General features: G+C 70.9%; 58 protein-coding genes and 1 riboswitch (1 of these 59 running past the window's edge). Of the genes, 23 read left to right on the top strand and 35 right to left on the bottom strand.

The window, feature by feature from the left end; translation table 11 throughout:
- Nucleotides 1–2,471 carry the 5' portion of an aminomethyl-transferring glycine dehydrogenase gene (gene gcvP / locus ACWEFB_RS01935; protein ID WP_452281304.1) on the bottom strand. Its footprint begins 352 nt before the window's first position, so the window shows 2,471 of its 2,823 coding nt (coding positions 1–2,471); its start codon is at nucleotides 2,469–2,471; the stop codon falls past the left edge of the window.
- 76 nt (nucleotides 2,472–2,547) lie between these two features.
- Nucleotides 2,548–2,644, bottom strand: a riboswitch (glycine riboswitch).
- Nucleotides 2,645–2,890: 246 nt separating this feature from the next.
- Between gcvP and ACWEFB_RS01940 the strand changes: the two genes are divergently transcribed.
- Together ACWEFB_RS01940 and mgrA are read left to right on the top strand one after the other, a co-directional pair.
- Nucleotides 2,891–3,337, top strand: coding sequence for a winged helix-turn-helix transcriptional regulator (locus ACWEFB_RS01940; RefSeq protein ID WP_452281306.1), 447 nt, complete (start codon nucleotides 2,891–2,893; stop codon nucleotides 3,335–3,337).
- A gap of 50 nt (nucleotides 3,338–3,387) precedes the next feature.
- Nucleotides 3,388–4,389 (top strand): L-glyceraldehyde 3-phosphate reductase, encoded by a 1,002-nt coding sequence (gene mgrA / locus ACWEFB_RS01945; protein ID WP_452281308.1) that lies wholly within the window; start codon nucleotides 3,388–3,390, stop codon nucleotides 4,387–4,389.
- 55 nt (nucleotides 4,390–4,444) lie between these two features.
- Here the strand turns inward: mgrA and ACWEFB_RS01950 are convergent, their stop codons facing one another.
- From ACWEFB_RS01950 to ACWEFB_RS02000, 11 genes are all read right to left on the bottom strand, one after another.
- Nucleotides 4,445–4,915, bottom strand: coding sequence for a group I truncated hemoglobin (locus tag ACWEFB_RS01950; protein WP_452281310.1), 471 nt, complete (start codon nucleotides 4,913–4,915; stop codon nucleotides 4,445–4,447).
- Between the two features lie 178 nt (nucleotides 4,916–5,093).
- Nucleotides 5,094–5,819 (bottom strand): SanA/YdcF family protein, encoded by a 726-nt coding sequence (locus ACWEFB_RS01955; protein WP_452281312.1) that lies wholly within the window; start codon nucleotides 5,817–5,819, stop codon nucleotides 5,094–5,096.
- A gap of 33 nt (nucleotides 5,820–5,852) precedes the next feature.
- Complete coding sequence (locus ACWEFB_RS01960; protein ID WP_326558325.1) at nucleotides 5,853–6,452, bottom strand: MerR family transcriptional regulator; 600 nt, start codon at nucleotides 6,450–6,452, stop codon at nucleotides 5,853–5,855.
- Nucleotides 6,453–6,638: 186 nt separating this feature from the next.
- Nucleotides 6,639–7,103: a bifunctional nuclease family protein gene (locus tag ACWEFB_RS01965; protein WP_326558324.1), complete on the bottom strand. Its 465-nt coding sequence runs from the start codon at nucleotides 7,101–7,103 to the stop codon at nucleotides 6,639–6,641.
- 212 nt (nucleotides 7,104–7,315) lie between these two features.
- Nucleotides 7,316–8,023 (bottom strand): transcriptional regulator FtsR, encoded by a 708-nt coding sequence (gene ftsR / locus ACWEFB_RS01970; protein ID WP_326563300.1) that lies wholly within the window; start codon nucleotides 8,021–8,023, stop codon nucleotides 7,316–7,318.
- Nucleotides 8,024–8,079: 56 nt separating this feature from the next.
- Nucleotides 8,080–8,532, bottom strand: coding sequence for an oxoglutarate dehydrogenase inhibitor Odhl (odhI, locus tag ACWEFB_RS01975; protein ID WP_121161321.1), 453 nt, complete (start codon nucleotides 8,530–8,532; stop codon nucleotides 8,080–8,082).
- Nucleotides 8,533–8,742: 210 nt separating this feature from the next.
- Entirely contained in the window at nucleotides 8,743–9,123 is a 381-nt protein-coding gene (gene gcvH, locus ACWEFB_RS01980; RefSeq protein ID WP_326558323.1) for a glycine cleavage system protein GcvH, read from the bottom strand.
- 63 nt (nucleotides 9,124–9,186) lie between these two features.
- Complete coding sequence (locus ACWEFB_RS01985) at nucleotides 9,187–10,203, bottom strand: DUF881 domain-containing protein (protein WP_452281316.1); 1,017 nt, start codon at nucleotides 10,201–10,203, stop codon at nucleotides 9,187–9,189.
- Nucleotides 10,204–10,213: 10 nt separating this feature from the next.
- Nucleotides 10,214–10,546, bottom strand: coding sequence for a small basic family protein (locus ACWEFB_RS01990; protein WP_121161327.1), 333 nt, complete (start codon nucleotides 10,544–10,546; stop codon nucleotides 10,214–10,216).
- The gene (locus ACWEFB_RS01995; RefSeq protein WP_452281318.1) at nucleotides 10,543–11,466 is read right to left on the bottom strand and encodes a DUF881 domain-containing protein; all 924 of its coding nucleotides are present in this window, start codon (nucleotides 11,464–11,466) and stop codon (nucleotides 10,543–10,545) included. The genes ACWEFB_RS01990 and ACWEFB_RS01995 overlap by 4 nt, the downstream gene beginning before the upstream one ends.
- Nucleotides 11,463–12,104, bottom strand: coding sequence for a CDP-alcohol phosphatidyltransferase family protein (locus ACWEFB_RS02000; protein WP_452281320.1), 642 nt, complete (start codon nucleotides 12,102–12,104; stop codon nucleotides 11,463–11,465). The genes ACWEFB_RS01995 and ACWEFB_RS02000 overlap by 4 nt, the downstream gene beginning before the upstream one ends.
- Nucleotides 12,105–12,454: 350 nt before the next feature.
- On the opposite strand from ACWEFB_RS02000, the gene ACWEFB_RS02005 reads away from it, so the two are divergent.
- A complete protein-coding gene (locus ACWEFB_RS02005) occupies nucleotides 12,455–13,225 on the top strand; it encodes a GNAT family N-acetyltransferase (protein ID WP_452281322.1) in 771 nt (256 codons plus the stop codon).
- 67 nt (nucleotides 13,226–13,292) lie between these two features.
- On the opposite strand, the gene ACWEFB_RS02010 is transcribed toward ACWEFB_RS02005, so the two are convergent.
- Nucleotides 13,293–14,462 carry an LLM class flavin-dependent oxidoreductase gene (locus ACWEFB_RS02010; protein WP_363595234.1) on the bottom strand — a complete coding sequence of 390 codons (1,170 nt, stop codon included), beginning with the start codon at nucleotides 14,460–14,462 and terminating at the stop codon, nucleotides 13,293–13,295.
- A 50-nt stretch (nucleotides 14,463–14,512) separates the two neighbouring features.
- Complete coding sequence (ssuE, locus tag ACWEFB_RS02015) at nucleotides 14,513–15,064, bottom strand: NADPH-dependent FMN reductase (RefSeq protein WP_326558318.1); 552 nt, start codon at nucleotides 15,062–15,064, stop codon at nucleotides 14,513–14,515.
- A gap of 456 nt (nucleotides 15,065–15,520) precedes the next feature.
- Here ssuE and ACWEFB_RS02020 point away from each other — a divergent pair, with 456 nt between their 5' ends.
- From ACWEFB_RS02020 to ACWEFB_RS02030, 3 genes are all read left to right on the top strand, one after another.
- Nucleotides 15,521–16,501 carry an aliphatic sulfonate ABC transporter substrate-binding protein gene (locus ACWEFB_RS02020; protein WP_452281325.1) on the top strand — a complete coding sequence of 327 codons (981 nt, stop codon included), beginning with the start codon at nucleotides 15,521–15,523 and terminating at the stop codon, nucleotides 16,499–16,501.
- 119 nt (nucleotides 16,502–16,620) lie between these two features.
- Nucleotides 16,621–17,364 carry an ABC transporter permease subunit gene (locus ACWEFB_RS02025; RefSeq protein ID WP_452281327.1) on the top strand — a complete coding sequence of 248 codons (744 nt, stop codon included), beginning with the start codon at nucleotides 16,621–16,623 and terminating at the stop codon, nucleotides 17,362–17,364.
- Entirely contained in the window at nucleotides 17,331–18,077 is a 747-nt protein-coding gene (locus tag ACWEFB_RS02030) for an ABC transporter ATP-binding protein (protein ID WP_452281329.1), read from the top strand. The genes ACWEFB_RS02025 and ACWEFB_RS02030 overlap by 34 nt, the downstream gene beginning before the upstream one ends.
- A 12-nt stretch (nucleotides 18,078–18,089) precedes the next feature.
- Here the strand turns inward: ACWEFB_RS02030 and ACWEFB_RS02035 are convergent, their stop codons facing one another.
- The 9 genes from ACWEFB_RS02035 to ACWEFB_RS02075 form a co-directional block, all read right to left on the bottom strand.
- A complete protein-coding gene (locus tag ACWEFB_RS02035; RefSeq protein ID WP_452281331.1) occupies nucleotides 18,090–20,057 on the bottom strand; it encodes an ABC transporter ATP-binding protein in 1,968 nt (655 codons plus the stop codon).
- Complete coding sequence (locus ACWEFB_RS02040; RefSeq protein WP_452281333.1) at nucleotides 20,054–21,883, bottom strand: ABC transporter ATP-binding protein; 1,830 nt, start codon at nucleotides 21,881–21,883, stop codon at nucleotides 20,054–20,056. The genes ACWEFB_RS02035 and ACWEFB_RS02040 overlap by 4 nt, the downstream gene beginning before the upstream one ends.
- A complete protein-coding gene (locus tag ACWEFB_RS02045) occupies nucleotides 21,880–23,313 on the bottom strand; it encodes an LLM class flavin-dependent oxidoreductase (RefSeq protein WP_452281335.1) in 1,434 nt (477 codons plus the stop codon). The genes ACWEFB_RS02040 and ACWEFB_RS02045 overlap by 4 nt, the downstream gene beginning before the upstream one ends.
- 69 nt (nucleotides 23,314–23,382) lie before the next feature.
- Entirely contained in the window at nucleotides 23,383–25,035 is a 1,653-nt protein-coding gene (locus ACWEFB_RS02050; protein WP_452281337.1) for a dipeptide ABC transporter ATP-binding protein, read from the bottom strand.
- Nucleotides 25,035–25,919: an ABC transporter permease gene (locus ACWEFB_RS02055; protein ID WP_326558310.1), complete on the bottom strand. Its 885-nt coding sequence runs from the start codon at nucleotides 25,917–25,919 to the stop codon at nucleotides 25,035–25,037. The genes ACWEFB_RS02050 and ACWEFB_RS02055 overlap by 1 nt, the downstream gene beginning before the upstream one ends.
- Nucleotides 25,916–26,872: an ABC transporter permease gene (locus ACWEFB_RS02060; RefSeq protein WP_363595214.1), complete on the bottom strand. Its 957-nt coding sequence runs from the start codon at nucleotides 26,870–26,872 to the stop codon at nucleotides 25,916–25,918. The genes ACWEFB_RS02055 and ACWEFB_RS02060 overlap by 4 nt, the downstream gene beginning before the upstream one ends.
- The gene (locus ACWEFB_RS02065) at nucleotides 26,872–28,545 is read right to left on the bottom strand and encodes an ABC transporter substrate-binding protein (RefSeq protein ID WP_452281339.1); all 1,674 of its coding nucleotides are present in this window, start codon (nucleotides 28,543–28,545) and stop codon (nucleotides 26,872–26,874) included. The genes ACWEFB_RS02060 and ACWEFB_RS02065 overlap by 1 nt, the downstream gene beginning before the upstream one ends.
- Nucleotides 28,546–28,580: 35 nt before the next feature.
- The gene (locus tag ACWEFB_RS02070) at nucleotides 28,581–29,828 is read right to left on the bottom strand and encodes an acyl-CoA dehydrogenase family protein (RefSeq protein WP_452281341.1); all 1,248 of its coding nucleotides are present in this window, start codon (nucleotides 29,826–29,828) and stop codon (nucleotides 28,581–28,583) included.
- Nucleotides 29,829–30,329: 501 nt separating this feature from the next.
- Nucleotides 30,330–31,070 (bottom strand): SAM-dependent methyltransferase, encoded by a 741-nt coding sequence (locus tag ACWEFB_RS02075; RefSeq protein ID WP_452281343.1) that lies wholly within the window; start codon nucleotides 31,068–31,070, stop codon nucleotides 30,330–30,332.
- Between the two features lie 149 nt (nucleotides 31,071–31,219).
- Between ACWEFB_RS02075 and ACWEFB_RS02080 the strand changes: the two genes are divergently transcribed.
- The gene (locus tag ACWEFB_RS02080; protein WP_452281345.1) at nucleotides 31,220–31,729 is read left to right on the top strand and encodes a GNAT family N-acetyltransferase; all 510 of its coding nucleotides are present in this window, start codon (nucleotides 31,220–31,222) and stop codon (nucleotides 31,727–31,729) included.
- A 24-nt stretch (nucleotides 31,730–31,753) separates the two neighbouring features.
- On the opposite strand, the gene ACWEFB_RS02085 is transcribed toward ACWEFB_RS02080, so the two are convergent.
- Nucleotides 31,754–32,050 (bottom strand): hypothetical protein, encoded by a 297-nt coding sequence (locus tag ACWEFB_RS02085; protein WP_326558304.1) that lies wholly within the window; start codon nucleotides 32,048–32,050, stop codon nucleotides 31,754–31,756.
- A 159-nt stretch (nucleotides 32,051–32,209) separates the two neighbouring features.
- On the opposite strand from ACWEFB_RS02085, the gene ACWEFB_RS02090 reads away from it, so the two are divergent.
- From ACWEFB_RS02090 to ACWEFB_RS02105, 4 genes are all read left to right on the top strand, one after another.
- Nucleotides 32,210–33,097 (top strand): alpha/beta hydrolase family esterase, encoded by an 888-nt coding sequence (locus tag ACWEFB_RS02090; RefSeq protein WP_452281347.1) that lies wholly within the window; start codon nucleotides 32,210–32,212, stop codon nucleotides 33,095–33,097.
- A gap of 108 nt (nucleotides 33,098–33,205) precedes the next feature.
- Nucleotides 33,206–34,147 (top strand): universal stress protein, encoded by a 942-nt coding sequence (locus tag ACWEFB_RS02095; RefSeq protein ID WP_452281409.1) that lies wholly within the window; start codon nucleotides 33,206–33,208, stop codon nucleotides 34,145–34,147.
- A gap of 81 nt (nucleotides 34,148–34,228) precedes the next feature.
- The gene (locus ACWEFB_RS02100; protein WP_326558301.1) at nucleotides 34,229–34,438 is read left to right on the top strand and encodes a phosphatidylethanolamine-binding protein; all 210 of its coding nucleotides are present in this window, start codon (nucleotides 34,229–34,231) and stop codon (nucleotides 34,436–34,438) included.
- Between the two features lie 2 nt (nucleotides 34,439–34,440).
- Nucleotides 34,441–34,941 carry a hypothetical protein gene (locus ACWEFB_RS02105; RefSeq protein ID WP_452281349.1) on the top strand — a complete coding sequence of 167 codons (501 nt, stop codon included), beginning with the start codon at nucleotides 34,441–34,443 and terminating at the stop codon, nucleotides 34,939–34,941.
- Between the two features lie 39 nt (nucleotides 34,942–34,980).
- Here ACWEFB_RS02105 and ACWEFB_RS02110 read toward each other — a convergent pair whose 3' ends face one another.
- On the bottom strand, nucleotides 34,981–35,181 hold the full coding sequence (locus ACWEFB_RS02110) for a hypothetical protein (RefSeq protein WP_452281351.1): 201 nt from the start codon (nucleotides 35,179–35,181) through the stop codon (nucleotides 34,981–34,983).
- A 133-nt stretch (nucleotides 35,182–35,314) separates the two neighbouring features.
- On the opposite strand from ACWEFB_RS02110, the gene ACWEFB_RS02115 reads away from it, so the two are divergent.
- Entirely contained in the window at nucleotides 35,315–35,986 is a 672-nt protein-coding gene (locus tag ACWEFB_RS02115) for an HhH-GDP family DNA glycosylase (RefSeq protein ID WP_326558298.1), read from the top strand.
- 3 nt (nucleotides 35,987–35,989) lie between these two features.
- Here the strand turns inward: ACWEFB_RS02115 and ACWEFB_RS02120 are convergent, their stop codons facing one another.
- Together ACWEFB_RS02120 and ACWEFB_RS02125 are read right to left on the bottom strand one after the other, a co-directional pair.
- Entirely contained in the window at nucleotides 35,990–36,133 is a 144-nt protein-coding gene (locus tag ACWEFB_RS02120) for an amidophosphoribosyltransferase (protein WP_452281411.1), read from the bottom strand.
- Between the two features lie 146 nt (nucleotides 36,134–36,279).
- The gene (locus tag ACWEFB_RS02125) at nucleotides 36,280–37,581 is read right to left on the bottom strand and encodes a hemolysin family protein (RefSeq protein WP_452281353.1); all 1,302 of its coding nucleotides are present in this window, start codon (nucleotides 37,579–37,581) and stop codon (nucleotides 36,280–36,282) included.
- Nucleotides 37,582–37,679: 98 nt separating this feature from the next.
- Between ACWEFB_RS02125 and ACWEFB_RS02130 the strand changes: the two genes are divergently transcribed.
- On the top strand, nucleotides 37,680–38,831 hold the full coding sequence (locus ACWEFB_RS02130) for an SRPBCC domain-containing protein (protein ID WP_452281355.1): 1,152 nt from the start codon (nucleotides 37,680–37,682) through the stop codon (nucleotides 38,829–38,831).
- A gap of 42 nt (nucleotides 38,832–38,873) precedes the next feature.
- Here the strand turns inward: ACWEFB_RS02130 and ACWEFB_RS02135 are convergent, their stop codons facing one another.
- The 3 genes from ACWEFB_RS02135 to ACWEFB_RS02145 all read right to left on the bottom strand — a co-directional run bounded on the left by ACWEFB_RS02135 (nucleotide 38,874) and on the right by ACWEFB_RS02145 (nucleotide 41,304).
- Nucleotides 38,874–39,071: a hypothetical protein gene (locus ACWEFB_RS02135; protein ID WP_326558295.1), complete on the bottom strand. Its 198-nt coding sequence runs from the start codon at nucleotides 39,069–39,071 to the stop codon at nucleotides 38,874–38,876.
- A gap of 7 nt (nucleotides 39,072–39,078) precedes the next feature.
- Nucleotides 39,079–39,705 (bottom strand): carbonic anhydrase, encoded by a 627-nt coding sequence (locus ACWEFB_RS02140; protein ID WP_452281357.1) that lies wholly within the window; start codon nucleotides 39,703–39,705, stop codon nucleotides 39,079–39,081.
- Between the two features lie 210 nt (nucleotides 39,706–39,915).
- Nucleotides 39,916–41,304: a hypothetical protein gene (locus tag ACWEFB_RS02145; RefSeq protein ID WP_452281359.1), complete on the bottom strand. Its 1,389-nt coding sequence runs from the start codon at nucleotides 41,302–41,304 to the stop codon at nucleotides 39,916–39,918.
- A 163-nt stretch (nucleotides 41,305–41,467) separates the two neighbouring features.
- On the opposite strand from ACWEFB_RS02145, the gene ACWEFB_RS02150 reads away from it, so the two are divergent.
- From ACWEFB_RS02150 to ACWEFB_RS02175, 6 genes are all read left to right on the top strand, one after another.
- Nucleotides 41,468–42,130 (top strand): glycosyltransferase family 2 protein, encoded by a 663-nt coding sequence (locus ACWEFB_RS02150; protein ID WP_452281361.1) that lies wholly within the window; start codon nucleotides 41,468–41,470, stop codon nucleotides 42,128–42,130.
- Nucleotides 42,127–42,828 carry a TIGR04282 family arsenosugar biosynthesis glycosyltransferase gene (locus tag ACWEFB_RS02155; RefSeq protein ID WP_452281363.1) on the top strand — a complete coding sequence of 234 codons (702 nt, stop codon included), beginning with the start codon at nucleotides 42,127–42,129 and terminating at the stop codon, nucleotides 42,826–42,828. The genes ACWEFB_RS02150 and ACWEFB_RS02155 overlap by 4 nt, the downstream gene beginning before the upstream one ends.
- Before the next feature lie 46 nt (nucleotides 42,829–42,874).
- Entirely contained in the window at nucleotides 42,875–43,975 is a 1,101-nt protein-coding gene (locus ACWEFB_RS02160; RefSeq protein ID WP_326558291.1) for a molybdopterin-dependent oxidoreductase, read from the top strand.
- Nucleotides 43,972–44,430, top strand: coding sequence for a hypothetical protein (locus ACWEFB_RS02165; RefSeq protein WP_452281365.1), 459 nt, complete (start codon nucleotides 43,972–43,974; stop codon nucleotides 44,428–44,430). Before ACWEFB_RS02160 ends, ACWEFB_RS02165 begins: the two co-directional genes overlap by 4 nt.
- Nucleotides 44,427–45,404, top strand: a complete 978-nt coding sequence (locus tag ACWEFB_RS02170; protein WP_452281367.1) for a magnesium transporter CorA family protein — start codon at nucleotides 44,427–44,429, stop codon at nucleotides 45,402–45,404. The genes ACWEFB_RS02165 and ACWEFB_RS02170 overlap by 4 nt, the downstream gene beginning before the upstream one ends.
- Before the next feature lie 103 nt (nucleotides 45,405–45,507).
- Nucleotides 45,508–46,674, top strand: coding sequence for a S1 family peptidase (locus ACWEFB_RS02175; protein WP_452281369.1), 1,167 nt, complete (start codon nucleotides 45,508–45,510; stop codon nucleotides 46,672–46,674).
- Nucleotides 46,675–46,767: 93 nt separating this feature from the next.
- On the opposite strand, the gene ACWEFB_RS02180 is transcribed toward ACWEFB_RS02175, so the two are convergent.
- Complete coding sequence (locus tag ACWEFB_RS02180; RefSeq protein ID WP_452281413.1) at nucleotides 46,768–47,577, bottom strand: hypothetical protein; 810 nt, start codon at nucleotides 47,575–47,577, stop codon at nucleotides 46,768–46,770.
- A gap of 448 nt (nucleotides 47,578–48,025) precedes the next feature.
- On the opposite strand from ACWEFB_RS02180, the gene ACWEFB_RS02185 reads away from it, so the two are divergent.
- Nucleotides 48,026–48,370, top strand: a complete 345-nt coding sequence (locus tag ACWEFB_RS02185) for a hypothetical protein (RefSeq protein WP_452281371.1) — start codon at nucleotides 48,026–48,028, stop codon at nucleotides 48,368–48,370.
- Nucleotides 48,367–49,026 carry a nucleotidyl transferase AbiEii/AbiGii toxin family protein gene (locus ACWEFB_RS02190; RefSeq protein WP_452281373.1) on the top strand — a complete coding sequence of 220 codons (660 nt, stop codon included), beginning with the start codon at nucleotides 48,367–48,369 and terminating at the stop codon, nucleotides 49,024–49,026. The genes ACWEFB_RS02185 and ACWEFB_RS02190 overlap by 4 nt, the downstream gene beginning before the upstream one ends.
- A 65-nt stretch (nucleotides 49,027–49,091) precedes the next feature.
- Here the strand turns inward: ACWEFB_RS02190 and ACWEFB_RS02195 are convergent, their stop codons facing one another.
- The 3 genes from ACWEFB_RS02195 to ACWEFB_RS02205 all read right to left on the bottom strand — a co-directional run bounded on the left by ACWEFB_RS02195 (nucleotide 49,092) and on the right by ACWEFB_RS02205 (nucleotide 51,326).
- A complete protein-coding gene (locus tag ACWEFB_RS02195; RefSeq protein ID WP_452281375.1) occupies nucleotides 49,092–49,718 on the bottom strand; it encodes a hypothetical protein in 627 nt (208 codons plus the stop codon).
- Nucleotides 49,719–50,067: 349 nt separating this feature from the next.
- Nucleotides 50,068–50,496, bottom strand: coding sequence for a hypothetical protein (locus ACWEFB_RS02200; protein WP_326558284.1), 429 nt, complete (start codon nucleotides 50,494–50,496; stop codon nucleotides 50,068–50,070).
- Between the two features lie 143 nt (nucleotides 50,497–50,639).
- Nucleotides 50,640–51,326, bottom strand: coding sequence for a MerR family transcriptional regulator (locus ACWEFB_RS02205; protein WP_452281377.1), 687 nt, complete (start codon nucleotides 51,324–51,326; stop codon nucleotides 50,640–50,642).
- Between the two features lie 77 nt (nucleotides 51,327–51,403).
- Here ACWEFB_RS02205 and ACWEFB_RS02210 point away from each other — a divergent pair, with 77 nt between their 5' ends.
- Entirely contained in the window at nucleotides 51,404–52,588 is a 1,185-nt protein-coding gene (locus ACWEFB_RS02210) for an erythromycin esterase family protein (RefSeq protein ID WP_452281379.1), read from the top strand.
- A 71-nt stretch (nucleotides 52,589–52,659) separates the two neighbouring features.
- A complete protein-coding gene (locus ACWEFB_RS02215) occupies nucleotides 52,660–53,187 on the top strand; it encodes an LURP-one-related/scramblase family protein (protein WP_452281381.1) in 528 nt (175 codons plus the stop codon).
- Between the two features lie 110 nt (nucleotides 53,188–53,297).
- On the opposite strand, the gene ACWEFB_RS02220 is transcribed toward ACWEFB_RS02215, so the two are convergent.
- A complete protein-coding gene (locus tag ACWEFB_RS02220; RefSeq protein WP_452281383.1) occupies nucleotides 53,298–53,789 on the bottom strand; it encodes a hypothetical protein in 492 nt (163 codons plus the stop codon).
- Nucleotides 53,790–53,839 lie beyond the last annotated feature (50 nt).

Here is a 53,839-nt window from a genome sequence, read left to right on the forward strand (position 1 = left end):
GGCGCGTGGAACCCGTAGTCGATCAGCCGCTTCGCGACGTCGTCGACACTCACCCCGGTCGCCTTCGTCAGCGGCCGCAGGTCGAGGATGCACTCGTGCGCCACCAGGCCCTTGTTGCCGCTGTACAGCACCGGGTAGTGCGCACGGAGCCGGGCCGCGACGTAGTTCGCCGCGAGGACCGCCGTCCCGGTCGCCCGGGTCAGCCCCTCGGCGCCCATCATCCGCAGGTACGCCCACGGAATCGGCAGGATCCCCGCCGACCCGTGCCGCGCCGCCGAGATCACCGGCGTACCGGTGACCGAAGCGTCGAGGGGGTCACCGGGCAGGAACGGGGACAGGTGCGCGCGGACCGCGACCGGGCCGACCCCCGGGCCACCGCCGCCGTGCGGGATGCAGAACGTCTTGTGCAGGTTCAGGTGCGACACGTCGGCACCGAACTTGCCCGGGCGGGCGAACCCGACCAGGGCGTTGAGGTTCGCGCCGTCGACGTACACCTGGCCACCGGCGTCGTGGACCTTCGCGCACAGCGACGCGATCCCGGTCTCGTACACCCCGTGCGTCGACGGGTACGTCACCATGATCGCGGCGAGCGCGTCCCGGTGCGTGTCGATCTTCCGGTCGAGGTCGACCAGGTCCACGTCGCCGTTGTCGTCGCAGGCCACGACGACGACCCGCATACCGGCCATCACCGCGCTGGCCGCGTTCGTCCCGTGGGCCGACGACGGGATCAGGCACACGTCCCGGTGCGCCTGCCCGCGTTCGCGGTGGTAACCCCGGATCGCCAGCAGCCCGGCCAGTTCCCCCTGGGACCCGGCGTTCGGCTGCACGCTGACCGCGTCGTACCCGGTCACCTCGGCCAGCCACCCCTCCAGGGAGGTGACCAGTTCCCGGTACCCGGCGGTCTGCTCCGCCGGCGCGAACGGGTGCATGTTCGCGAACTCCGGCCAGCTCACCGGCTCCATCTCGGTGGTCGCGTTCAGCTTCATCGTGCACGAACCGAGCGGGATCATGCCCCGGTCCAGGGCGTAGTCGGAGTCCGACAACCGGCGCAGGTAACGCAGCATCGCGGTCTCGGAACGGTGCCGGTGGAACACCGGGTGGGTCAGGTAGTCGCTGGTCCGCAGCAACGCCGCCGGCAGCGCCTCGGTGACCTCCCCGGTGAACTCCGCCACCCCGAACGCCGCCCAGACCGCGCCCAGGTGCGCCGCCGTGGTCGTCTCGTCGCACGCCACCCCGACCCGGTCGGCGTCGACCAGCCGCAGGTTCACCCCACGCGCCGCGGCGTCGGCGACCACCTGCGCCGCCCGACCCGGGACCACCGCGGTGACGGTGTCGAAGAACGCCGGACCCTCGGTCGACACCCCGCCGGCCCGCAGCCCGGCCGCGAGCCGGGCCGCCGACCGGTGCGTACGCGACGCGATCTCCCGCAACCCGTCCGGACCGTGGTAGACGGCGTACATGCTGGCCATCACCGCGAGCAGGACCTGCGCGGTGCAGATGTTGCTGGTCGCCTTCTCCCGCCGGATGTGCTGCTCACGGGTCTGCAACGCCAACCGGTACGCCGGGTTGCCGTCGGTGTCGCGCGACACCCCGACCAACCGGCCGGGCAGCATCCGCTCCAGGCCGGTGCGGACCGCCAGGTAACCGGCGTGCGGCCCACCGAAGCCCATCGGTACGCCGAACCGCTGGGTCGTCCCGGCGGCGATGTCGGCGCCGATCTCCCCCGGCGGCCGCAGCAGCGTCAGGGCGAGCAGGTCCGCGGCGACCGCGACCAGCGCCCCGGCACCGTGCGCCGCCTCGACCAGCGCGACATGGTCACGGACCAGCCCGGACGCACCCGGGTACTGCAGGTGCAGACCGAAGAACTCCGCCGGCAACTGCTCGGCGTCCAGGTCGACGATGCGGACGTCGATGCCGAGCGGCTCCGCCCGGGTCACGATCACCGAGATCGTCTGCGGCAGGGTGTCGGCGTCGACGACGTACACCGGGCTCTTGCTCTTGGATGCGCGGCGGGCGAGCGTCATCGCCTCCGCCGCCGCGGTCCCCTCGTCGAGCATCGAGGCGTTCGCGGTCGCCAACCCGGTCAGATCGGTGACCATGGTCTGAAAGTTCAGCAGCGCCTCCAGCCGACCCTGGCTGATCTCCGGCTGGTACGGCGTGTACGCGGTGTACCAGGCCGGGCTCTCCAGGACGTTGCGGCGGATCACCGCCGGGGCGTGGGTGCCGTGGTACCCGAGCCCGATCATCGACACCGCGACGGTGTTGCGGGACGCGATCTCCCGCAGTTCGGCGATCACCTCGGCCTCCGTCGCCGGGGCCGGCAGGTCGAGGGTGCCGTGCCAGCGGATCACCTCGGGAATCGCGGCGTCCATCAGCTCGTCGATCGAGCCGTAGCCGACGGTGTCCAACATCCGGCGCTCACCGTCGGCGTCCGGGCCGATGTGGCGTACGGCGAACTGCTCTGCGGTCATGGCGGCTCCCGGGGCGAGGTCGACGATGCGGCCTCCCCCTCTGTCACACCCACGCGTGGCGGGCGCTCCACAGTCGCCTGCCCACGAGGTCCTTTTGCCTGAGAGGTTCCGGGGAGGATTTGCCCCTTCGGCGCCGCCCCGACAAGCCGGGCGGTCTCTCCCACGTGGGTGTTACCGGCATGGTCAACGCTACCAGCGGGTCTGTTTCAGGCGGGTATCGGGCAACATCCCACGCACCACCGGCCCCATCCGCCAGTGACCCCGAAACATGGTCAAAACACCCGTTCCGGTCGTGATCGGGCACCACCTCGACGGCCGGACCGGCTGTCCGGGCCGACGGCGATAGTGTTCGTCACAGCGGCCAAGCCCTGTTACCGGCGCCCCGCGTGACCATGATCACCGCAGACGGAGGACGTCGCATGTCACCCGGACCCCCCGACGGGTCGGCACCACCCACCCCCGGCGCTTCCGGACGGACAGCTCCCGCTCGCGGCGAGGACTGCACCGTACGTCACGTCCTGGACCGGGTCGGCGGCAAATGGAGCATCGCGATCATCGTCGCCGCCACCCACGGCCCCGTCCGGTTCACCGAACTCGAACGCGGCATCGAAGGCATCAGCCGCCGCATGCTCACCCTCACCCTGCGCAACCTCGAACGCGACGGACTGCTCATCCGGACCGTCCACGCCACCGTGCCACCCAGGGTCGAATACACCGCCACCGACATCGCCCACGAACTGCACGACACCCTGCTCACCCTCACCCGGTGGGCGGAACGCCACCGCGCCACCATCGCCGCCGCCCGGACCACCTACGACCGGACCCACCACCCGGCCGGCACCCCCGACGACCCCACCGGCTGCTGACCCGCGCCCCACCCCGCCCCCGGACGGCAGCCGATCAATAGGGTGGAGCCGTGACCGTCACCTACACCGCAGCCCCCGGCCGCTACGACTCGATGACCTACAACCGCGCCGGCCGAAGCGGCCTGCGCCTACCCCCGATCTCCCTGGGCCTGTGGCACAACTTCGGCCACGAACGCCCCTGGCAGCGCCAACGCGACATCGTCCGGCGCGCCTTCGACCTCGGCGTCATCCACTTCGACCTGGCCAACAACTACGGCCCACCGCCCGGCTCCGCCGAGGAGAACTTCGGCCGGATCCTGGCCACCGACTTCGCGCCCTACCGCGACGAACTCATCATCTCCACCAAGGCCGGCTACGACATGTGGCCCGGCCCGTACGGCGAATGGGGCTCCCGCAAGTACCTCGTCGCGTCCCTGGACCAGTCGCTGCGCCGGATGGGCCTGGACTACGTCGACATCTTCTACCACCACCGGCCCGACCCGGACACCCCGCTCGAGGAGACGATGGGCGCCCTCGACGCCGTCGTACGCGCCGGCAAGGCCCAGTACGTCGGCATCTCCAACTACAACTCCGAGCAGACCGCGAAAGCCGCCGCGATCCTGCGTGACCTCGGCACCCCGCTGGTCCTGCACCAACCGTCGTACTCGATGGTGAACCGGTGGATCGAGCGGGACAACCTGCTCGACACCCTGGAGGAGGCCGGCGCCGGGTGCATCGCCTTCAGCCCCCTGGCCCAGGGCCTGCTCACCGACCGGTACCTGCACGGGGTCCCCGCCGACTCCCGCGTCGCGACCAGTGTCTTCCTCAACGAGAGCCACCTCAGCGACACCACCATGACCAAGGTCCGGGCCCTCAACGAGATCGCCGCCCGCCGCGGTCAGACCCTCGCCCAGCTCGCCCTCGCCTGGGCGCTGCGGGACAAGCGGATGACCAGCCTGATCATCGGCGCCAGCAGCGTCACCCAACTCGAGGACAACATCGCCGCCCTCGACAACGTCGAACTCAGCGACGCCGAACTCGCCGAGATCGAACCGTACGCCACGGAGGAGTAGCCGGCCCGCTGGTGCTGCGTCCACTGCGGTGCACGCGGCACCAGGCCCGGCCCACTCACCCCGCCGGCCGACTCCGTGACTGCACCACCTGCGACTCCACCTGGGCCAACGTCTCCCGGATGTGGTCCACGACATCCGCCGGCACGTCCAACCACATCAACGTCGCCAGCAGGTGCGCACCAACCCGCGCATAGTGCGCCGACGGGATGCCGAGCCCCTGGTGCGCCTGCGCCAGACCACGACCGGTGTACGCGTCCGGCCCGCCGAGCAGCACGGTCAGCATCGCCCCCAGATGACGCCGCTGGGCAGCCATCTCCACCGTCTCGAAATAACCGGCGAGGTCCGGCTCGGCCAACACCCGCTCGTAGAAGATCCGTACCGCCGCCTGGACCGCGACCGCCCCACCGATCCGCTCGTACGCCGACCCGGCACCGTCACCACCCGGTACGGCCTGCTCCGGCAGCTCGACCGTGTCCTCGATCGAGGCGTCCCTTGTCGACGACGCGTTGGCTTCCGTTTCCGTCACGGCATGTCCTTCCGGCGGCAGACTGAGCGGCCACTCCGACCCGGCAACCGGCACCGACGAACACACGCCGACACGGAACCGTCACATCAGGACAACCGCAGTCGGACGATAGCGCACAACACACACAGTGTCACGCACCCATCACCGAACGGTGACGAATCTGTCGCTGACCCACCGGTCAAGCACGCAACGCGTCGTCCACACCGGACTCACGCGGCCCCAGGAACACCGGATCCCGACGACTCACCACATCCACCACCGCCTTCACCGCCGCGAACCGCTCCCGGAAACTCCCCCACCGCCACGCCCGCCCGAACCGGCTCACCGAATCGTCGCCCACCCCCACCGCGTCCAACCCCACCTGCCGGCACACCGCCACCGCCCGCTCCACATGGAAACTCTGCGTCACCACGATCACCTGCCGCACCCCGAAAATCCGCGAAGCCCGCAGACACGAGTCATAGGTGTCGAAACCCGCATGGTCCTGCACCACCCGCGACGCCGGCACACCCCGGTCAACCAGCCACCGACGCATCGCCCCCGGCTCGTCGTACTCCCACTCGCGGTGATCGCCCGACACCAACACCACCCGGGCCTTACCCGCGTCGTACAACTCCTTCGCCAACCCCAGCCGGGCCGCCAGGAACGGCGACGGGGCCCCATCGGCGTCCACCTGTGCACCGAGCACCAACACCACCGGCGCAGCCGGCACCCCGGCCGCGTCGAACACGAACTCCCGCGCCGACCGGTCCACCCAGATCGCGCTGCCGACCACCGCCGACGCCCCCAGCAACACCAGCACCACGGCGGACACCAACAACGGGCGCCACCACCGGCGAAGCCGAGTGACCACCGAGACCAGAAGAAGAACAACCCGACGGGAGAAACCCGCGACAACCGACATCACCACAGTGTGGCCGGCACCAACAACAAACCGTCAGCCGGCCCGCCGCCGCGCCCGCCGGGCAGCCAACTCGTCACCGGACACCTCCGGCTCCGTCGACACACCGATCGGCTGCACACCACCGGCCGGCTCCGCCGGCAGATGCGACAACGACCCCTGGATCTCCTTGAACGCACCACCGATCGCGATCCCGAAGACCCCCTGGCCACCCTGAAGCAGGTCGACGACCTCCTCCGGGGAACGGCACTCGTAGACCGTCGTGCCATCCGAGATCAACGTGATGCCGGCAAGATCCCCGACGCCACGCGAACGCAACGCCTCGATCGCCTTCCGGATGTTCTGCAACGACACCCCGGCATCAAGCAACCGCTTGACCACCTTGAGCACCACCAGATCCCGGAACGAGTAAAGCCGCTGCGTACCGGACCCGGACGCGTCCCGGATACTCGGCACCACCAACGTGGTACGCGCCCAATAGTCCAACTGCCGGTAACTGATACCCACCGCGGAACAAGCAGTCACCCCGCGGTACCCGACCGCACCGTCACCCTCCACGAAGGGATCGACAGGCACGCCGCCGTCGGTGTGGCGATGATCTGATGTCCCCGGATCAGGGTCCTGTGGCTCGTGCATCCGGACAACCTCCCCGCCAGTGCGGTGACACGTCGTTTCCGGGACGTGCACCCCTCGACAAGGCCAACCCTATAGCGACCACGAACCGAACAGCCGCAGGATTCAGCGCGACACGCCGCGTACAAGGCGACACACGACGCACCCAGCACGTCACCGTACGACCGGACCCCAACAGGCCCGGCACGATCAACCCGCGAAATCCTCCGGCTGAACCTGCTCCAGGAACTCCCGGAACTTCTCGACCTCGTCCTCCTGCTCATCAGGAATAACGATCCCGGCCTCGGTCAGCACCTGCTCCGCGCACCTGATCGGCGCACCCACCCGCAACGCCAACGCGATCGAGTCACTCGGCCGGGCCGAAACCCGCAACCCGTCCCCGATCAGCAGGTCGGCGTAGAAGACGTTCTCCTTCAGCTCGGTGATCTCCACCGCACGCAACGGCGCCTCAAGCGCCGCCAGGATGTCCCGCAACAGATCATGGGTCAACGGCCGAGCCGGTTTGACCCCCTGCTGCTCGTACGCGATCGCGGTCGCCTCCACCGCACCGATCCAGATCGGCAGGTAACGGTCACCCTCGACCTCCCTGAGCAGGACGATCGGCTGGTTGCTGGGCAGCTCCACCCGAACCCCGACCACGCTCAGCTCGCGCACCGCCGCCTCCGTGTCGTTGTGTCTTCCCCAGCACCGTGACCCGGCGACCAAACCCTCAGCCACCGCAACCGGCCCCTTCACCTGCACGGTACACGGGCCGCGAGACGGTCGTCCCACGCGCGCCGCCGCACCGTTGCACGCCCCACAGGGTTACCCCGCGAAGCCTACGGCACGCCCGCGACCGCAGATCTTTCCCACCGCACGAGCACGAATCAACGGCCCAGCATCGACCGCAACCCCACCCGCACCAGAGCCGCGTGCAACTGCTGCGACAACCCGACCAACTCCCGCGCCGCCTCCGCCGCCCGAGCCCGCGCCGCCGGATCGTTCTGCCGCGCCAACGGCGCAATCAACTGCTCGAACAAACCCACCTCGCGGTCCGCAGCCGTCCGAAACGCCCGCAGATGACGCGGCTCCAATCCGTACGCGGCCAACCCCGCCACCGCCTGGGCGATCGCCAACGCATCCGAGTCGTACCACCCCGGCGGCCGGGACACGATCAACCCCAGCCGCTCCAACTCGGTCAACGTCACATCATCGATCCCCGTACGCGCCACCAGATCCGACCGGGTCACCCGCGCATCCGCCGACTCCACCGGCCCCGAGGCAGCACCGTCCCGGCCCGGAACCTCACCAGCCGGACCAACCGCCACCAACGCCGGCCGCTGCCGCCCCGGAGTCTCCGGCTCCCGCCCCAGATCCTCCAACTGCTCCCGGATGACCCGCAACGGCAGATACTGATCCCGCTGCGCGGTCAGCACGAACCGCAGCCGGGCCACATCCTCCCAGCTGTACTTCCGGTAGCCGGCCGGCGTACGTTGCGGCTCAACCAGACCCTCCGCCTCCAAGAACCGCAACTTGGAAATCGTGGTATCGGGAAACTCCACCCGCAGCTGAGCCAGCACCTCACCGATGCTCATCAGCGGCTGGGCCCGGCCGGCCGAAGCCGTGGGCGCAGCCGCTGCCGCACGCTCATTCACCCCCGGCCGGCCTCCTCCTCCGGGCGCGGACCGGCGATAAAGACCAACCGGAACTTGCCGATCTGCACCTCGTCGCCATTGCTCAGAGTGGCCGCCTCGACCCGCTCCCGATTGACGTAGGTGCCGTTCAAACTCCCCACATCGCGGACGGTGAACGTACCGCCGTCCCGGTGGAACTCGGCGTGCCGACGCGACACCGTCACGTCGTCGAGGAAGATGTCACTGTCAGGATGCCGACCACTGGTGGTCACGTCGTGGTCCAGGAGGAACCGGGCCCCGGCATTCGGACCACGCCGAACGACGAGCAACGCCATGCCCGGAGGCAACGAACCCGACATCCGGCTCGGCACGACATCGGCATCCGGTCCCTCCAGCACTTCGTCCAGTGCACCGAGGTTGAGCGTCGATGTGACGTCGAGTGGGGGGAACTCGTCGTCTGGGCGCGTCATGGGACCACCTCACGGATCTGTTCGGTCGGCGTCGGGGGTGGCGGGTCTGGCCGCCGGGCTGTAAAGCCCAGCGGCTGGCTCACCCGTGCCTGGGAAGGCAATTCCACAACGCGCAACTATTGGATTCTCGGTCGACTGAGCGAGCCTAGCCAGCGCCGAAATACAGGGCAACCAGACGCGCGGGCACAACCCGGCCCGAGCGCGCCCAACTCAGCTTTCGGTCAATTCCCGGTACGCCGCCGCGGTCAACAGACCCTCGACCGCCGCCGGCCCACCCGGAGCGATCTCCAGCAACCAACCCGCACCGTACGGATCACTGTTGATCAACTCCGGCGTATCGCCGAGATCGGCGTTACGCGCCACCACCGTGCCACTCACCGGGGCGTAGATCTCCGAAACACTCTTCGTCGACTCGATCTCACCCAGCGACTCACCCGCCTCGACCGTGGCGCCCTCGTCCGGAAGCTGAACATAGACGATGTCACCAAGAGCGTCCTGCGCGAAGTGGGTAATGCCCACCCGCACCGAGCCGCTACCGTCGCCCGCCACCCACTCGTGCTCGGCCGTGTAACGCAGGTCCTCAGGAATCACCAGCCGCGTCCTTCGTCGTCGCTCTGATCGGTACCGCACCACGGATGGTACGGCCGCGCCCGGTCAGGAGACCGGGCGCGCGTGCTTCAGGTCCAGCGGAGCGCTCAGGGTCGTCACGTCGACCACCTCCCGCTCTTGGACGGTCACGTTACCGCCGTCCCCACTCACCGACGCCACCACCCCGCCCGGAATGTTCAACGCGGTCCGCATCGTCGATGGATCACCGATCACCGTGATCGTGTACGGCCCCACCAACCTCCGCCCACTGACCGCGATACCGCCATCATCGTCCAGGAAGAAAGTGCTGGCCACGATCCGTACCGTCGCACCACCACCGGAGATCTGCATCGCCTCCGCGCCCGCACCCCGCAACTCCTGCACCGCGTCCAGCACCGTCGCCGCCTCGATCGACTCCGACCCCGCCGAGAACGTCACAGTCAACCCCGGCCCCCGCGCCGGCAACGTCCCCGCCAGGATGCCCAACTCGTCAGCCCGCCGCGTCGCCTCGTCCAACGCCGCCTGCCGCCCCTGCGCACCCGAGGCAAGCTGCCGCTGACTGTCCTCCAGACCAGCGATGTCCTGACGCAGCCGCTCCTCCTGGGACTCCAGATCCGACAGGATCCGCACCAGGTCCTCCTGCCGCGTCGCCGCCAACTCCGGATCCGCCGAATTCGTCTTCAACTGCACCACCAGCGTGAACCCGAGCAGAGCCAACAACACCGCGATGATCACACTCGCACCGCTCCACCGGGACCGCAACGACAGACCCCGCACCGGAGCACCCCCGGCGACCGGCTCCTGACGACCCTCCGGCGCCTCAGCCACGGCATCCGGCTCGTCTACCCCCGCCGGATCATCCCTGCCGACCACCAACCGGCGCGCCGCACCCAGGTCCACCGTCGGCCCGTCACCGACCCCGTCGCCCACATCCGGCAACGCCTCCGACCGGCCCACCGCATCGGCCCCGGACACCGCCGACGCTCCCGGATCCACACCGCCCGTCGACGGCCTCTCCACCGGCCCCGACCCGCCCGGGGACGCGTCGGACTCGGACCCGGACTGCCGCTGCTCGTCGCTCATCGCCGCAAACCTACGCCCGGAACAGGTGCCGACGAATCGCCGCCACATTGCCGAAGATCCGGACACCGAGCACCACCACGACACCCGTGGACAACTGACCACCCACACCGAGCTGGTCACCCAGGTAGACGATCACACCCGCGACCAGCACGTTCGAGATGAACGAGATCACGAACTGCTTGTCGTCGAAGATCCCGTCGAGCTTCGCCCGTACCCCACCGAACACCGCGTCCAGCGCCGCGACCACCGCGATCGGCAGATACGGCAGCAACGCCGCCGGCACCGTCGGGTCCAGCACCACGCCGAGCACCACGCCGGCGAGCAACGCGAGTACGGGGATCATCGGCCGCCTCCGGAGGGGCTGAGGGATGACCCGGCGCCAGGCGACGCCGGACTGGTGGAACGCGCCGCCCCGGAAGGCGACGGCGACACGGAGGGAACCGCGTACCGCAGTTGGGGTTCACTGGCCGCCGGCAGCGTCAGATCATCGGCCCCACGCACACCGAACGACATGCCATGCTCCGCCGCGACCTGACGCAACAGATTCGCCGCGTCACTGTCCCGGAACCGGCGCTCCAACTGACCCGGGCCGATCGCCGACACCTCGTACGGCCCGGTCACCGGCCGGAAGTCGACCAGGATCGCACCACCGGCAGCCCGGATCGTCGACGTCGCGGTAAGCCGCTGACCATTGATCGAAACCGCTTCCGCGCCAGCGCTCCACAGGGCATTCGCGATGTCCTGAAGATCCCGGTCCAACACCTTGCCGAGGTTAGTACCGCCAGCCCCGGTCACCGCATCCGCCTCCGACGGCCCGTCGGCGACCCGAACCACGACACCATCACCCTTGACCCGCCCCAGACCCGTCGCCGCCTCCAGATCACGCAACCGGGCCGCGTCACTCCCGGACAGCGCCGCGTCCCGCTGCCGGTTCACGTCCTCGCGCAACCCGTCCGCCCGACGGGTCAGCTGGTCAGCCTCGCTCTCCCGCTGCTTGATCTGCGCCACCAGCCCCGCCCGCGCCTGGGCCCGCCCCGGCTCCCCCTCGATCGTCTGCCGGTACGCGATCGCCAGCAGGAAGCCGAGCGCCGCCAGGGTGATCACCGTCACCACCCGGATCGTGGACCGCCGCCATCCGGTCGGCCCGCGACCCGCACGCCGACTCAACGCCGCATCCGAGTAACCGGGATCGAGCGGATTCTGGAACAGCTCGGTCAGGAAGTCGGGGGCGTAGGTGCGTTCCGGTCCGCGCCCGGCGCTCATCCGGCCTCCCGGCGGGCCGTACGGATCAGCCGGGCAGCCTGGATCAGGTAGAACACCCCGGCGGCCCAGTAGAGCACCAGACCCCACCAGGCCAGGCCCCACCCGATCGCGCCGGCCGTCGTCGCCGCGCCCGGCACCGCGTCGGCGAGCAGCAGCGTCGGGAACGCGGCCAGCAGGATGAACGTGGCGGTCTTGCCGAGGTAGTGCACCGGCGGTGGACCGTACCCGTACCGGCGCAGGACCAGCAGGGAACCGAAGAGCAGCAGCTCACGGGCGAGCAGCGCGGCGGTGAACTCCCACGGCACGATCTCGCGGGCGGTGAACCCGGCCAGGGTGGCCAGGATGTAGAGCCGGTCGGCGGTCGGGTCGAGCAACTCCCCCAGGCGGCTGACCTGGCGCAGCCGGCGGGCGACGTACCCGTCGACCCAGTCGGTGGTTCCACCGACGGCGAGGACCACCAGGGCGGCGACGTCCGCGTGCGGTCCCAGCAGCAGATAGAGGAAGAGGGGTACGCCGAGCAGGCGGACGAAGCTGATCAGGTTGGGAATGGTGAGCACCCGGGTCGCCGCGTCCTCGGACTGGGCGGCGGTGCCCCCGGTTGGCTGGGCGTCGTCTGCCCGCGCCGGCCGACGCGACACCGAACCTCCCTCTGCGGCTGGTCCGGCGCCCGCTGAGGCGGGTCGTTCCGGGACCGTGCGCGCTCCGGCCGGTGCTCACGGGCCCCTCGCGGTGGCCTCGTGATCATGCCGGCTCCTGGCACAGTCGCCGTGGCCCGCCGATGAGCGGACGTCCGGGGCTGCTGATTTGCGGTGTCACTATATCCGCCCCCCGCTGGCGGGCTGCGGGTGCCGAGGCGGGTCGTTGTCAGGTGACGAGCGACACAACCTGTAACGCATCCTAGGACGCTAGTGGAATGACCGGATCGGACCGCCCTTCACCTGCCAGCGGGCCGAGGCCGGGGCGAGCGGTCCATTTGTAGGATTCGGGGGTGGAAACAACCGATCCGGTGGACATCGCCGTCGAGGCGTGGATGGCGTCCCTTGCCATGTTCTCGGTCACCCAGCCGAACGGCTTCTACCGGATGGGCGCCCACGGCACCTCCGAGCTCATCACCGGTGCACCGATGTCCCTGCTGAACGGCGTGATCAGCATCGACCGGGAGCCCGACGTCGAGGAGATCGCGGCCTTCGCCACCTCCCCGAAGTTGACGCCGGTCGCCTGGAGCATCCAGACCCGCGGCGACGAGCCCATCCAGGGGATCGAACGGACCGCCACCGAACACGGGCTGACCAAGCGGACGACGTTGCCCTTCATGACCAAAGCCCTCACCACCGTCGACGCGCAGCTCCCGAAGACCGACGCACCACGGGTACGCGGGCTGACAGGTACCGACAGCGAGCTCTACCGGACGGTGATGGCGGCCGGCTACGAAGGTCCACCGGAGATCTTCGCGGTCCTCAGCTCGCCCGCCGTACTCGACCACTCCGCGATGCGTGGGTACGTCGCCGAGGTGGACGGCGTACCGGTCGCCTCCTCATTCGGCGTCGTGGTGGACGACCACGTGGGGGTGTTCAACATCGCCGTACCGCCGGAGCACCGGCGACGCGGCTACGGCCGGGCGGCGACCGCCGAGGTGCTGCGGGAGGCGTACGCGGCGGGAGCACGGACCGCATTCCTGCACGCCAGCCCGATGGGCGTCGGGCTGTACCAGGACATGGGCTTCCGGGTGGCGGAGAACTGGACGATCTTCACCTCGTGACCCCGCTCCCCCGCTCGGCCCGGGAGGGTGGTGACCCGCGCCGACGGGTCACCACCGTGCACGACGGTCAGCTCGGCGAGCTGGTGGCCGGCTCCGGAGCGGCGAACGGCACCGCGGCGGCAACCGGCTCCGGCTCCCCCACCGGGTGCCGCCACAGGCCGCGCTGACGCAGGATCGGCAGCACACCCTCACCGAACCAGTACGCCTCCTCCACGTGCGGATGCCCGGAGAGGATGAACTCGGTGATGCCGAGGGCGTGGTACTCCGCGATCCGGTCGGCGATCTCGGTGTGGCTGCCGACCAGCGCCGTACCGGCTCCGCCCCGGACCAGACCCACACCGGCCCAGAGGTTGGGGGCGATCTCCAGCCCGTCCCGCGAGCCGCCGTGCAGGGCGATCATCCGGCGCTGCCCCTCGGACTCGCTGCGCGCCAACCCGGCCTGGACCGCCTTGATGTCCGCCTCCGGAATGCCGTCGAGCAGCCGCTGGGCCTGCGCCCAGGCCTGCTCGGAGGTGTCCCGGGCGATCACGTGCAACCGGATACCGAAGCGGAGTTCCCGCCCGGCCTCGGCGGCGAGGCCACGGATCCAGGCCAGCTTCTCGGCCACCTGGGCCGGCGGCTCACCCCAGGTGAGGTAGACGTCGGAGTGTGCCACCGCGACCGGGCCGGCCGCCTTCGACGACCCACCGAAGTAGATCGGTGGGACCGGGTCCGGCAGACGGCCGAGCTTCGCCTGCTCGACGCGTACGTGCGGGCCGTCGTGGGTCACCGTCTCACCGCGCCACAGCGCCCGCACCACGTGCAGGAACTCGTCCGTACGGGCGTAGCGGGCGTCCTTGTCGAGGAAGTCGCCGTACGCCCGCTGCTCGTGGCTCTCGCCGCCGGTGACCACGTTGAGCAGCAGCCGCCCGTTGGACAGGCGCTGGAAGGTGGAGGCCATCTGGGCGGCGAGCGTGGGCGAGAGCATGCCGGGGCGGAACGCGACCAGGAACTTGAGCCGCTCGGTGACCTCCGACAGCATCGCGGTGGCCAGCCAGGCGTCCTCGCACCAGGCACCGGTCGGGGTGAGGGCGCCCTCGAAGCCGAGTTGTTCCGCGGTGCGGGCGATCTGCCCGAGGTAGGCGACCGTCGCTGGCCGGGCGCCGCCGGCCGTACCCGCGGCCAGCCCGTGCCCGCCGCCGACGATGTCGCGGCTGTCGCCGTAGGTGGGTAGGAACCAGTGGAAGGTCAGGGCCATGGTGCTCTCTTTCGATCCGGGTGGAGCGTCTCGGTACGGAAGGTCCGGGGTCAGGCCGCGATCGGCAGCGCGCGGGGCGCCAGGGCCGCGGCGAAGGTGTCCACCACCGCGTGCAGCGCCGGGGCGGCCGTCGCCTCGACCACCGTCGCGCCGTCGGCCCCGGTCAGGATCAGCTGGTCCAGCAGGAAGTAACCGGGCACGATGTGCGCCGCGCCCATGGCGTTGAGCACCGGTCGCATCGCGTAGTCGATCGCCAGTACGTGGGCGAGGGTCCCGCCGGTGGCCAGCGGCAGCACCACCTTGCCGGCGAGGGCGTACTGCGGCAGCAGGTCGAGCAGTGCCTTCAGGGCGCCGCTGTAGGACGCCTTGTAGACCGGGGTGGCGACCAGCAGGCCGTCGGCGGCGGCGAGTGCGTCCGCCACCGCGACGATCGCCGGGTGGGCCGGGTCGGCGCCGAGCAGCGCGTCCGGCGGCACGTCCCGGATCGACAGGGCGCGGACCTGGTGCCCGCCGCCGGCGAGGCGACCGGCGAGCAGTTCGACCAGCCGCTCGGTACGCGAGGTGGCCGACGGCGAACCGGAGATGGCGAGGATGGTGGGCATGCGCTCTCCTCGGGTCGTGACAGCACACCGTGCCGGTACCGGGACGCCGGGTGGCGGCGCCGGAGGGTGGATCTTCCGCAGCTTATCTATAATTCCTATCGGTTGAGTAGACCTTTCCGCCAAGTTGATCAAGTTGGGTCGGGTGAGACGCGACACCCGGTCGGCACCCCCGTCGTAAATACCGATTTTTTCTATCGGTCGAATAGGACAAGCCACCCCGAGCGACCTCCGCCACCACTCCCAACGGGCGCCCATATCCGCAGCTCACGATGCCTTCAGCCGGGTCCGTCGGTGGGCCACACGAGCGGGAACGGGAGCAGACAGGGATGCGGAGTGACCTGCGTCACAGGACATTGACGGCGTTGGGCGACCGCCCAAAGCATGGTCGCCGGCAGCCACCACCGCGCCTCCATTCACTGTGGAGCGTTCACCGTCCTCGATGCTCGGGAGTCACTCATGTCGATCGGCACGCGTACCGGCAGCCGAGGCTGGCGAAGAATCCTGGCGATCGCGCTCAGCGCGGGCCTGCTGGCCACGGTCGGCCTGGTCGCCGGCTGCGGGGACGGCGACGACGCCTCGGGCGCCGAGGCGCCACTTCGCGTGGGTTACCAGCGATTCGGGGGCCTGAGCCTGGTCAAGGCGCGCAACGCGGCGGCCGGCACCACCTGGTCGCTGTTCGAAAGCGGCCCGGCACTGACCGAGGCGTTCAAGGCCGACGCGATCGACATCGGCCAGGTGGGCGAGGCCCCGCCGATCTTCGCCGCCGCGGGGAAGATCCCCTTCAAGATCATCGGCACCTCGGCCGAGATCCCCGAGGGCGAGGCGGTACTGGTCAAGGAGGGCAGCGGGATCAACAGCTTCGCCGACCTCAAGGGCCGGACGGTCGCCCTGAACAAGGGCTCGAACGTGCACTGGCTGCTGGTACGACTGCTCGAAGCCAACCAGATGACGCTCGACGACATCCAGGTCAAGTACCTCAAGCCCGCCGAGGGCCGGCCCGCGTTCGACGCCGGGCAGGTCGACGCATGGATCATCTGGGACCCGTACTTCGCCCTCGCCGAACAGCCGGGGGTGAAGATCCTGGCCAACGCGACCGGTCTGGCCGGCAACCGGGAGTACCTGCTGGTCTCCCCCGACGCGTTGAAGAACAAGCCCGAGCAGATCCGGGCGTTCCTCGAGACCTACCGCGAGGTCACCGACTGGGGCATCGCCAACCCGGCCGACCGGGCCAGGATCCTGGCCCCCGAGCTGAAGATCCCCGAGGACGTCACCACCCGCGCACTCGCCCGCAGCGCCCGCCCCCTGGCCCCGGTCACCCCGGCGATCGGTGACGAACTCCAGGCCATCGCGGACGGCTTCACCAAGCTCGAACTCATCCCGACCTCGATCGACATGCGGGACCGGGTCGACACCCGGTTCGCCGAGGTACTCGGGTGACCCGACCAACGCTGGTGCCGACCCAAGGCCCGGACGGTCCCACCGCGGCGGGCGTACCAGCCGCGTCGGTACCGTCCGGGCCGAGGCGCCGCCGCCGCACCGGCGCCCGGTGGCGACGGGTGATCAGTCCGTTGGTGCTCGTACTGGCCTGGGAACTGGCGTCCCGCACGGGCCTGCTGGCACCGGAGAAGCTCTCCGCCCCCAGCGAGGTGCTCCGTACCGGGTGGCGGCTGGCCGTCGACGGGATCCTCTGGACCCACCTGACCGACTCGCTCACCCGAGCGGCGATCGGACTGGCCATCGGCGGCACCCTCGGGGTGGTGCTGGGCGCTCTGGCCGGACTGCTCCGGATCGGGGACGACCTGGTCGACCCGCCGGTGCAGATGGCCCGGATGCTGCCCCACCTCGGCCTGGTCCCGCTGCTCATCATCTGGGTCGGCATCGGCGAGTCGCTCAAGATCACCCTGGTCTGCCTCGGTGCGTTCTTCCCGATCTACTTCAACATGTACGCCGGCATCCGCGACATCGACGTACGCCTGGTCGAGGCGGCCCGGACCTGCGGGTTGAACGCGTTGCAACGGATCCGGCACGTGATCCTGCCCGGCGCGCTGCCCGCCCTGTTCCTCGGCCTCCGGCTGGCCATCGGCGCCGCCTGGCTGAGCCTGGTCGTCGGCGAACAGGTCAACGCCCAGACCGGCATCGGCTTCCTCATGATGGAGGCGCGGGAGTTCAGCCAGACCGACGTGGTGGTGCTCGGCCTGCTCATCTACGCCCTGCTCGGACTGCTGTCGGACGTCGCGCTGCGAACCCTGGAGAGGAGGGCGTTGACATGGCGGACCGGCGTACACATCCAGGCGAGCTGAACGGCACCGATGACCGGGCACCGGTGGTCACCGCGACCGGGGTCCGGCGGGACTTCGACGGCACGGTGGTGCTCGACGGCGTGGACCTGCGCATCCGGCCGGGCGAGGTGGTGGCGCTGCTCGGCGGCTCCGGCTCCGGCAAGAGCACCCTGCTGCGAGCACTCGCCGGACTCGACCCCGAGGCCGGCGGCACCATCGAGGTCCGGGGCCGGCCGGCGGTCGTGTTCCAGGAACACCGGCTGCTGCCCTGGAAACGCGTCGGCGACAACGTCGCGCTCGGCCTCACCGGCCCCGACGTACGCGACCGGGTCCGGGCGGCACTGACCGAGGTCGGCCTCGCCGACCGGGACCGGGCCTGGCCGGCGCAGCTGTCCGGGGGCCAGGCGCAGCGGGTCGCGGTCGCCCGCGCCCTGGTCCGGGAACCCGAGGTGCTGCTGCTCGACGAGCCGTTCGGTGCCCTCGACGCACTCACCCGACTGCGGATGCAGGGCCTGCTCGGCCGGCTCCGGGCCGAACACGGCTTCGCCGCCCTGCTGGTCACCCACGACGTCGACGAGGCACTGCTGCTCGCCGACCGGACGCTGGTCCTGGAACACGGCCGGATCGTCGAGGACGCGGCCGTACCCCTGCCCCATCCGCGCACGCACGACGCACCCGGCTTCGGTGGGCTCCGCCGGCACCTGCTCGACCGGCTCGGGGTGCCGGTCGCCTGAGACCGGCGCCGGTCAGGAGTGGCCGGCGCCGGCCGCCCAGGTGGCGAACATCCGGGCGTACGGGCCGTCGCGGGTGAGCAGCTCCCGGTGGGAGCCGGACTCGGCGATGCCGTGGTCGTCGATCACGATGATCCGGTCCGCCCGCGCGGCCGTGGAGAGCCGGTGCGCGACCAGGATCGCCGTACGCCCCTCCAGCAGTACGTCCAGCGCCGCCTCAACCCGCAGCTCGGACTGGAGATCCAGGTTCGCGGTGGCCTCGTCGAGCAGGACCACCCGGGGCTGGGCCAGGAACGCACGGGCCAACGCGAGCAGTTGCCGCTCACCGGAGGAAACCGACTGACCACGTTCGTGCAGCGGGGTCGCCAGCCCCTGCGGCGAACGTTCGACCAGGTCCCGCAAGCCGACCGCGTCCACCGCCGCCCACACCTCGTCGTCGGTCGCCTCGGGCCGGGCGAACGCCACGTTGTCCCGGATCGAGCCGGCGAACAGGAACGGCTCCTGCGGCACCACGCCGATCTGCCGGCGCAGCGAGGCGAGGGTGACGTCACGCAGGTCGTGCCCGTCGATCAGCACCCGGCCGGCGTCCGGGTCGTACAGCCGGGTGACCAGCTTCGCCAGGGTCGACTTGCCGGCACCGGTCGGCCCCACGCACGCGACGGTCTCCCCCGCGGCGATCCGCAGGCTGATCCCGCGCAGCACCGGCCGGGCCGGGTCGTAGCCGAAGGTCACGTCGTCGAACTCGATCTCACCGCCGACCGGGGGCAACGCCGTCGCGTCCGGCGCCTCGACCACGCTCGGCGGGGTCTGCAGCAGCTCCCGCAGCTTGCTCACCGCCGCCCGGCCCTGCTGGTAGCTGGTGTAGAGCTGGACGAGCTGCTGGACCGGCTGGAAGAAGGCGTTGAGGTAGAGCACGAAGGCGGTCAGCTCACCGATGCTCAGCTCCCCGCGCAGCACCATCCGGCCACCGATGAACAGCAGCGCGGCCAGGCCGAGCAGGCCGATCGCCGAGCTGCCCGGACCGTAGACGGCGCTGATGTGCCCGGTGAAGTCGTTGGCGTCGCGGTAGCGGCCGACCACCTCCCGGTGGGCCAGGACGTTGCGCTCCTGCCGGTTGTGCGCGGTCACCACCCGTACGCCGTGCAGGCCCTCGGCGAGGTCGGAGAACATCGCCGCGACCGCGTCACGCTGCCGCCGGTAACCGCGGTCGGAGGCGATCCGGAACCAGATCGAGGCGGCGGCCAGCGGCGGCAGGACCAGCACCAGCATGATCAGGGCGAGTTCCGGGTCGTAGCCGACCAGCACCGCGACGATCACCAGCATGGTGAGCGCGTGCCCGGCGAACTGGGCCAGGCCGTCCTGGAGGAGCTGTTGCAGCGACTCGATGTCCGAGGTCATCCGGGTCATCGTGACCCCGGCCTTCTCCCGGGTGAAGTAGTCCATGGACAGCCGCTGGAGCTGGGCGAAGACGCGTACCCGCAGGTCGCGCATGGCGTACGCGGCCAGCCGGCCGGTCTGCCGGGTCCGGGCCGCCGCGGCGAGCCCGCCGAGCAGGACGGTGGCCGCGAACGCGCCGGTGGCCAGCAGCAGCACCGACGGGTCCCGGGCCACGATGCCGTGGTCGATGCCGACCTGCACCAGGTACGGCCCGGCCTGCAACAGCAGCGTCTCCAGGACCACCAGCAGGCAGGCGACGAGCAGGGTGCCCCGGTAGCGGGCGACGATGGTGGACAGGGTCAGCGGTGGCTCGTCCGGCGGCCGGGCGGTGAAGGTGTTGGACTGCGGTTCGGGCTCGGGCTCGCTCGCCTCCAGCCGGGCGACACCGGCGAGCAGCTCGTCCGGGATCCCGGCGAAGGGCAGCCCGTTGCCGTGGTTGGCCGACTTGCCGCTGCCCCGGCCGGCGCCGATCCCGCCGAGGCCACCCATCGGGCCGCCGGCCGACCCGCCACCGGGTCCGCCGAAGCCGCCACCGAACATGCTCATCGCGACACCTCGATCGCCGGTCCCAGCCCCTGGCGCGGCGCTGTACCGGTGCCGGGCCCGTCCACGGGTGCGGTCGGGTTCCGTTCGGCGAGGACCGCCCGGTAGCGGGGTTCGGTGGCGAGCAGGTGAGCGTGACTGCCCTCGGCCACCACCCGGCCGGCCTCCATCAGGACCACCCGGTCGGCGAGCCCGATGGTGGAGAGCCGGTGCGCGACGATCACGGTGGTCCGGCCCCGCATGAGGTCGCGCAGGGCAGCGTGGATCCGGTGCTCCACCGTCACGTCGATGGCGCTGGTCGCGTCGTCGAGGACCAGCACCGGCGGGTTGACCAGCAGCGCGCGGGCGATGGCGAGGCGCTGACGCTGGCCGCCGGACAGGGTGTAGCCGCGCTCCCCGACCACCGTGTCGTAGCCCTCCGGCAGAGCCCGGACGAAACCGTCCGCCCCGGCCGCGACCGCCGCCGCGACAACCTCCTCGAGGCTGGCGTCCGGGCGGCCGTAGGCGATGTTGTCCCGGATCGACACCGAGAACAGGAACGGCTCGTCCGGCACGATGCCGACCTGCTCGCGCAGCCGGTCGAGGTCGAGGTCGCGGACGTCGTGCCCGTCGATGCGGACGGCGCCGCTGTCGGCGTCGTAGTAGCGGGCCAGGAGCCGCCCGAGGGTCGACTTGCCCGACCCGGTGCGCCCCACCACCGCCACCGTCTCACCGGCGCGGACCCGCAGGTCCAGGCCGTCGAGGGCGAGCGTGCCGTTCGCGTACGTGAACCGCACGTTATCCAGGTGCAGGTCGCCGCGGAGGTCGGCGCGTACCGGGTGCGGGGGCGACACCACATCGGAGCGGGTGTCCAGGATCTCGTAGATCCGTTGGGCGGAGGCGGCCGCCCGCTGACCCATCATGATCATCATCCCGAGCATCCGGAACGGCGGCTGGAGCATCAGGACGTAGGTGTTGAAGGCGACGATCGTGCCGACCGTGGTCCGCCCGTCGAACACCAGCCAACCACCGGCCAGCAGGACCAGCGCCAGCCCCAGCCGGGGCAGGTTCTCGATCACCGGCGACCAGCGGGAACGGATCCGGGCATCGGTCAGGTACGCCCACCGCACCCGGTCCGCCGCCGTGGCCAGGATGTCGAGCTGCCGCCCCTCGGCCGCGAACGCCTTCACGATCCGGACCCCGTTGATGTTCTCGTCGACCACCGTCGCGAGCCCGGCCAGCCGCGCCTGGATCAACCAGGAGATCGGGAAGATCGCCTTGCGCATGGCGACCCCGAGCAGCCCGATGATCGGCATGGTCACCATCGCGACCAGGGCCAGCGGCACGTTGATCGTGAGCATCAGCACGAACGCGATCCCGGCGATCGTGCACTGCACCAGGATCGACGGCCCGAAGGCGAGGTACATCTGCACCGCCCGGATGTCCGAGCTCGACCGCGACATCAGCTCACCGGTCTGCACCCGGTCGTAGAAGCCGAACGGCATCCGGATCAGGTGGGCGAACATGATGTTGCGCAGGTCGTACTCGATCTCGTACGCGGTGCGCAGCAGGTAGCGCCGGGCCAGGTAGGTGACCACCGTCTGACCCAGCGCCAACCCGACCACCCACCAGACGTACCGGCCCAGGTCACCGCCGCGCGCGATGATCGCGTGGTCGATGCCGAGCCGCATCACGTTGGGGATCTGCACCTGCACGACCAGGCCGACGAACGACAGCACCAGCGAGGTCAGCAGCAGCCGCTTGTGCGCCGCCACCAGCGGGAACGCCCGACGTAGCCAGGACTTGGCCGGATCCGGGTCGATCGCCGCCCGTGGTGCGCGGTAGGTCACGCCGGGCTGCCCGCCGTACTCACCCGCAGCGGGGTCGCCGGCACCGACAACTGCGCCGGGTCCCGGTAGCGGGCGCCCGGGTGCACGTCGTACAGGCGGGCCTGCCCGGCCCCGAACAGGCGCTCGCGCAGGGTCTCACCGTCGTCGTACGACTCCCGGTAGCGACCCCGGCGCCGCAGCTCCGGTACGACCAGCTCGATGAAGTCCTCGGCGGTACCCGGGGTGAGGAACTGGCGCAGGTTGATCCCGTCGATCCCGCCGGTGTCGACCCACCGCTCCAACTCGTCGGCGACCACCTTCGGGGTGCCGGCGACGAAGAACGGGCCCCGGTTGAACGAGCCGATCTGGTCGAGCACCTCACCGACGGTCTGCTCCGGCCGGTAGCGACGACCGAGCCGCTGGTAGCCGGGGTCCTGCCGGGCGATGATGTCGCCGATCCGCTCGTCGCGCGGGTAGCGGGTCCAGTCCAGTCCAGCACCGGCGTGCGCGAGATGACCGTCGACGCTGCGCAACCGCCGGAACTCCGCCACCTTCCGGTCCACCTCGGCGTCGGTACGCCCGACGATCACCGCGGCACCGGCGAGGAACTTGATGTGCTCCGGGTCACGCCCGTACGCCTTGGCCCGGCTGCGGGTGTCCTCGACGTTCGCCCTTACCTCGTCCAGGGTGCTGCCGCCGGTGAAGACCGCCTCGGCGTGCCGGGCGGCGAACTCCTTGCCGGCGTCGGAGGCGCCCGCCTGGTAGATCACCGGGGTGCGCTGCCGGGACGGCTGGGACAGGTGCGGGCCGGCGACCCGGTAGTGCTCGCCGACGTGGTTGATATAGCGGACCTTCGCTGGGTCGGTGTACACCCGGTCGGCGCGGTCCGTGATCACCGCATCATCGTCCCACGAGCCCTCCCAGAGCTTGTAGAGCACGTCAAGGTACTCGTCGGCGATCGCGTACCGGCGGTCGTGCTCCACCTCGTCGGGCAGTCCGAAGTTACGCGCCGCGTTCGGCAGGTACGAGGTGACCACGTTCCACGCCACCCTCCCCTTCGTCAGGTGGTCCAGGGTGCTCATCCGGCGGGCGAACGCGAACGGCGGTTCGTAGGTGGTCGAGAAGGTGGCCGCGAACCCGAGGTTGCGGGTGACCGCCGCCATCGCCGGGATGACCAGCAGCGGATCGTTGTTCGGGATCTGCACCGCCTCGCGCAGCGCCGTCTCCGGGCCGGACCGGAACCCGTCGTACGCGCCGATCACGTCGGCCAGGAAGACCGCGTCGAAGGTGCCGTACTCGAGCAGTTCGGCCAGCTCGGTCCAGAACTCGATGTCGTTGAAGCGGTGCCGGTTGTTGTCCTCGTGCACCCAGAGGCCGTGCGAGATGTGCCCGACGCAGTTCATCTCGAACAGGTTGACGTGGATCTTCTTCTTGGCCGGGTCAGCGGTCATCTTCGGTGTCCTTCGTGAAATGTGGCGTGGCCGTCGCCCCGTAGCGCATCCTAGGAGGCTAGGTGATAGCTAGGTGGAGGTGATCGGGCGCAGCCGGGGCACGGCGGCGAGAAGGGCACGGGTGTACGCGTGCTGCGGGCGCTCGAAGATCTGCGCGGTGTCGCCGGCCTCGACCACCCGGCCGTCCTTCATCACCAGCACCTGGTCGCTGACGTGGTGGATCACGCCCAGGTCGTGCGAGATGAACAGGTACGACACCCCGAGTCGCTGTTGCAGGTCGGCAAGGAGGTCGAGCACCTGCGCCTGGACCGAGACGTCCAGTGCGGAGACCGGCTCGTCGCAGACGATCACCTCGGGCTCGGGAGCGAGCGCCCTCGCGATCGCCACCCGCTGCCGCTGCCCGCCGGACATCTCCAGCGGTCGCCGGCCGAGATAACCGGCATCCAGGCCCACCTGTTCGAGCAATTCGACGGTCCGATCCCGGCGGCCGGCACCACGCGGGTGGCCGATCACCCCGAGTGCCTCACCGATCACCCGCTCGACGGTGTAGCGCGGGTCGAACGAGCTGAGCGGATCCTGGTAGATGACCTGTAGCCGGCGCCGTTCCCGGCGCCGCTCGGCGTGACCGAGGCCGGCCCAGTCGCGGCCGTGCAGGCGTACCTCCCCCGCGTCGGGCTGCTCCACCCCGAGCACCATCCGGGCCGTGGTGGTCTTGCCGGAGCCGGACTCGCCGACGATGCCGAGGGTCCGGCCCTGGCCGAGGGTGAAGGAGACGTCGGAGACCACGGTGCGGCGGACCCCGTCCGGCCCGAGGAACGACTTGGTCAGCCCGCGCGCCTCGACCACGTCCCCGCCGGGCGACCCGCCGTCCGCCGAGGCACCGATGACGGTCTGGCCCGCGGCGGGCTCGGGGGCGACCGGTACGGCGGAAAGCCGGGTGCCCTTCGGACGGGTGCCGGGCACGGCGGCCAGCAGCGCCCGGGTGTAGTCGTGCCGGGGGTCGCCGAGCACCTGCGCGGTCGGCCCGTGCTCGACGATCACGCCGTCGCGCATCACCGCGATCCGGTCGGCGAGCCGGGCCACCACCGCCAGGTCGTGGCTGACCACCAGCATGCCGCCCTCGCTCGTCTTCAACGTCTCCAGCAGGGCCAGCACCTGAGCCTGCACGGTGGCGTCCAGGGCGGTGGTCGGCTCGTCGGCGATCAGTAGCCGCGGCGCGCAGGCGATCGCGGAGGCGATCAACGCCCGCTGCCGCAGCCCGCCGGAGAGCTGGTACGGATACTGCCGGGCCCGCACCTCCGGCTCCGGTACGCCGACCGAGGCGAGCAGTTCGACCACCCGCCGCTGCCGAGCCGTACGGGTGAGCCGGGTGTGCAGGGCCAGCGGCTCGGCGACTTCCCGCCCGATCGGGCGGAGCCCGTCGAGCGAGGAGAGCGCGTCCTGGAGCACGAACCCGATCCGCGCTCCCCGGATCCGGCGCCACCGCCGCTGGGAGAGCCGGGTCAGGTCCTCACCCTCGAAGTCGAGCCGGTCGACGCGTACCCGGGCGCCGGTGCCGGTCAGGCCGACCAGGCTGCGCGAGGTGACGCTCTTGCCGGAACCGGACTCCCCCACCAGGGCCAGGCACTCGCCCCGGCCGATGGTGAAGGAGATCCCGTCGACCACGGTCACCCCGTCGAAGTCGACCCGGAGGTTCTCCACGGTGAGCAGTGGGTCGGCCATCAGGAGGCCCTCCCCTCGGAGCGGCGCCGCAGGTCCCGGCCGACCACCGTCACCGAGAGCACGGTCAGGGTGATGGCCAGACCGGGTACGGCGAGCATGAACCAGTCGTTGGAGATGTACTGGATGCCGGTGGAGAGCATGCTGCCCCACTCGGCCGCCGGTGGCGGGGTGCCGAGGCCGAGGAAGCTCAGCGACGCCCCGTTGGCGATCGCGTCGCCGATCCGGATCGTGGCCAGCACCACCAGCGGCTTGAGCGCGTTCGGCAGCACGTGCCGGGCGATCACCGCCGATCGGCTCAGGCCGAGGGTGGTCGCCGCCTCGACGTACGTGGCCCGGCGGACGACGTGCACCTGGGCGCGGACGATCCGGGCGTAGTACGGAACGCTGGCGAAGGCCACCGCGAACAGCACGTTGGTGGTGCCGGTACCGACCAGGGTGATCACGACCAGGGCCAGCAGCAGGTCCGGCACCGCCAACGCGACGTCGACCAGCCGCATCAGGGTGCCCTCGACGAACCGGCCGCCGATGCCTGCGAGCAGACCGAGCAGGGTGCCGCCGGTGACCGCGAGCGCGGTCGCCCCGAGCCCGAGGATGAGGGTGGGGCGGGCGCCGTGGATGATCCGGCTGAGCACGTCGCGACCGGTCTGGTCGGTGCCGAGCAGATGCCCCGGACCGGGCGGCAGGAACGCGCCGTCCGGGCTGAGCACCAGCGGATCCTGCGGCGCCAGCCAGTCCGGCACCAGCGCCGCGACCACCAGCAGGACGAGGAAGACCGCCGCGAGGGCGACACCGGGACGGACCGACCGGCGCCGGGACCGCCGCCGCCGGGCGGTCGGGGTGGTCGCCGACGGCAGCGCCGCCACGGGTACGTCGAGCGCCGTCACGCCGTCACCACCCTCGGGTCGACCAGGCCGTAGACGATGTCGACGACCAGGTTCACCACCACGTAGACGGCGGCGGCGAAGAGCACCACCCCGAGCACCAGCGGAATGTCCTTGGTGGTGACGGCGGTCAGCATGAGCTGCCCGACGCCCCGGCGGACGAACAGGGTCTCGGTGATCACCGCGCCGCCGAGCAGGGTGCCGATCATGTAGCCGGACATGGTGACGATCTGGATCAGCGCGTGCCGCAGGGCGTGCCGTACGCGTACCGCCGTGTCGCGCATGCCGCGGGTGCGGGCGGTGAGGATGAACGGCTGCTCCAGGACGTCCTCGAGTTCGGCGCGCAGCACCTGGCCGAGCACCGCGGCGATCGGCAGGGCCAGGGTGACCGCGGGCAGGACCAGGGCGGAGAAGCCGTCGTTGCCGGAGACCGGGAACCACCCGGTCCGGAACGAGAAGACGATCAGGAGCAGCAGGCCGAGGACGAACGTCGGGAAGGAGGCGATCACCACCTCGACACCGGAGGCGGTCGACCGTACCCAGCGACGGCGGCCGGCGGTGAAGACCGCCACGGTGACCGCCAGCACCAGGGCCAGCAGCGCGGCGCTGAGCGCCAGGGCGACGGTGGGGCCGAGTTGTTCCCCGATCGCCCGGGTGACCGAGATCCGCTGCTGGTACGACTCACCGAGGTCACCGGTGAGCAGGTTGCCGAGGTAGTTCAGGTACTGCCGGTGCAGCGGCAGGTCCAGCCCGTAGTCCTGGCGTACCCGTTCCAGGACGGCCTGGGTGGGGTTGGCGCCGTCACCGGCGACGGTCGCCAGCGCGGCGTCGCCGGCGGTCGCGTGCAGGGCGAGGAAGGACAGCGTCGCAGCCCCCCAGAGCACCCCGACCCCGGCGAGCACCCGGGCGCCGATCCGTCTGACCTGCGCGCGGGCCCGTTCCGCCCGGGCCGCCACTACTTCTCCAGCCAGGCGTAGGTGAACAGCGGGGTGCCGTGCGAGGTGTCGACCGAGACGTTGTGCAGTTTTCGGCTGAACGCCCAGAGGACCGAGTTGTCGTAGATCGGGATGCCGGGTACGAGTTCGGCGAGGCGACCCTGGACCTGGCTGTAGAGCTTCTGCTGGGTGGCCTGGTCGGTGGTCTGCCGGGCCTGGTCCAGCCACTGGTCGACCTGCGGGTCGGACAGGTGGGAGGTGTTCTGGCCCAGGCGCTTGGAGTTCGGGATGCTGAAGCTGGCGTACTTGATGTAGAGCACGTCCGGGGTGTTGGTGTGCCACACGCCGTACGTGAGGTCGTAGTCACCGGCGTAGCGCAGGGTGGTGACCTGGGTCGACGGCAGGAGTTGGATGTTCACCCGGATGCCGACGGACTTCACCTGGGCCTGGATCAGGTCGAAGATCGGGCTGACCGTGCCGGCCTGGCTGACCGGCCACTGCACGACGAGTTCCCTGCCGTCCCTGGTCCGGTAGCCGTCGCCGTTGCGGGAGGTCCACCCTGCCTGGTCGAGCAACTGGTTGGCCAGCTTCGGGTCGAAGCCGGGCAGCTTCACCGCCGGGTCGTAGTACTTGGTGACCCGGTCGACGTAGCTGGTCGACTGCTGCCGTTCACCGAAGCCGAGGGTCTGCACGATCGCCGGTACGTTGACCGCCGCCGCGAACGCCCGGCGTACGTCGATGTTGTCGAACGGGGCGCGGGAGGTGTTGAACTCCACCGTGTACGGCAGCCCGATCCGGTTGACGTTGGCGTACACGAAGTTGGGGTTGTTCTTCAGTGCGGCGGCGTTCTGCGCCGGGACGTAGCCGGTGGCCTCGTACTGCCCGCCGGTGAGGGAGTTGAACCGGACCGCGTCCTGGCCCACCCAGGAGACCTCGATGCCGTCGAGCTTCGCCTCGCCGGTCTGCTTGAGCTGCGGCGGCGCCCAGTTGTAGCCGGGGCGCTTGACGAACGTCACGCCCTGGTTCTTGGTGTATCCGGTGAGCACGAACGGGCCGGAGCCGATCGGCTTCTCGCAGAGCTGCGCCGGGGTGGTCTCGTTGATCGCCTTCGGCGAGAGCAGGCCGAGCCAGCCCTGGGCGAGGACGTCCAGGAACGGGCTGTACGGAACGCTCAGGTGCACCTCGATGGTGTAAGGATCGATGATCGTACTGTCCTTGTACGGGGCGATGTACGGTCCGGCCAGCGGTGATCGGGTGGTCGGGTCGAGCATGTGCTCGAAGTTCACCCGGACCGCCTCGGCGTCGAACGGGGTCCCGTCGCTGAACGTCACCCCCTGGCGCAGCTTGAAGGTGTAGGTCCGGCCGTCCGGCGAGATCTGCCACGACTCGGCCAGGTACGGGCCGGGCTGCCCCTGCTCGTCCAGGTAGATCAGGTTGTCGGTGAGGATGTGGCCGAAGATCTGCTCCACGTCGGAGGAGATGGCGTGGGGGTCGAGGCAGAGCGGGTCGGTGTTCATCGACAGTCGCAGCGTCCCGCCGGAGACCGGGGTCCCCTCGGCGTTGAGCGCGGCACCTCTGGCCGGCTCGTTGGCCGTGCCCGGCCCGGCGGTCGCACCACCGCCCGCCCCACACCCGGCGAGCAGGGTGAGTACGGCCACACCGGCCAGGCTTTGCATCTTGCGTCGTACGCGCACGGAGGCTCCTTGGCTGTTCACTGGGGGTTGTCCGATCAGGAGTACGCCGTCGGCGTGACGACGGTGTCGTTGAGGAAGAAGTCGCCGAGTTCGCGCTGCTTGTAGGCGACCGGGTCGTGCAGGGTGTGCGTACGCACGTCGCGCCAGAACCGGTCCAGCCCGACCGACCGGGCGGTGGATCGGGCGCCGGTGAGGTCGAAGACCCGCGCGGTGGCGTCCAGTGCCACCCGGGTTGAGACGATCTTGCCGGCGGAGATCAGGGCGGCCACCTCGCCGCGTTCCCGCGCGGTCAGGTCCCCGCCCCTGGCGTGGGCCCACTCGATCGCCGTCACCGCCTGGTCCACCAGGGCCGATGCGGCCTGCAGCCGGGCCACCAGTTCGCCGTAGGTGGCCAGCACGTAGGGGTCCTCGGTGGCGCTGTCCAGCCCGCTGTTGGTCCAGGCCCGACTCCGGGTACGGGTGTAGTCGCGGGCCGCCAGCAGGGCGCCCTCGGCCACCCCGAGGTAGAGGTTCTGGAACAGCACCTGGTTGGACGGGATGGTCAGGGTCTGGTGCGGGGGCAGTTCGACGCCCGTGGGCGGCAGGGTGCCCACCACGTCCTGGGCGGTGATCGGCACGTCCCGGAACTCGACACTGCCGCTGGCCGAGAGGCGCTGGCCGAGGCTGTCCCAGTCGTCCGGCCGGACCACCCCCGGCCACCGTGGATCCACCACGATCCGCAGCCGCTCGCCGGTTTCGGCGTGCGTGGCGAAGGCGGCGATCCGGTCCGCCACCCGGGCTCCGGTGGCGAAGGTCTTGCGACCGTTGAGCCAGTAGCCGGACCCGTCCGGGCGGACCTCCAGGTCGGCGTCGAGCGGAGTCCCGGTGCCGCCCCAGAACCAGCCGTGCGTGACGGTTTCGCGCTCCAGCCGCTCGGTCACCTCCGGATCGTCGGCGAGCGGGCGCCGACCGAACTTCCAGTAGTGGTAGCCGAGCAACTGGGCGATCGAGCCGTCCGCCCGGGCAAGTTCCCGGACCACCGCGTACGCCGTCGGCCAGCCCTGCCCGCCGCCGCCCCGGTCGGCGGCGATCAGCAGGGTCAGCAGTCCGGCCTCGCGCAGCAGCTTGACCTCGGTGAACGGTGGCTGGTTGGCGAGGTCGCGGGCGTTGGCGTCGGTGGCGAGTTCGGTGGCGACGCGACGGGTGATCCGGAGCCAGTGTCGCGCCGGGTCGTCGTCGGACGGTCGGGGGCCGGCGAGCGGGCCGGCGCCGGAGGGTGGGGCGATGGGCAGCAGACTTGGCACGGTCGGTCCTTTCGAGGATCGATCGCGGCGGGGCGGTACGGCTTCCGCGCGGGCGGCAACCGCCGGTGGCACCCGGCGGTTCGATCGGGGATCCCGGACACGGTGGACGGCGTCGTCGCGGTGCACCGGATACGGCGGCGGTGGTGTGCGTGCGCGACGCTGCGGCACGCCGGCACCGCCAGGCGGGGAAGGTCGGGAGCGAGGGTGACCGCGACGCCGTCCGAACGGGACGGCCGGGCGGGCCGATCAACCGGGATGGGACGGGGGCCGGGGTGTCGGCCACGTCGCCAGCGGCGTCAACAGCTGCTGCTGCAGACCCGCTGGTAGTCGACGAAGCGGCGCCGGACCAGGCGGATGCTCCGATTCATGGCGCCGAAGGTAGCCGGCCGACGAGCACAAGGTCTAGATCATTGTGACCTGGCTCACCTATTTTCCCAGTATGTTCTACGGGATTAATAGGAATTGGGCCCGCCGTCGATGTCGCCGCGACGGGGTGGTCGGTCAGTGCAGCGCGATGCCGCCGTGGAAGGCGTCCGGCACCTCGACCGGTCGGCCCTCGGGACGCCACCGGGCCACCGGGACGATCCCGTCGGAGGTGGGCTGCCACTTCCCGAGCAGGGCCGGGAAGGTGGCGGGGTCGCGCATGTGGAAGCCCTCCCCCATCATCGCCAACGCCGCCGGATAGCCGGTCAGTTCCTCCCCGTCGAAGTCGAACGCCAGCATGCTGCCCGGCGCGACGGCACGGTGCAGCTGGTCGAGCGTACGGGCCAGGGTCGGGTCGTCGAGGAAGGCGGCCAGCCCGAGGAAGACCACCCCGATCGGCTCCCGCCCCCAGCCCGGCAGGAACCGCGCCAGCGCCTCCGGATCGATGCCGGCGGGATCGGTCGCGTCGCCGAAGGCGTAACCGGTGCGGTCGTGCCCGGCCAGGACCTCCTGCCCGAGGGCGATGGTAACCGGATCGATGTCGGTGTAGAGGACGTGTGCGTCGGCGGCCACCTCGTGCACGTTGCCCCGGGTGGGCACACCGGCGCCGAAGACCAGGAAGTTCTCGATCCCCTGCCCGGCCACGTACGCCACGGAGCGGCCGAGGAAGGCCCGCAGCGAGCGGAAGATCTCCGCGCAGGGGCCGTACGCGCCCTCGAACGCGGACGCGGCGGCGACGTCGATCGGATAGTGGTGCCGGCCGCCGAGCCAGTAGTCGATCATGCGGGCGGTACTCGGGGCGACGGGTGTCTCGGTCATCGCGGAGTCCTCTGCTGCTGCTCTCGATCGGTCGACGGCTCAGCGTACAGAGTGGACCACCGGGTCGCCGGGTGGCGCGGCGCCGGTTGTCGTACCGGTGTGTTGGACTGCGGACCGGAAACGAAACGGGCGGGTGGACGGGGGCAACGGTGCTGTTGCGGAATGTGCGGTTGGGCGACGTCGAGGCCTACGTCCGGATGCGCTGCGATCCGGTGATGATGGACGAGCTCGGCGGCCCGCTGCCGCGTACGGGCATCGAGGCGAAGGTCGCGCGCGACGTCGAGCGGGCCGCAGCGGACAGCGACTGGATCAAGATGATCGTGCCCGAGGAGACCAACCCGGACCGGGTCGCCGGCACGGTGACGCTGTGGTCGCACGAGACCGACGGCGAGATCGCGTCCGAGATCGGGTGGATGGTGCTGCCCGAGTTCCAGGGCCGAGGGCTCGCCAAGTGGGCCACCCGCGAGGTGCTCGAACGCGCCCGCGACGATCGGCGCTGGGGGCTCGTGCACGCCTATCCCGCGGTCACCAACGGACCGTCGAACGGCATCTGCCGCTCCCTCGGCTTCACCCTGGCCGGGGAGGAGGAGGTTTCCTTCGCCGGCCGGATCCTCCGGTCCCACCACTGGGTGATCGACCCCGCCACCGACCTGGCCTGAGCGCAACGGCCGGCGCGGCGGACCCTAGAGCTGGCCGTCGAGCATCTTGCCCTCCTCGGAGCTGACGAGTTCGTCGATCAGCTCGAAGAACGCCTGGATGTAGGGCAGGTTCCCGCCCTTGGCGCGGGACGCGGCAAGATCCTCGGGCGACCGCCAGAACACGATGTCGACCCACTCGTCGTCGGGCAACTGCACCAGCCGGGCGTCGAGAAACCCCACCCGGTCGGCCTCGAAGTCGCGCAGCATCGCCGGCCGCGCGGCAAGCAGCTCCTCGGCTCGCCGCGATGCCACCCGGAACCGGGTGAGTTCTACGGTAACCATCGTCGCCCCCATGGTGATCGCGGTGGTCGGGCCGCGAACAAAGGCAGATTATCGGCAGCTTCCCGGTGGAACCGGGTTTCGGCGTACGCCGAAAGGGTTGACCCCCGCCGACCCGCGAACCCAGGGTATGGGCCAACGGGGACGGGGAGGGGAACTGTCGTGCGACGGATCATGCTCTGGGTGACGGCGTTGTGCCTGCTGTCCGGCCTCGCGGCCTGCGACACCGGGGAGCCGTCGGCACCCCCGGTGTCCTCCTCCCCGGCCGTACAACCCGCACCCGGCAAACACCGGTTGACCCTCGACCACGACGGGGTCACCCGCAGGTACCGGGTGCACGCGCCCACAGGTTACGACCGGGCAACCGCCGTCCCGCTGGTGATCGCTGCGCACCCGTACCCCGGGGAGGGGCTGGGCCTGAGCCAGATGATCGGCCTGGACGACAAGGCCGAACGGGAGAGGTTCCTGGTCGCGTACCCGGACGGGGTCAACGGCGGGTTCAACGCCCTGGTCTGCTGCGGCAGCGCCGACGACGTGGGTTTCCTCAGGGCCCTCACCGAACACCTCGTCGACGCCTGGGGCGTGGACCCGGACCGGGTGTACCTCACCGGCATCTCCAACGGCGGCGACCTGAGCTTCCGGGCCGCGGTCGAGGCCACCGGCGTGTTCGCCGCGATCGGCGCGGTCAGCGGTGGGTACATCGGGGCGTCCGCCGCGAAGACCGACTACGTCCCGCGCAGCCCGGTCTCGGTGATCACCTTCATCGGTGGCCAGGACCGCTATGCCGAACGGTTCCGGACGGGGATTGCCGCATGGCGGGAGCGGCTGCGCTGCGTACCGGCGACACCCCCGCCCGCACCGGTGGCCGAGGCGATCACCCTGACCCGCACCCGGTGCGCCGACGGCAGCGACGTCGACGTGTACGTACTCGACCGGATGGGCCACTCCTGGCCCGGTGCGAAGACCGGCTCGATCGCGGCACCGGAGGCGGGACTGGTCGCGACCGACCTCCTCTGGGAGTTCTTCGCCGCCCATCCCCGGCTGTCGTGACCGGGCGCCGGGTGGGGCGGTACCCGGCTATCGGCTCCCCCGGCCCGTCGACCTGCCCATACTGAGGGTGACCCCGTGCCCCCACGTAGACCGGAGGAGGGGCGGCCCGTGGACGTACCGAGCGGAGCGCCGGTGGTGGTCGGCGTGGACGGCTCGCCGACCGGTCTGAACGCGGTCCGGCTGGGCGTGGACGAGGCGCTGCGCCGATCCTGCCCGCTGCGGGTGGTGCACGCCTTCGTCTGGCCGAAACTCAAGGTCTCCGGCAAGCCGTCACCGGCCGGACCGGCCGAGGGCGGGCTGCGCCGACAGGCCGAGCGGGTGGTGGCCGAAGCGGTCGACGAGGCCCGTGCCGCCGCGCCGGATCTCCAGGTCACCGGCGAGGTGGTGGCCGGTTTCGCCACCGCCGTGCTGGTCGGTGAGTCGACCGCCGCCGCCCTGGTGGTTATCGGCGACCACGGCCTCGGTGGGCTCACCAGCCTGATCATCGGCTCGGTCGCGGTCCAGGTCACCGCCCACGCGGCCAGCCCGGTCCTGGTCGCCCGGGGCCGGCCCGATCCGAGCGGTCCGGTCGTGGTCGGGATCGACGGCTCCCACCGGTCGACCGCCGCGCTGGCCTTCGCCGTCGACGAGGCCGCCATGCGGGGAACCCATGTGGTGGCGGTGCACGCCTACCGCCACCCGGTCTCCACCCAGGCCGGGGACGTCCTGCCGACCGTGCACGACCGGGACGCGCTGCGCGACGACGAGGGCCGGGTACTCGCCGAGTCGGTCGCCGGGTGGCGTGAGCGCTATCCCCAGGTGGAGATCAACCGGCAACTGATACCGGGACGGGCGGCGCCCGCCCTGGTGGAACTCTCGCGGTACGCCCAACTGATGGTGGTCGGCGGCCATGGTCGGGGTCCGTTCGGTGCCCTGCTGCTCGGTTCGGTCAGCCAGCACGTCCTGCACCACGCGGACAGCCCGGTGATGGTCGTACGCGAGACCGAGCCGGCGCAACCGGAGCCGCACGCCCAGACGGTCACCGACGCCAGGCGCGACGCCGACCTCTGACCGGGCGGCGCGAATGGCCCCCACCTGGGCGGGTAGACACCCCGGGTACGCCGTCGGACACAACGGAACGGGGACAAACCAATGCCAGGACCACGACCGGGCAGCAACGCGTACGACGTTGAACGGGCGCGGCTGCGCAAACTGATCGAGGATTCCGGACGCGCCGTCGACAAGGGCGCCAACACCGTCGCGAACCAGGTGCTACAGGACGACCGGGGCCAACGGGGTGTGCTGCGCAGCGAACGCGGGCGCGGCCCCAAGGGCGAACGCGGACGCGGCGAGCGGAGCTGAGCATGCGGGCGTACGGGGAATCGGGTCTCGACCGGGGCGGTGCCGCCATCGACGGTGCGATCGCCGGCACGGTGGGCACCTTGGCGCTGAACGCGGTCACCTACCTGGACATGCTCATCCGGGCTCGACCGGCGAGCAGTACGCCGGAGGAGACCGCGGGACGGTTCGCCCGGACCGTACACCTGGATCTGGGACCCGAGGATCGGGCGGCGAACCGCCGCTCGGGCCTCGGGCCCCTGCTCGGCTACGGCACCGGGGTCGGTACCGCGGTGCTGGTCACCCTGCTCACGGCGGGGCGGCGGTTGCCGGTGCCGGTCGCCGGGATCGCGATGGGTGCGGCAGCGATGCTCGCGACCGACACGACGTTCGCCGTTTTCGGCGTCAGTGATCCGCGCCGGTGGAGTCGCTCCGACTGGGTGTCCGACGCCGTGCCGCACCTGGTGTACGGCCTCGCGGCGGCGGCCACCTGGTACCGGCTGGGTCGGTCGCGCCGGTCCCGGTGACCGTGCACGCCGACGTTCCAGCCGCCGGTGCCGACGGGGTTACTCGGACCGGTGGTCGTGCTCGCCGGTCTGCGCGACCGGTCGGGACGACGGTCCGTACGGGGAGACCTGGTCCGGCGGGACAGGTCTGGCGGCGCCACCGGAGGACTGGCCCCGGTCTCCGGGTCGGGGACCCTTGCTGTCCTGCACGGTCGGGTTGTTCCCGTCGCGTCGCATCTCCGGTTGCTGCACGTTCGTCATCGTCTGTCTCCTTCCGTGCTCGGCGCCGGTGCCTCGTCGCACCGACCCGCACCCCGTCGGTTACCCGGCCGCCGTTCGGCCATGCGGGTGCTCCCGTCGGGCTAGCGGCGGCGTCAGCGGGTAGGCAGGGAGCATGAGCAACGATCGTGAGGTGGTCAGGGCCCTGCTCGACCGGTACGGGCAGACGTACGCCCAGCAGGCCGGGATCGAGCTGGCCGACCGGCCGGCCCCGCTGTACCAGCTACTGGTGCTCACCACGCTGTTGAGCACCCGGATCCGGGCAAGCGTGGCGATCGCCGCCGCCCGGGAGCTTTTCGCCGCCGGCTACCGCTCGCCGCAGCAGATGGCGGAGGCGAACCGGCGCAGCCTGCTGGCCGCACTCGGCCGGGGGCACTACCGACGCTACGACGAACGGACCGCCACCATGCTGGCCGACGGTGCCCGCCTCTGCCAGGAGCGCTGGCACGGTGACCTGCGCAAGCTGCATGCCGAGGCGGGCGACGATCCGCCGGCGCTGCGTCGCCTGATCGTCGAGTTCCCCGGCATCGGACCGACCGGGTCGGAGATCTTCCTGCGCGAGGTTCAGGCGGTCTGGCCGGAACTGCGCCCGTACACCGACCGTCGGGTGGGCACTGGGGCGCAGCGGCTCGGCCTGCCCGCCTCGGCGGACAAGCTCGGCGACCTGACCGGTGGCGCGGACTTCGCCCGGCTGGCCTCGGCCCTGGTCCGGGTCTCCCTCGGCGAACAGCCGATCGACGACCGTGAGCTTTCCGGGGACCTGGCCCGCGCGGTGGCGGCCCGCTGAGGGTCAGCTCGTCGAGGTGTTGCCCGGCTTGGTGAGGTGCCAGACGATCAGCCCGGCGACCGCCGCCAGCACCAGGATGGCGGTGGTCACGCCCTGACCCTCGCTGGTGCCGAAGAAGATCACCGCCAGTGCCGCCAGGACCGACAGGAAAGTCCGCAATCCCTTATTTTTCACGGGATTCACCGTAACGACGGGAATGTACGGCGTCCGCTGGTCGGGCGGACCGTCCCCGTACGGGTCGGCGGGTCGCCGCCGACCCGCCGCGCCCGTTCCCGGGCGTCCGGACGTCGCGGTCACCGCTTGTCGTCCGACCCGTCACCCGGCCCACGATCATCGCCGGTACGCAGCCGCACGGTGCGGATGGCGTGGCCGCCGACCTCGACCACCTGCGCGGTCAGTCCCGGCAGCCGCAACGTCTCGCCGGGTCCCGTGGGCAGGTGCCCCAACCGGGCCAGCATCAGACCGGCCAGGGTGGTGTACTCCCCGGTGAGCGGAACCCGCAGGGTGATGCCGAGATCGGGCAGATCGTGCAGGGGGAAGGTTCCCGGCACCAGCAGCGCCCCGTCCGCCTCCCGAAACACCGCCTCGACGTCCCGGTCGGTTTCGTCGTACAACTCGCCGACCACCTCAGCGAGCAGGTCCTCCATCGTGACCAGCCCGTCGATGGCACCCCGTTCGTCCACCACCAGGGCGAGCTGGTGGCGTTGCTGGCGCAGCTGACGCATCGCGTCGGCGACCCGCAGCGTCTCGGGCAGGAACACCGCCGTCCGGGCCCGCTCGTCGACCCGACAGGGACCACCGACCAGGTCGCGGATGTGCACCACCCCGATCACGTCGTCCAGCCCGGACGGGCCGGTCACCGGCGCCCGGGACCTGCCGGTCTCCGCCATCCGGTGCAGGGCCTGCTCGATCGGCATCGTCGCGGGCAGGCTCGTGACCTCACCCCGGGGCACCAGGATCTCCCGCAGGGTCCGGTCGGCGATCTCGAACGCCCCGGTGAGGATCTCCCGCTGCTGCGGCGACACCCCCCGCTGGCTGACCACCAGCTCACGCAACTCCTCGGGGTTGATGTCCTCCCGGGTCGCGTGCGGGTCCGCGCCGAAGACCCGGACCACCAGGTTCGTGGTGACGCTGAGCAGCCAGACCACCGGCCGTACCAGGGTCGCGAACAGGTCCAGCGGCCGGGCGACCAGCAGACCCCACCGCTCGGCCCGCTGCATGGCGATCCGCTTGGGGGCCAGTTCGCCGAGCACCAGCGTGACGAAGGTCAGGATGGCGGTCACCAGCACCACCGCGACCGGTCGGGCGGCGCTGCCGAGAAAGCCCAACGGGCCGATCAGCGGCTGGGCGAGGGAGACCGCCGCCGCCGCGGAGGCGAGGAACCCGGCCAGGGTGATGCCGATCTGGGTGGTGGCCAGGAACCGGTTCGGGTCGCGGGCCAGCCGGGCCAGGATCCGCCCACCGCGCGAACCCCGTGCCAACGTACGCAACTGGCCCTCCCGCAACGACACCAGCGCCATCTCACTGCCGGCGAAGGCCGCGTTGATCAGGACCAGCAGCAGCACCAGTGCCAACTCCGTGGCGTGTCCGCCCACGACCCCCGTCGCCCCCCTCCACCCCTGAGGTCACCTAACCGCAGCGGTACGACCGGCGGGGCGCTTTGCCCGGACAAGTGGGTCGGTACAGTCACGCGGTGACCGATATCCGGACAGAGGTCGAACTGCGCCACCCGGTGGACCGGGTCTGGCGCTCGCTGACCGACCAACAGCTCCTCGAGAAGTGGCTCGGCGCCACCGACCTGCTGCCCGAGAACGGCGCCCCGTTCGAACTGCGACCGATCGGGCTACCCGGACTCGACGGGGAGGTCAACGGCGCGGTCGTCGAGGTCGACGAGCCCCGCCGGCTGGTCCTGCGCTGGCGGGAGAACGGCGTACGGGTGCTGGTCACGTTCGAGTTGGCCGAGACCGAACAGGGGTCCCGGCTGACCGTACGGCAGTCCGGCACGGACGGGCACTGGACCGCCGAGCAGGACGAGCAGCGCCAGCAGGGCTTCCAGCAACTGCTCGCCGGCCCGCTGCCGGCCGTACTCGACTGGCTCGCGTTCCGCGAGGTCGACTTCACCTCCGAGACCGACATGACCGACGTACCGGACGACACGGGGGACGACGCTGGCCGGTGGGCCGGCACGCCCACCGGTGCCGACCCGGAGCGACGCCGACGGCGGCTGACCGCCGGGCTGATCGCCGCCGCGATCGTGCTCGGCGGCGTGATGGTGGTGTTCGCGGTCCTGCGGCCGAACGCGTCGACCACCACCGCCGCCCCGCAGGCGTCGACCGGGACCGCGTCCGGCTCCCCCGGCGCCAGCCCGGCACCCCCGTCCGAGCCGGGCGCCGTCGCGTCCATGGCCGGCGCACCCCGGGCGACCCCGACGGGATCGGCACCACCGAGCCCTTCTGCGACGCCGACCCCCGCGACAACCCCGGCCCCGCCCACCGCCGGTGCGCCGGCCGCCGGCAACGCCCCGCCACCCGGCCAACCCAACCTCGACGCGCGGTACAACCGCGCCTCCAACGAACTGCTCGGCTACACCGGCGAGATCGTGCTGACCAACTCCGGTACGGCCGAGGCGGCCCAGTGGTCGGTCACCGTTGTCCTGCACGGCGGCGCCACGGTGGTCGACGCCTCCGGCGCGAGCCACGACCAGAAGGGGCGCACCGTGACTTTCACCGGTTCGGCCGTACCCGCGGGCGGCTCGGCCCGGTTCACCTTCCGGGTGAACGCGGCACTCAGCGAACGTCAGCCGGAGAGTTGCCGGGTGGGTGATCGCGCCTGCGCCGGGGTGTGACACCGGTCGGGCCGGGAGTCGGTGGCGCGGTGCCGCCGACGGTCACAACTCCTCCAGGTCGTCGAGTTCGAGACCCTGGATCATCAACCAGCGGGCGAGTCCCGCCAGGCCGAACAGCCAGAGCGGCGCCGACTCGGTGGTGCCGTTGGTGGCGTAGATGGCGAACCTGAGGTCCGGTGCGCGGATCGCCTCGATCCGCCACCGGTGGTTGCGGTCCCGCCAGGTCGTCACCGGGTCCATGAGGCCGTTACACCCCGAAGGCGCCCACTCGGCGCACGCTGCCCTCGGCCAGCCGGTACGACAGACCGACCACGCCGACCCTGCCGTCGGCCAACCGCTCGGCGATCACAGCCGACCGGTGCGCCAGCATGTCCACGGTGTACCGGACGTGTTCCTCGACCGCGATGTCCGGATTGGTGATCGCCTGTTCGCGTACCGGGAGCACGCTCAGCATCACCCGCTCGACCACGTCCCGCATGAACCCGGCCGGGGTGATGCCCCGTTCGATGGCGGCCAGGGTGGCGGCGATGGCGCCGCAGGAGTCGTGCCCGAGCACCGCGATCAGCGGCGTGTCCAGTGCCGCGACGGCGTACTCGATGCTGCCCAGCACCTCCGCCCCGACCACGTGTCCCGCCGTACGGACCACGAACAGGTCACCCAGGCCACGATCGAAGATGATCTCGGCGGCCAGCCGGGAGTCGGAACAGCCGAACAGCACCGCGAACGGCCGCTGAGCCGGCGCCAGGGCCGTCCGACGGTCGGCGTCCTGGTGCGGATGAAGCCGATTCCCGCTGATGAAACGCTTGTTGCCCTCCAGGAGCAACTCCATCGCCGCCGCCGGACTCGCCGGCCACTGCAGACCCGTCTCCAACATCCGTCACTCCCACCGCCGGCCGGGTTACTGGGGACCAACACGTGCCGTGGATGACCGGCCGGAGTCGCCCCGCACACCGTACTCGTGAGCAGGGCGAAACCGGCGTAGGTGAGGGTTCATGGTGGCGGGCGCAACACCATCCGCGTGTCGGCTGGCAGCCGGCGGGTGGCCCCCCGCGTGTCGAGCGGTTCGCGCAGCGGGCGAGGACGGCTACCAGACGGTCCAGACCAGGTGGTTGACCGCGAGCGCGGTCACCGCCTGGACGGCGAGCCACCGGCTCAGGTGCGACTGCGGCAGTAGCGCGGTGGCGGCGGTCAGCCAGACCGCGAACGGCAGCCAGATCCGCTCCACCTCCGCCTTGCTCATCCCCGACAGGTCCGCGACGACGATCGCGAACACGGCGGCGAGGGACAGGGCGACCGGCCCGGTTGACGCCCGGCGGGCCACCCCGCCGAGGGGCCGGAGTACGAGCACCGCCCGGCGCAGCGCGGGAACGCAGGCCGGCCCGGCGGCGAGCACCAGGCTGGCCAGGTTCGCCCAGACCCAGTACGCGTACGGGCGTTCCCGGGCGATGCCCTGGTAGTAGCGCTCGACCACGAGGTGGTAACCGTCGTACCACCGGAACCCGGCGGCGGTGAAGCCGGCGACCACGGCCGCCGCCCCGATCCCCGCCGGGAGCAGCGGCCAGCCTCGGCGGCTGACCAGCACCACCGCCAGCACCAGCGGGGCGATCAGCACCAGCCCGTAGGAGAGGTAGACGCCGAAGCCGAGCAGCACCCCGCCGGCGAACGCGGCCAGGGTCGCCGTGCCGGGGCCACCCCGAAGGCGACCGGGCCCGGCTGGTCGCCGGGCGGCGATCGCGAGCAGCGCCAACCCGGAGGCGGTCACCCCGGCGAAGATCGCGTCGGCGGAGGCGCCCCACCACACCGCGCCCGGGAACAGCACCACGAACGGCAGCACCCGCCGGGCGGCTCCCTCGTCGCCGAGGGCGCGGACGGTCACCGGCACCGCGACCGCGGTGGCCGCCCCGGCCGCGACGCAGACGAGCGCCGCCCAGCCGCCGCCGGACAGGCCGACCCGGTCGAGCCAGACGAAGACCAGCAGGGCTCCGGGTGGGTGCCCGGACACGTGGGTGGTCCAGGAGTCCGGCTGGAGGTCGAGGATCCGGTCGGCGAAACCGCGCACCATCGTGGGGATGTCGGTCACGCCGGGGACCTCGGTGAGGTACTCGGCGTCGAGGGTGAGCCGGGTCGCGAGTCCGGTTCGCCAGCCGTCGACCAGGGCCAGCGAGACGATCCAGGCGACGGCGGTCGCGTACCCGGCGGCCAGCAGTACCGGCCAGCGCAGCCGGGCGGCGAGCCGGGGCCCGTACCCGATGGTGGCCGCCGCGACCAGCAGGGCCGGCGGCGTGCCCGGTCCGACGTGCGGGCCCCAGGTGGCGAACAGCGGCGCGGTGCCGGCGTGCACCGGCGCCCCGGACCGGTTGAGCCACCACCCGACGACAATCGCGAGGCCGACCAGGGCCAGCGCGACCCCGGCCGCCGCGGCGTCGGCGCCGCGCCGGCGGCCGGCGCGGGCCCGGGCCGGCGCCTGCTGCACGCGGTCACGCTACCCGCGGCCGCCGACGGCCGGGCCGGAACGCCAGAGCGGGTCGTACGCGCCGACGACGCGCCGGCCCGGTCCGGTGAACCCATCGGGACGGCGTTTAAACCTCCGCACAATGGCTAACTGCGGCTCGACCTACGCAGCGCGAGGAGTGTCCGTGACCGAATCACCCCGGGTGGACGTGGTGCTGCCGTGCCTCGACGAGGCGGCGGCCCTGCCCGGTCTGCTGCGCCGGTTGCCGGCCGGCTACCGGGCTATCGTGGTCGACAACGGCTCCCGGGACGGGTCGCCGGAGGTGGCCGCCCGGCACGGCGCGCTGGTGGTGACCGAGGCCCGGCGCGGGTACGGCGCGGCCGTCGACACCGGGCTGCGCGCCGCCACCGCGGAGATCGTGTGTGTGCTCGACGCCGACGGTTCACTCGATCCGGCGGACCTGCCGACCCTGGTCGCCCTGGTGGAGCGGGACGCGGCGGATCTCGCCGTGGGCCGGCGGATCCCGGTCGGGCGGGGCGCCTGGCCATGGCACGCGCGGGCCGGGAACCTGGCCCTGGCGGCCATGATCAGGCGACGCGGTGCACCGGTGCACGACATCGCCCCGGTCCGGGCGGTACGCCGCGAAGACCTGCTCCGCCTGGACGTGCGCGACCGGGCGTTCGGCTACCCGTTGGAGTTGCTGGCCCGGGCGGCGGCGGACGGGTGGCGGATCGTCGAACGCCCGGTGGTCTACCGCCCGCGTGCCGCCGGCACGTCCTCCAAGGTCTCCGGTTCCGTACGCGGCAGCGTGCGGGCGGCCCGTGACATGGCCCGGGTGCTGGCGTGACGCCCCCGCACCCGGTGCTGCTGGTGCTCGCGAAGGCACCGGTGGCCGGGGCGGTGAAGACCCGGCTGACTCCCCCGGCCAGCCCCGCGCAGGCAGCGGAGATCGCCGCCTGCGCCCTGCTCGACACGCTCGACGCGGTGGCGGCGACCCCGGCGGTGACCCCGGTGATCGCCCTGGCCGGCGACCTGTCCCGGGCAACCAGGGGCGGGCAGATCCGGCAGGCCCTGGCCGGCTGGACGGTGCTGGACCAGCACGGGACGACCTTCGCCGACCGGTTGTGCAACGCCCACCTGGACGTCGCCGCCCGGTTCCCGGGACAGCCGGTGCTCCAGATCGGGATGGACACCCCGCACCTGCACTGGACCCTGCTGGACGCCGCCGCACGCCGGCTCGACGGCGGCGCGCAGGCGTTGCTCGGTGCCGCCCTGGACGGCGGCTGGTGGGCGCTGGGACTACACGACCCGGTCGACGCGCGGGCACTGCGTACGGTGCCGACGTCGCGTCCGGACACCGGTGCCCGTACGCGCAGGGCGCTGGGCGAGTGGGGTCTGCTGGTCGACGCACTGCCGTCGATGTCCGACGTCGACACCATGGCCGACGCGGTCACGGTCGCCGCCACGGTGCCCGGCGGGCGGTTCGCCGCGGCCGTGTTCGACCTGCGCGACTCCTGGCTGGTGCCGGTACGGGAGCAGCGATGACCGTGGCCGTGGTGGGCTCCGGGCCGGGTCGACCGTGAAACTCCGGGTGCCACGCGAGTCGGACTTCACCGCCCCCGCACACGACGTACGGGTCGCCGCCCGCCTGGGGCTGGCCCTCGGTGTGACGTTCGGGCTCTGTTTCGCCACCGGTCTGCTCTCCCACATCGGCCAGCACGGGTCGTGGTGGCCGACCCGACCGGTCGACTTCTACCGGATCACGCAGGGCGTGCACGTGCTCTCCGGGATCGTCGCGGTGCCCCTGCTGCTGGCCAAGCTGTGGAGCGTCTACCCCCGGCTGTTCGCCCGGCCGGTGATCCGGTCGCTCCCGCACGCGCTGGAACGCGTGGCGCTGCTCGTACTGCTCGCCGCCGCGTTCTTCCAACTCGCCACCGGCCTGTTCAACAGCGCCCAGTCGTACCCGTGGCCGTTCCAGTTCGTACCCACCCACTACGCGGTGGCGTGGGTGGCGATCGGCGCGATCGGCATCCACATCGCCACCAAGCTGCCGCTGATCCACGACGGGCTGAGCCGGCCGGTCGGACCGACGCAACCGGGCCGGTCCGGGATGAGCCGGCGCGGTTTCCTCACCACCACCGGGCTCGCCGCCGTGGCGGCGCTGGTGGCCACCGCGGGCGCGACGGTGCCGTGGCTCTACCGGGTCTCCCCGCTGAGCTGGCGGGCGGCGAAGGGACCGCAGGGGGTGCCGATCAACCGGACCGCGAACGCCGCTCGGGTGAGCCGGGTCGGTGCGGACTGGCGGTTGACGGTCCGCTGGCCGGGCGGGTCGCGTGCCCTGGACCGGGTCGAACTCGCCAACCTGCCGCAACACACCGCCCGGCTCCCGATCGCCTGCGTCGAGGGCTGGAGCGCCAGCGCGACCTGGACCGGGGTGACGATCGTCGACCTGCTCGGCGCGGTGGGCGCCCCGACCGGACGGGTCGAGGTCGAGTCCCTCGAACGCTCCGGGCCGTACCGGACGAGCGTGCTGCTGCCGGACCACGTCCGGGATCCGCTCACCCTGCTGGCGCTGCGGATCAACGGCGAGGAGTTGACCCTGGACCACGGTTACCCGTGCCGGATCATCGCGCCGACCCGACCGGGTGTGTTGCAGACCAAGTGGGTCACCGCGCTTCGGGTACGGCCATGATGCTCCCGGTGCGGGTACTGCTCGGTGCGGTCGGCGCGGGCGTGCTCGGGTACGGCGCCTGGCTGCTCTGGGCCCAGGTCACCTGGGAGGCGGACTTCGTGCTCCCGCTCGGCGGCTGGCTGGTCGCCGGACCGATCCTGCACGACTGGGTGCTGACCCCGTTGACGGCGCTCGGCGGCCTGCTGCTCGCCCGTACGCTGCCCCGACCCTGGCGTACGACGGTGGTCGCCGGTCTGGTCACGACCGGGGTGCTGCTGCTGGTCGGGATCCCGCTGCTGACCCGGCCGATGCCGGCGGCCCCGAATCCGGGGCTGGACGACCGGGACTACCTGCCCGGCCTCCTGCTGTACCTCGCGGTGTTCTGGGTGTTGTTGCTCGGTGTAACCGCCGGGTACGTCGCCGCGGTGGCCCAGCGTCGGCGGCGACCGGACGCCTCCGGGGCGGATGGGCGATGAGCGTACGCAGCCGGCTCTACCGCGACGGCGAGTTGATCGCGGAGAACTTCCCCGCGACCGAGGTCGCCAGCCGGCTCAACGACACCGAACGGTCCTTCGCCTGGCTGGACCTGTGCGGCCCGACGGCGCAGCAGATCGCCCTGCTGACCGAGGAGTTCGGGATGCACCCGCTCGCCGTCGAGGACGCGGTCCAGCAGGCGCAGCGGGCCAAGCTGGACCGGTACGACTCGCACCTGTTCCTGAACACGTACATGGCCGAGTTGCATCCGGACGGGTCGTTGAACACGGCCGAGGTGGCCGCGTTCATCAACCAGCGGGTGCTGATCACGGTCCGCTACGACGAGCGGTTCGACATCAGCCAGTTGCTGGTCCGCTGGGACGAGAACATCGAGATGGCGAAGTACGGCGTGTCCTTCCTGATCTACGGTCTGGTGGACGCGCTGGTGGACGGTCACTTCGAGGCGGTCCAGCAGCTCGACCAGTCCCTGGTGGAGCTTCAGAACACGATGTTCCGCCCGCACCCCGAGTCGTACGCCCAGTTGCAGGAGAGGACTTTCCTGGCCCGTCGCAACCTGGTCCGGCTGCGCCAGGTGGCACTGCCGATGCGGGAGGTGGTCAACTCGATGATGCGCCCGACCATGCACCTGGTCAGCGCGCCGATGCTGCCGTACTTCCAGGACGTCTACGACCATGTGCTGCGGGTGGTCGAGTGGACCGAGTCGCTGCGGGACCTGAACAACGCCATGCTCGAGACGAACCTGATGCTGCAGAACAACACGATGAACCAGATCGTCAAGCAGGTGACGAGCTGGGCCGCGATCATCGCGGTGCCGACCGCGATCACCGGGTTCTTCGGGCAGAACGTGGCGTTTCCGTGGGAGCACACGCTGACCGAGTTCATCGTGTCGACCATCGTGACCATCGGGATCGCGGTCGGGCTGTTCGTCGAGTTCAAGCGCCGGCAGTGGATCTGACCGTCGCCGGGGTGGGCCGGAACATCCGTGGGCATGGTCCGCCACGTCGGTATGACACCAAACGTATGCACCGTTGCCGATGTCCCGGTCGTACCCTGAGGGTATGTCGCGCAGACTTGCCGTCCCGGTCGCGATCCTGCTGACGACCGCGCTCATCACCGCAGCAGCCACCCCGGCCGGCGCCGCGCCGACCGTCACCGGCGCACAGCCGGGCGCCGCGGCGGTGGACCCGCGTCCGGACCCCGCGGAGGTGGTCGCCGCGTTGCGGCGCGACCTCGGACTCACCCCCGACCGGGCCGCGGCCCGACTGGCCGTCGCGACCGCCGCCGCCGCGACGGAGCGGGACCTGCGCGCCACCCTCGGCGCCGCGTTCGGCGGCGCCTGGCTCGACGGGCACGGAAACCCGGTGGTCGCGGTGACCGACCCGGCCGCGGCGCACACCGCCCGACGCACCGGTACGCGGGTGCGTCTGGTGCCGCACGCCGAGACCACCCTCGCCGCGACAGCGGCCCTACTCGACCGCACGGCCGGTCACGCGCCCGGTGCGGTCTCGGGCTGGTACGTCGACGTCGTGGGCAACGCCGTCGTCGTACGGACCGCACCGGGCGGGGCTGCCGCCGCCAACGCGTTCGTCAGCGGGGCCGGTGCGTCGCCCGGTGTCGTCCGGGTCGTCGAGGGCACCGAGCGGCCCCGCACCCTGGCGGACGTACGCGGCGGTGACCCCTTCCTGACCTCGCAGAGCATGCGCTGCTCGGTCGGCTTCACCGTACGGGGCGGGTTCCTCACCGCCGGCCACTGCGGCCGGGCCGGTGATTCCGCGTACGCGCCGAACGGGCAGGTGATGGGGGTGTTCGCGAGTTCGTCGTTCCCCGGCAACGACTACGCCTGGGTACGCCTGAACCCCGGCTGGACGGCGCGCGGCGAGATCCGGACCGGCCGGTCGACGGCGGCACCGATCCGGGGTTCGGTGGAGGCACCGATCGGCGCACCGGTCTGCCGGTACGGCTCCACCACCGGCTGGCGGTGCGGTGTGGTCCAGGGCCGCAACCAGACGCTGAACTTCGCCTCGGGCGAGGTCATCTCCGGCCTGACCCGGACGAACGTCTGCGCCGAGGCGGGCGACTCCGCCGGCCCGTTCGTCTCCGGCGACCAGGCCCAGGGCATGCTCGTCGCCGGTACGGGCAACTGCACCGCCGGCGGCACCACGTACTTCCAGCCGGTGAACGAACCGCTCGCCGCGCTCGGCCTCACCCTGCTCACCTCGCCCTGACCGCCGGCCCGCTCCGCACCGGCACAGACACCGCTGGCCGGGTCCCCTCCCTCCGGGGCCCGGCCAGCGTCTGTGCTGTTGTTCGTTGACGACTTACCGGCTGTTCCACAGGTCCTGCACGATGTGCGCGGCCTGGTTCTCCCACTGCGCGTACGCGAACGGGAAGGCCGAGACCTGCACGGTCTGCGCGGCGTCGGTCAGCGGCATGTGCTGCCACCCGTCCACCCGCTTGAGCCCGTTGAAGAAGGCCGAGGCGGCGTAGTCGGGGTCGGTGACCTGTGCCGGGGTGCCCCAGCCCGACGACGGACGCTGCTGGAACAGGCCCAGCGAGTCGTGGTCGTTGAGGTAGCCGAGGTGACCGAAGTTGTTGAGCTTCGACTCCTGCAGCGAGGTAGCCACACCGATCACGGCACCCCGCTCGCCGACGCCTTCGCGCTTGGCGGTCTGCACGATCGCCTTCGCGTTGTCGAGCTGTTCGTCGGAAAGCGGCGTGGAGACCTGCTGTCCCTGGGTGCCGAACGGCATCAGGTCGGACAGGCTCGGCTTGTCTGCCTGCTTGCGCTCGACGCGCTTGTGCGCCGACGAGTCGGCCGAGCGGTCGACGACCTGTGGGGCCGCCGAGGACGCCTCGGCCGGCTGCTGGCTCGCCTGGCCGTCCGGGCCGGGCTGGGCGACGAGCGGCTTCGGCTCGGTCTTGCTCGCCTCCGCGGCCTGACGCAGTTGCGCCGCGGCGGCCGGGTTCACGTTCGGCGAGGTCGAGTTGTCGGCGGCCAGCGCGGGGCCGGCGGCCAGTCCGCCCACGACCGCGACACCGGCGAGGGTGATCACGGCCTTGCGGCGGTTGCCCTCTGCCAGCCGACCCAGGTCGAGCCGGCGGATCTGGTACTGCGTCAGACCACGCAGGTCGGCTTGGAGCGCCTTGGCCTGCTCGAGTCGCCGACCGAGGTCAGCCTGCTCGATCTTGGTCTGGGCGTACTGGCGGAAGTCGGTCTGCGCGATGGCCGGGAGCCATCGAGTGAAGCGGTCCTTCACGATGGGAGCCCTTCCGTTGGGGGTTGACGCTCCGGCAGGAGCGATCCGGGAGGATGACGCACTCCGGGAGGAGCAGTCCGGGGCAAAACAACACGCCCGGCAGATGCTGCTCGGGCGTACGCAAGGTGTAACGGGCCCGACCCATCCGACATTCCAGAAATGCCCGGCTCATGGCGACTGATTGGGCGGGCGGTACCGGGTCGGCTCGGGGTCGGTGGAGCGGACGCCTCGATGGCCGACCGATCCACTGCTTCCGGCAAAACGGACACGAAGGACACGCCTGGCTCGGATCAGGCCGAGTACGGGCTACGCTCTCCCCATGCTCGGCACCCAATCGACTCCGTCCGGCGTCGCCTTCCTGGCTCGTCCGGGGCGTCCCGCCGTGGTGACCCGTACGCTCACCGAGCTGACCGGGCCGGCCGGCGGAGCGGTGGAGCTGCCACTGCGGCTCATGTGGTGCAGCGACCGGACCTTCGAGCTGGCCGACCCGGATCAACTGCTCTGGATGTACGAGAACGTCCTGCGCGAGGCCACCCGCGCCGACGACCTGCGTCGACTGGTCAACGGAACCCTGCTGCGGCGGGTGTGGCCGGACCTGAACCTGCCGCACGGTGTCCGGCGGGCGTGGGAGGCCCGGCACCGTACGCTCCACCGCATCGGGTGAGCACCGCCCACCTGGGCGACTTCTACCGGGAGGTGGCCCGGGTCGCACTGTCCGTTGCCGACCGCTACGGGTTCGTCCTCGGCGGCGGCGTGGCCTGGGCAGCCCATGGCCTGGTCAACCGTCCCACCGAGGATCTCGACCTGTTCGCGGACGTAGACGGAGCCGCAGGCGCGGCCGCGACCGAGGTCCGCACCGTGCTGCGAGCGGCCGGTTTCGACGTACGCGACGAGGACCCGGCCGGCGACCTGGCCAGCCTCTTCGACGGGTTCGACCAGGACATGAAGGACTTTGTCGTGAGCCGCGGCGGGCGCCAGCTCCGGTTGACCCTGGGTCGGCTCGACCGGCACCGCAGCCCGGTGGTGATGGACCTGGGTCCGGTCATGCACGTCCAGGATCTGGTCGCGAGCAAGACCGTAGCCCTGATCACCCGCCGCGAGGTGCGCGACTACATCGACATCGCCGCCGCGTTGGACGTCTACCGCCTCGACGAGCTGTTGGCGTTGGCACACGACTACGACCCGGCACTCGACCCCGAGGACATCCGGGCAGCCGGTCACTACCTGGACCGGCTACCCGACCGGCGGTTCGCCCGCTACGGCCTCACCCCGGACGAGGTACGGATCGTCCACCAGCGCCTGGCCGACTGGCCACGCTGACCCGGTGGGGACCGTACGCCGTTGGCCGGGTCCCCGTGGTGGGAACCCGGCCACTGGCTTGTTGCTTACTTGGTCCAGACGTCCTGCACGATGTGCGCGGCCTGGTTCTCCCACTGCGCGTACGCATCCGGGAACGCCGACACCTGAACCTTCTGCGCCGCATCCGTCAACGGCATGTCCTGCCAACCATCAACCTGCTTCAGGTTGCTCAGGAAGGCGGTCGAGGCGTAGGTCGGGTCCGTGATCTGCTCCGGAGAACCCCAACCCGAGCTGGGCCGCTGCTGGAACAGACCCAGCGAGTCATGGTCGTTCATGTCACCCAGATGACCCAGGTTCTCCAACTTCGACTCCTGCATCGAGGTAGCAACCGCGATCACGGCACCACGCTCACCCATACCCAACTTCTTCGCCGTCTCCGTGATGGCCTTGGCATTGTCGGTCTGCTCCTTGTCGAGCTTGATGCTCGACTGCGCACCCTGCACACCGTGCGGGATCAGCTTGTCCATACCCGGCTTGTCAGCCGTGACCTGCGCGACCGTGGTCATCGCCGGAGCGGTGTGCTCGGCCGGGGACGCGAACGCGTGACCCACAGGCCCCGCAACCGCACCACCAACAAACGCGAGGCTGGCAACACCCAGAGCGGTCTTCCGAACAAACGAAGTCTTGGTAACAGCGGTGAAAGTCGTCTTCACGATGGTTCACCTTCCATTCGGGGGTACCCGACGCGCGCCTATAGGGGGAGGCGCTGGCGCTCGGGGAAAGAAGTACGAGGCAGGCCACAGGCTGCACGGGGCGAGAACTCAACCCCGGCGCTGCTCCGGTCGTACGCGATGTATAACCGCCCCGGGCCCGCCAACATTCCGCCGACGATCCCCCGACGCGAGTTGATCAAGCCCAAAATCCTCGCGAACGCGACACACGTCGCAGGCTCGAACCGAGTCCCGGGAACCTGCGACGGTCTGAGCCTGACAGGCGGATTGGTGGGCCAGGCGTGCCTTGCGCCGAATTCGGCCGCCGCGAGGATCGTCGCATTTGAAGCTGTTAGGTCAAGCGATAGGTGAAGTCGTCCGACATGCGGTGGAGGTCGCCTCCGACGGTTGTCATCCGGCCGACGCCGGAGACCAACTGCGCACTCTCCAATCGAGCGTTCTTGACCCCGAACTTGGCCGGATGCAGCACGTAGAAGTACGTGTCACCTTGCCACGTGTACCTGCCGTTCTGGGCTCGGGCATGGATCACGAGGTCCTGACCCGATCGCAGCACGGGGAACTCCATGCCGAATCTGTGCCCGGCGTCGATGTTGATCCATCCGAACGCGTACGAACTTCCCCGGTTACCGAGACAAACTGCGGCGCTCACCGCGTGCTTGGAATCGTTGATGACCGTGAGGACAGCGTCCCGGTACAGCAGGAAGCCGCCGACTGCGACGGTTGCCTTGTAGGTGGCGATGCCGATCGAAACGGGATCCATTGCCGCTCCCCATTCTGACGAGGGTCGCCCACCCGTGACCCAAGCCGACCATTGACAGGAAACACAGTGTGCCAACCCGCAACAGCGCGATGCCCATCGTTTGATGGCTTGTGGCGGAGGTCCTGCCACCGATTCCGTTCGTGTCACGGAACCCGGAGATAGGTGTCGAGCGCGGCCGCGCCCGCCAGCATCGCCAGACCGCGCGCCGTCAGCCGGTCCCGCCACTCCCGCATGGTCGCCTGCAACGGCTCCGGTCCGCCGGCAGCCCGTACCTGCTCCAGCACCTGCGCGATCTGCTCCAGCCCGTGGCCGCCACGTCGTAACTGGTGGGCCAGGAGCACGTCGCGTACGTCGGCCGCGGTGTAGACCCGGTAGCCGGTGCGGGGATCGCGGCGGGGCACGAGCAGCCCGGCTCGCTGCCATTTGCGTAAGGTCGCCGGTCGGATGCCGAGCCTGCGGGCCAACGGTCCGATGAAGGTCACACCGGGTTCCACCTCGGACGGCGGCACCAAGTCTTGGAGCGCCCGCTCCACGGCCTCGAGCGTGCCCCGGTCGATGGCCAGCTGCGCGTGGCTCTCGTCGACCAACCGCAGCGCCTCCTCGACCTCGCCGCCGTTCACCGACCGCATGATCGCCCCCGCGGTCGAATGGCCGTGCGCGGGTATCAGCGCCAGGAACGTCCGCAACGCCGCCGCGTGGCGCGCAGCGTAGGCGCGGTAGCCGTGCGGCGAGCGTTCGGCCGGCGGCAGGATCCCCGCCTCCTCGTAGTTGCGCACCGCCTGCGTGGACAGGCCGTGCTCGCGCGCCAGGTCGATGGGCCGCAACCGCATTTTGAAGGTATGTCCTTGTCGCGAGCCGGAAACAGCAACAAAGTTTACACCGAGGGTTCAACGATAGGGTTGAGGAAATGACGAACCTGATCGGGGACGCCGTCCGTCCCTTCACCGGCGGCGATCTCACCCCGCTCCTGTCCCCCGCCACCCGCCTGCTCGGCCTCGGCGAGCCCACCCACGGCGTCGAAGCCTTCCTCGAACTGCGCAACGAGTTGTTCCGCCACCTCGTCGACCACGAGGGCTACCGCTCGATCACCATCGAGAGCGACTGCCTGTCGGCCCTGGCCGCGGACGCGTACGTCACGGACGGGGTCGGGGAGCTCGACGACGTGATGGCCCACGGTTTCAGCCACGGCTTCGGCGCCTCGGCCGCCAACCGGGAGCTCCTGCGCTGGATGCGCGCCCACAACGAGCAGCGCGCCCCGCACGAGCGGCTCCGCTTCTACGGCTTCGACGGCCCCCTGGAGATCACCGGAGCCGCCAGCCCCCGTCCGGCCCTGATCGCACTGCACGACTACCTCGCCGCCCACCTGGACCTGGTCTGGAGTCGCGACACCCTCGACGAACTGCTCGGAACCGACGACCGCTGGACCAACCAGGCCACCATGATGGATCCCACCCAGTCCGTCGGCCGTACTGCCGAGGCCAGGGAACTGCGCCTGATCACCGACGACCTACGCGCGCTGCTCACCGCGTACGTCCCCCACCTGACGGCCATGACCACCCCCGAGGACTGGTGGCGCGCCGACCTGTACGGCCGCACCGCCGCCGGGCTCCTGCGTTACCACGCCGCCATGGCCGACACCGCGCCCACCCGTCTCCGGGCACTCATCTGCCTGCGCGGGGTGATGATGGCCGACAACCTCGACGCCATCCTCCGCCGCGAGGCCAGCCGCGGCCCGACCCTCGCCTTCGCCCACAACCGCCACCTGCAGCGTGACAAGAGTCAGATGCAGCTCGGCGACCATCCGCTCGAATGGTGGAGCACGGGCGCCATCATCGGCACCCACCTTGGCGACCGGTACAGCTTTGCCGCGACCACCTTCGGCGCTCGCGGCTCCGACGTCCCGCACCCCGACACCCTCGAAGGGCTCCTGTCGACTCTTCCGCACGCCCGCGCCGTCGTCGACCCCGGCCGGCTCACCTCGGCCCTGGACCTGAAGCTGACGCCCCGGGTCCCGGCCGACCACACGTACTTCGCGCTCGATCCGACCACCATCGACCAGGTCGACGCCATCGTCTTCGTCAAGGAGATCTGAGCTATCCGTGGTGGCGATGGCGAGCCGGTCCTCGGGATGCCACCGCCACGGCCTGGTGCGAGGATGCAGCCATGTACCTCATCCGTGAGCGCCTCTTCGACATCGGCGACGACTTCGACATCACCGACGACTCCGGCCGGAAGGTCTTCCACGTCGACGGCAAGGTGCTGACCCTGCGCGACAAGCTTGTCATCGAGGACGCGACCGGTGAAGAGGTCGCCTCGGTGCATCGGCAGCTCGTCGCGCTGCGTCGCACGTACACGATCAAGATCGGCGGCGAGAAGGCCGCCGAGGTACGCAAGAAACTCTTCACCCCGTTCCGCGACAAGTACACGATCGACATACCGGGGCCGCACGACCTCGAGATGCGTGGTGACCTGCTCGACCATGAGTACACGGTCGAGCAGGACGGGCATGAGGTCGCCTCGGTGTCGAAGAAGTGGTTCACGATTCGTGACACGTACGCGGTGAAGATCCCCGGGGACGAGAACCACCTGCTCATCCTGGCCGGCGTCCTCGCACTGGATCTCGCGCAGTCCCGCGCCGAGAAGGAGCGCGAGGAAAAAGAGCGGAAGGATAAGGCCCAGAAGGACAACTGAACACGCCACGGGTACGAGCTGTCAGCGGGCCGTACCGAGGCACAGAAAAAGGCCCTGTCCGGGTCCCGTTGGGGAACCCGGACAGGGCCGAGATTCTTCAAGCTTGTCGCTTACTTGGTCCAGACGTCCTGCACGATGTGCGCGGCCTGGTTCTCCCACTGCGCGTACGCATCCGGGAACGCCGACACCTGAACCTTCTGCGCCGCATCCGTCAACGGCATATCCTGCCAACCATCAACCTGCTTCAGGTTCTTCGACTCCTGCATCGAGGTAGCAACCGCGATCACGGCACCACGCTCACCCATGCCCAGCTTCTTCGCCGTGTCCGTGATGGCCTTGGCGTTAGCAAGCTGGTCCTTGCTCAGATCAATGCTCGACTGCGCACCCTGAGTACCGTGCGGGATGAGCTTGTCCATGCCCGGCTTGTCAGCCGTGACCTGCGCGACCGTGGTCATCGCCGGGGCGGTGTGCTCGGCCGGGGACGCGAACGCGTGACCCACAGGCCCCGCAACCGCACCACCAACAAACGCCAGGCTGGCAACACCCAGAGCGGTCCTACGAACAAACGAAGTCTTGGTAACAGCGGTGAAAGTCGTCTTCACGATGGTTCACCTTCCAATCGGGGGTTCCGAGCACGCGCACACAGGGGGAA

It is taken from the genome of Micromonospora sp. NPDC004704 (genome assembly GCF_053601675.1).

Bases quoted from the DNA above. Each gene is read 5' to 3' on its own strand.
- ACWEFB_RS01940 (WP_452281306.1), top strand. From the start codon at position 2,891: ATGTCACCCGGACCCCCCGACGGGTCGGCACCACCCACCCCCGGCGCT.
- ACWEFB_RS01955 (WP_452281312.1), bottom strand. From the start codon at position 5,819: ATGTCGGTTGTCGCGGGTTTCTCCCGTCGGGTTGTTCTTCTTCTGGTC.
- ACWEFB_RS01960 (WP_326558325.1), bottom strand. From the start codon at position 6,452: ATGCACGAGCCACAGGACCCTGATCCGGGGACATCAGATCATCGCCAC.
- ftsR (WP_326563300.1), bottom strand. From the start codon at position 8,023: ATGAGCATCGGTGAGGTGCTGGCTCAGCTGCGGGTGGAGTTTCCCGAT.
- odhI (WP_121161321.1), bottom strand. From the start codon at position 8,532: ATGACGCGCCCAGACGACGAGTTCCCCCCACTCGACGTCACATCGACG.
- ACWEFB_RS01985 (WP_452281316.1), bottom strand. From the start codon at position 10,203: ATGAGCGACGAGCAGCGGCAGTCCGGGTCCGAGTCCGACGCGTCCCCG.
- ACWEFB_RS01990 (WP_121161327.1), bottom strand. From the start codon at position 10,546: ATGATCCCCGTACTCGCGTTGCTCGCCGGCGTGGTGCTCGGCGTGGTG.
- ACWEFB_RS01995 (WP_452281318.1), bottom strand. From the start codon at position 11,466: ATGAGCGCCGGGCGCGGACCGGAACGCACCTACGCCCCCGACTTCCTG.
- ACWEFB_RS02010 (WP_363595234.1), bottom strand. From the start codon at position 14,462: ATGGCCCTGACCTTCCACTGGTTCCTACCCACCTACGGCGACAGCCGC.
- ssuE (WP_326558318.1), bottom strand. From the start codon at position 15,064: ATGCCCACCATCCTCGCCATCTCCGGTTCGCCGTCGGCCACCTCGCGT.
- ACWEFB_RS02020 (WP_452281325.1), top strand. From the start codon at position 15,521: ATGTCGATCGGCACGCGTACCGGCAGCCGAGGCTGGCGAAGAATCCTG.
- ACWEFB_RS02030 (WP_452281329.1), top strand. From the start codon at position 17,331: ATGGCGGACCGGCGTACACATCCAGGCGAGCTGAACGGCACCGATGAC.
- ACWEFB_RS02035 (WP_452281331.1), bottom strand. From the start codon at position 20,057: ATGAGCATGTTCGGTGGCGGCTTCGGCGGACCCGGTGGCGGGTCGGCC.
- ACWEFB_RS02045 (WP_452281335.1), bottom strand. From the start codon at position 23,313: ATGACCGCTGACCCGGCCAAGAAGAAGATCCACGTCAACCTGTTCGAG.
- ACWEFB_RS02050 (WP_452281337.1), bottom strand. From the start codon at position 25,035: ATGGCCGACCCACTGCTCACCGTGGAGAACCTCCGGGTCGACTTCGAC.
- ACWEFB_RS02075 (WP_452281343.1), bottom strand. From the start codon at position 31,070: ATGACCGAGACACCCGTCGCCCCGAGTACCGCCCGCATGATCGACTAC.
- ACWEFB_RS02085 (WP_326558304.1), bottom strand. From the start codon at position 32,050: ATGGTTACCGTAGAACTCACCCGGTTCCGGGTGGCATCGCGGCGAGCC.
- ACWEFB_RS02100 (WP_326558301.1), top strand. From the start codon at position 34,229: ATGCCAGGACCACGACCGGGCAGCAACGCGTACGACGTTGAACGGGCG.
- ACWEFB_RS02105 (WP_452281349.1), top strand. From the start codon at position 34,441: ATGCGGGCGTACGGGGAATCGGGTCTCGACCGGGGCGGTGCCGCCATC.
- ACWEFB_RS02110 (WP_452281351.1), bottom strand. From the start codon at position 35,181: ATGACGAACGTGCAGCAACCGGAGATGCGACGCGACGGGAACAACCCG.
- ACWEFB_RS02115 (WP_326558298.1), top strand. From the start codon at position 35,315: ATGAGCAACGATCGTGAGGTGGTCAGGGCCCTGCTCGACCGGTACGGG.
- ACWEFB_RS02135 (WP_326558295.1), bottom strand. From the start codon at position 39,071: ATGGACCCGGTGACGACCTGGCGGGACCGCAACCACCGGTGGCGGATC.
- ACWEFB_RS02140 (WP_452281357.1), bottom strand. From the start codon at position 39,705: ATGTTGGAGACGGGTCTGCAGTGGCCGGCGAGTCCGGCGGCGGCGATG.
- ACWEFB_RS02165 (WP_452281365.1), top strand. From the start codon at position 43,972: ATGATGCTCCCGGTGCGGGTACTGCTCGGTGCGGTCGGCGCGGGCGTG.
- ACWEFB_RS02170 (WP_452281367.1), top strand. From the start codon at position 44,427: ATGAGCGTACGCAGCCGGCTCTACCGCGACGGCGAGTTGATCGCGGAG.
- ACWEFB_RS02175 (WP_452281369.1), top strand. From the start codon at position 45,508: ATGTCGCGCAGACTTGCCGTCCCGGTCGCGATCCTGCTGACGACCGCG.
- ACWEFB_RS02185 (WP_452281371.1), top strand. From the start codon at position 48,026: ATGCTCGGCACCCAATCGACTCCGTCCGGCGTCGCCTTCCTGGCTCGT.
- ACWEFB_RS02200 (WP_326558284.1), bottom strand. From the start codon at position 50,496: ATGGATCCCGTTTCGATCGGCATCGCCACCTACAAGGCAACCGTCGCA.
- ACWEFB_RS02205 (WP_452281377.1), bottom strand. From the start codon at position 51,326: ATGCGGTTGCGGCCCATCGACCTGGCGCGCGAGCACGGCCTGTCCACG.
- ACWEFB_RS02210 (WP_452281379.1), top strand. From the start codon at position 51,404: ATGACGAACCTGATCGGGGACGCCGTCCGTCCCTTCACCGGCGGCGAT.
- ACWEFB_RS02215 (WP_452281381.1), top strand. From the start codon at position 52,660: ATGTACCTCATCCGTGAGCGCCTCTTCGACATCGGCGACGACTTCGAC.